The sequence below is a fragment of the Rhodococcus sp. A14 genome (genome assembly GCF_011603105.1).
GTDB classification, from domain to species: Bacteria; Actinomycetota; Actinomycetes; order Mycobacteriales; family Mycobacteriaceae; genus Rhodococcus_F; species Rhodococcus_F opacus.
Genome location: NZ_JAAOQS010000067.1, coordinates 1 through 51,145 on the forward strand (window position 1 = coordinate 1; position 51,145 = coordinate 51,145).

Here is a 51,145-nt window from a genome sequence, read left to right on the forward strand (position 1 = left end):
ACAGCTGCCCACCCTGGTGTCCCCCACGCCCCTGGTGCCGGTCTCTTGCCCCTGAGCACCCGTTACTTCCGAATCTGACGACCACCGAAACGGGGGCCGCGCTGTACGGGAGCAGCTCCAGCGTGCACGAACACGCCCGACCAGCACGAACAAGACGACCACCTCGCTCAAAAGCGTAGATCTGGTCTAACACCCGGGCCGACAACCTAACGCGAGGCGCGCCGTGTATTCGGTGAGAGTTCACATTTGCCCTACCCGCCAGTGGACCTGCGCGGCTTGGGTACACCAATACGCCACCCCGTCACCAACTCCTCCGCCCGCCCTGCCGCTGGCCCCCACGGATGGAAAATGCTGTCGCTGAATCGAAGTCGGTCATGACTGGTTTATGGACGGATCCTACGATTGTGCCCGAACCGAGAGCCGCAGTGGCATATTTCTGAGTATGCCCAGGTACCTGGTAACGCTCGATGATGGAACATCGAGCGAGAAGACATTCGAATCAGACTTTCACGCGATTAACGAGACGCACCGGCCCCATCCACCCCGGCGCGGCATCGCCCAGATCGACCGTTACGACAAGGTCGGAACGCTGGTCCCGGTGTGGCCAGCCTCCACAACCAAGTCCAGCTGACCGCGGTGCGTAGCGCGCAAGCCCGGTCCTTCAGGGCCGGGTTAGCGCATCGACTTCGGCCTGCCGGGAGCGCGGGGCGGTCGCCGCTGCTGCTCGATGTACTGCCGGATGATCGAGATGGGTGCCCCGCCGCACGATGCGGCGAAGTAGCTCGGGGACCAGAGGTGTCCGTTCATCGAGTGTCGGTTCACCCATTCGCGGTATTGGTCGCGCAGGCGGCGTGCGGAGACGCCTTTGAGGCTGTTCACCAGCTTCGAGATTTGGATGGTCGGAGGGTATTCGATCAGCAGGTGCACGTGGTCGCCCTCCCCGTTGAACTCGACCAGGCGAGAACCGTAGTCGTCGCACACGCTGCGCATCACCTGTTCGCAGGTGGTCAGCATCTCGTCGGTGAGGACTCCGCGGCGATACTTGGTAACAAAGACCAAGTGGACGTGGAGGGCGGAAACAACGGAGCGGCCACGTCTGTATTCAGGTTCAGAAACCATAGACCAATGTTATTCTTTGGGTGTGCAGTTGCGATACCAGTACCGCGTCTATCCGACGCCCGGTCAGCAGGACATGCTGGCCCGGTCGTTCGGGTGTGCGCGGGTGGTGTTCAACGACTGCCTGCGCATCCGCCAGGCTGCGTATGCGTCCGGGGTGAAGCTGTCGGATACCGCCGTGCAGAAGCAGGTAGTCACCGCAGCGAAGAAGACTCCGGAGCGGGCCTGGTTGGGCGAGGTCGCATCGGTGGTGCTGGTGCAGGCGTGTCAGGACGCGCGGCGGGCGTACCGAAACTGGTTCGACTCGCTCTCCGGGAAACGGAAGGGCCGCAAGGTCGGCGCGCCACGGTTCCGGTCCCGCAGGGACAATCGGCAGGCGATCCGGCTGACCCGCAACGGGTTCTCGATTCGCCCGAACGGGAAGCTGTACGTGGCGAAGGTCGGCGAGTTGGAGGTTGCCTGGTCCCGCGATCTGCCCTCGGAACCGTCCTCGGTGACGGTCATCAAGGATGCAGCGGGCCGGTATTTCGCGTCGTTCGTGGTCGAGACCACTGACGAACCTCTGCCGCCGGTCGATGCGGAGGTCGGTATCGACCTCGGGTTGGCAACGTTCGCGGTCCTGTCGAACGGCAAGACGATCAGCTCGCCGAAGTTCCTGCGCCGTGCAGAACGCAAGCTCCGCAAGGCGCAGCAAGTTCTGTCGCGCAAGGAGAAAGGCAGCAACAACCGGGTCAAGGCACGTATTCGCGTCGCGAAGGCCCACGCCAGAGTGTCCGACGCTCGCAAGGACTGGGCGCACAAGCACTCCACGGCGATTATCCGCGAGAACCAAGCGGTGTTCGTCGAGGATCTGTGCGTCCGGGGGCTGGCGCGGACACGGTTGGCGAAATCGGTCCACGACGCCGGGTGGGGAATGTTCACCCGCATGGTGGAGGAGAAAGCCGCCCGCTACGGGCGCACCTTCGTCAAGGTGGACAGGTTCTATCCGTCGTCGCAGATCTGCTCCCAATGTGGGGTCCGGGGCGGCCCGAAACCGCTTTCGATCCGGGAGTGGTCATGCAAGGCGTGCGAAGCGGTTCACGACCGCGACGTCAACGCCGCGAAGAACATCCACGCCGCAGGACGTGCGGAGTGGCTAAACGCCTGCGGAGGGGCAGTCAGCCTTCTCTCCTAGAGGGAAGCGAGCCCCAACGAAACAGGAACCCACCCAAGCGGCGCGCAGCGGCGCAGAAGGAATCCCGGTCGTTCACGGCCGGGAGGACGTCAAAACGCTTGACTGGATGGTCGCGTCGGTACGCAGTGTCGCAACGACAGCCAAACCCTGCTCCGTGCGGGCAAGCTCGAAAGCGTTCTGAAGTGTAATCACCGGTTGGCCTCCGATTCCGTACCGTCGGCGGCTTGACTCTGGCCCCGGTGTGCGGGTCGAGTGTCGAGTCGCTCTTCTGCCCAGTATGAGCCATCCGCTGCGACCAAAGACGCCGAAATTTGGAGAGGCCCCGAGCGCGGACCCGACAATCTCGCTGTCCACCACCCGTTGGCGAACAACGAAACGAAAGAGCCACCGGCGCTGAGAATCCAAGACCAGCAGCTTCGCGAAGGTTCTGCTCGAAGACGACGAAGGCCAGCCCAGCCCCTCGGTAACCGATGCCACAAGGACCCGTACCAGTCGTCAATTCCTTATCCGATGACAGGGAATGTCATAGGGAATCCATGGACACGGGCGGACACCGCACACAGGCGGCTCCTGCAGCCATTTCCGACCTGATCGCCGGTCGGCTTGCCGCGACGCGCCTGGGTCTATCCGACCTGCATTCAGTCGAAGTAGGCGGTAGGACTGTCGAACTTCCGTACGCCGTCGCAGGGCCACGGCGTCATCGGGTCATGGTCGGCAAGGCATAAGACGCCCCACCGTCCGCCCTCGGGTTGGTGATCGGCCATGAGCGTCCTCTGCACCTTTACGTACGCTGCAACCTCGGGCAGGTGACGCCTCGTGCTCTCGTAGTTGGTCAGCCGCGACTCAATCGAGCGGTTCAGTGGGCAACCCGGTGGTCGGACTTCGGCATATCAATTCCTCTAGTCGCGTCGAGAGTGAAAGCCTCTGGATCACCCGCCACCCCATTTCTGGCGACGGGCATCACCCGTGCGGACTGTTCCGCTACGTCGAGGATGTTCATTACAAATGCCGGTGCACTGATGCAAGTTCGCCCATCCGCCGGCGCGGACAGTAGCTTCCCAGTGATGGCATCGATTCAGGGCAGTCGGACCACCAAGAATTGGAGAACCCCGCCAGCCACTGGGGGTTTGGCTGGCGGGGTCAAATACACCCGCCCACGTCGCGTGGACAGTAGGCATGTGCCGGTTAATCGTATGACAGCGGTCACCAATAGTCAGAAAGTGTGACGCAGTCGATGGCCGTCAATTTGGTCGCCAGTCTGCAGCGCAGACATCCTCCCCGATGAACGACCCGCGGCGACCGTAGGAGACTCCGGCATTTCCAGGGACTCCATGCGCAGCAAAACAGGACATCCGTCCAAGTTCTCATAACTAATACCGACCTGTAGGTTTTGATACGACACCAGCATCAGCTGCAGAAAGGGGCGCCTTGCAGAAGCGAGCGATCGCTACGCGGCAGGCTGTGCTGGTCGCCGCAGCTGAGGTGTTCAACCGAATGGGTTACGTGAACGCAGGCCTACAAGAGATCATCTCCGAATCCGGGGTGACGAAGGGGTCGCTCTACTTCCACTTCAGCTCGAAAGAACAGTTGGCACGGGCGGTCATCGACGAAGGCTGCGCACGCCTCGATGCGGCATGCTCTCAACAATTCGACTCCCGCACACCAGCACTGGAAGCGTTGATCGGAATCTCGTACGTGCTGATCGCTCCGTCCAACAATGACAACCTGATGCTGGCCGCATTCCGCCTGCTCAACGAGATGGGCGACTTCCGGGGCACAGGGCACGTGGTCTTCGATCAATGGACCTCGACCTACCAGGCACTGGCGGCAAGGGCAGTCGACGAAGGCGACTTCCGCGCTGACACAAATCCGGACGAGGCCGGCCGCCTACTGCTCGAGATAACGTTCGGCACGCGCCTACTGGCGGTCGCAACCGACACACTGAGGGAACTGCCTGAGCGTATGACTACCGCATGGAAGGTTTTCCTGCCCGGGCTAGTCGACGACGCGAAAGTCGACTACTTCTCCCAGTTCGCCGCTCGCCGACTGTCCTCGTACCTCGTACCCTCCTAGCGTGTCGCCTCCCGGCGCGGACCCGGAACCGTACCTCCGACTCCATTGAACGAATCGACAGTGCCGGGACATACCCACGGATGCGACATTAAGATCGTCGCTGCGAGCGTCCACTTCGCGAGAGGCGATGAAGCGGCGCCCACTGAGGCCCGCCGGCGCTGGCGGCAAATAGCAACACATCGAGGGCCCACCTCACGTCCGCCACGCCTGTGCATGCCCGGCGCCACATTTCCTCCCAACGCCCTGGCACCGAGCCAGACTCGAGGGCAGGAAGTAGATGCGACCCGACCTCAGGCCCCCTCGGCCGGGCCCGATCAGCTGTGAAACAAGGGCCGCGCCGAAATCCCCGCCGACCAGCACTCTGGGCTTGATGAGCGACATAACTCTTACTGAACACCGCAGAACCACCCGCCGTTCGCGTGCGAGCGACGCGCCCTTCGCCGCCCCATTATCCGCCGTGTGCGCCCCACGCCCCAGGCCAGTTTTCCGTCGCATCCGCCGCGCCGAGGGCACCCGACTGGTCACTTGTCCGAGTCCCAGTTCTATAGTTCGGCAACCCGGCACATAGGACCGGTCGGTTTTCTGTGGAGGGTTCGTGACGCGAGCATGCCAACCGCTACTCGAGGCAATTCCTGCCCTATCCTTCGAACGGTCGATTGCCCGCCGATACGTGCATCGGCAGGCGATCGCCGAGGTCTTCCTCACCGATTGCGCCGAACTGCCTCAGCCGAATCACTTCGTCATCGCGGCGCAGTGGCCGCGCCTGCACGGCTTCTACCGCACGAGGGGCGGCCTGTACGACCCGATGTTGATGACGGAAACACTGCGCCAAGCAGCGATCTACCTTGCCCACGTGCGATACAGGGTACCGCTGAGCGGACGATTCGTGATGCAGGACATTCACGTTCATGCGCAACTCGATGCTTTGGAGGTCGGGCCGGCGGCCGCAGACGTGACAGCGATCGTCACGCTCTCTGATCTTGTGCACCGCGGTGACGTACTGTCGAGCCTCCGCATCGACCTGCGGTTCTGGCTGGCAGGTCGGGAGATCGGGTCGGCATCCGGTGTCGCGGTAGTACTCCCGCCGTCCGCCTACACGAGGGCCCGGTGGGGCGCCGCAGGCCCGCGTACCCCCGGCCCGGCGAGGTTCGGCACGGCCATTGCACCATCTTTGGTGGGCCACGTCGAAGACCAGCACGTGGTGATCGGCCGACAGACTGCGCGCGACGAGTGGGAGGTGCGCGTCGACGTGACACATCCGGTGTTGTTCGACCATCCGCTCGACCATCTCCCCGGGATGCTGCTCCTCGAGGTGCTGCGCCAGAGCACGTTCGCCACGTTCGATGTTCCAGACGCACATATGGAGTCGATCGACGCGGCGTTCCATCGATTCGCCGAGCTCGACCAGCGCACCACCGTCCGGGTCCGGACGCTCGACGAAGGTCCTTTGGCGGCCCGCGCGGTGATCAGGCAGGGTGGTGTCGACGTCACAACGGGAACCATAAGACTGGCTCGTCGCTGAGCGTCCCGATCCACTAACGCCGGTGTTGGAGCTAGTTTCGCTGAGCACCTTCGCTGCGGGCCTTGCGAATTCGGCCGATGTCCGGGTGTCGATGTGCGGGCATGATTCCGGGTAGCAGGAACATCCACATGTCGTCGACGCGGTGTTCGAGGTCCGTGCGCAGCGTCAACACCTGGGAGACGGTCTGGACACCGGTGAAGGCACCGATCACAAACCGGGCGAAGCGGGGCGGATCGATATCCGGCTCGAGGTCACCCTCCTCCACGGCGCGCCGCGCCAGGTGCTCGCACGTGTTGATCCAGTCCAAATAGGGGTCGGCGGGACCTTGGTCGTCGACACTGAGTTCGAGAGTGATCCGAATGCCGGCCCGCACGATCGGGTCGTGCACGATTTGCCGGGCCATCTCGTGGCAGAGCATGACAATCTGCTCGATCGCCGACGCCTGTTCGCGACCGATCGCCTCCACCGAAGCGATTGAAGTCGCGTGCTGCTCGGCGATAATGCACCGCGCCAGTTCTTCCTTCGACTTGAAATGAAAGTACAGCGCTCCCTTGGTGAGGCCGGTGTTCTCGAGGATGGTTCCGAGACTGGCTCCGACAAAGCCTTGCTTCTCGAACAGCTCGGCCGCTCCGAGAACGATTTGCGCCCTTGTCGCTACAGCCCGCGCTTGTTGTGCCACTGACACCCTCTCCTGCTCCGTGAAGCGAGAAACCCGATAGACGAAAGTACATGCCGCGTTTAGCAGCACGAACGCTACCCGTGCACCGCGAGGTAGTTGACCGTCGTACGACCGGACGCCCCCCTCGCGCTGTCCCCATGTGTTCTCGCTGCTCCATCCATCGTCGCCGCAGACTTACGACAGACCGTGGAGAACTCCACAAAGAAAACCAATCGGACGGTTTTGCTGTTACAGTTCGATCGTCGCGTTGGTCACGCGGCAAGGGAAACCGGGGAGACCGGCGGGCTGGGCGCAGAAGTCACTCTCATGAGGGGTGGGAGGAGCCACTGCGCCCAGCCACAGTCGTCCACGTCAGACCACCGGGGGCGTGACTCCCTCCCCCACACACGTCCCCTCAGACGCCGACGGCCAACTCCGGAAACGGAGTTGGCCATTCGGCATTTCAGTAGTTGTTCTCGGCAGTCGTGATACCACTCCGATCGACGGATTCCGCACCGCGACGATCCCTCCCGGTAGAACACCAAGTTGATCCGACCGTTCGCGCGCCACTTGCAGCCGCCAGGAGGATTGGGCTCGATGCAGAGCTCAAACGGATACGGATCTGCCGTCGTTCCCCAGCTCTCGACATCCTCGCGATTCAGGACATCAGGAAGAGCGCATCATCATCTCCGGATAGCTCCGATCGACACCACACGCCGACTGTTCCGTATTTGTCCAACAGCGTGTTGGACAAATACGCAGGCAAGGTCACCAGGATCCCGTCGCAGTCTGCACCGTGTTTTTAGGTGGCCTCGGCGTCACCTCGTGATGAACGACTTTCCTTCAAGTCGGTCAGAGTCTCGCCCACGGCAGCCGCGAGTTCATCGTCGGTCGGAACAAGCTCGCGGACCGGCGCGGGCAGAGTGTCATACGTGTAGTCGGCCACCGCCAAGGGCGCGGTGGTCCCGGCCAGGGAGTAGCGAACGACGTTGTCGTTGCGGCCCGCACACAGCAAGAGCCCGATGGTCGGAGCATGCTGGTCGTGGTCGCGCAGGTTGTCGTCAACCCAGGATACGTAGAAGCCAAGCTTGCCCGCGTACTCGGGTTCGAACCGGCCAATCTTGAGCTCGACAACAACGAAGCGGGACTGCACCCAATTGAAGAACAGCAAGTCTATGTAGAAATCGTCGCCGTTGACGTCGAAGTGGTACTGCCTGCCGACGAACGCGAAGCCGTGCCCGAGCTCAAGCAGAAACCGCTCCAGCCGAGCCATCAGCGCCGCCTCGAGCTCCCGCTCGGCAACCCGATCAGTGAGGTCCAGGAAATCGAACACGTACGGGTCGCGCACCAGCTGCTGCGCGAGGTCAGAGTCGCCAGCGGGAAGGTGCTCGGTGAAGTTCGACGGCGCCGCACCGATCCGCTGGTCGAGTCGGTTGCGGATCTGATGCATCAGGACGTTGCGGGACCAGCCGTGCTCGAACGCCGCGGCCGCATACCAGTCCCGGCTGGCCTGATCATCAAGTCGGTCGATCAGCAGCAGCACGTGGCCCCACGGAAGTTGTCCAACAGACTGCTGGACAAATGCGCTCCGCGGCCACTCCGCGGCAACCTTCCGCATGTAGTGCAGGTTGCTCCGCGAGAATCCTCTCATCTCCGGAAACTCGGATCGCAGATCCACCGCGAGCCGGTCGATGACCTTGCTGCCCCACCCCTCGGCGGCCTGGCGGTCGAGGATGGCCCGGCCGATGTCCCAATACAGCAGGAGCAGTTCAGTGTTGACCACCCGCGACGCCCGGATTCGGGCCTGGCGGACCTGAGACTTGAGGTGCTCGAGGAAGTCACGGTAATCGTCGGGTAGCAGTCCAGAATCGCTCACCGAGCCATCTTCCCGCAGATGGTGGCGAAGTCAGTGCGGCGCCCGCACCCGCGGCGCGTCACCCCGGGGCGATCGAGATCCGGGGTGATCGAGATCAGGGGCGATAAGCAGCGATGGCTCGCCGCCTGCACATTCACATTCCCACCGGCAACAATCTCGGCGCTCTGGAGGTAAGCCAGTGATGCCCAGCCGCCGCCGTATCGCCACGCGACGCCGGACCGACGAACCGATGATTCCGATCCCTTCATTCAGGTCCGACAACCTCGTCTCCGCCGAATCAAGCCCCCGCCGGGCGGCAGAACTGATCGATGTCTTCCGGCTAGCCCCTCTGCATCCCTGGACATCGCTTTTAGCACCCCCGGACCCCACCCTGCTCACCAGCGATAATCCCCACCGCGCCGGCAGGGACTGACGGTCGGTCTACCGCACCGGGAGAAGTCGGCAGAACCATGACCGACCCGCAAGCCGCCTGCGCAGGGCACCACACCTATACCGAGGCATCACGAACTTGGTAGTCAATTCCGCCCGCTTCACTAAGGTGGGAGGTCCGCGCTAGGCCAGTCGGAAGATTAAGGAGCGTTGTAGGCCTGTCGCGGCGAGAAGCGAGGGTCCTCTGCACCAGCAGGGATTCGACACTTCTGATGTTCGTCCCGACAATCTCCGCGAGGGGGTCGATGGCGCACCTTCACTCGTCGCGGGAGCCCCCCTGCTCGCCGTCATCACGGTCCGAATCCGATCGGTGATCTGGAAGTTTTTCCGTATCAGGCCATTTTGCGAGTTTTACGCGATGAAGGCAGGGGATCTTCCGCACGTACCCATCCTTGGTGACACAGCGCTCACCAATCCCTACACGACAGTGCGGACAGGGAATATGAGCGACGAACTCGAACGGATCCATCACTCACCTCCACCGACAGTGATTTCGTCATACGACTATGACTGACCATGGCGAATCATGCCGCACCGTCGCGTACACCACCACCGAACACCATTGAGCAACCCTTCGGGCGCGCACCTCGAAACTGAGGAACCCTTTCGCTGACCCCTACTTCGCCGGCACGCGCAGGGGGCATCACGCCACCCCGGTTCACGCTCCTCGAATTATCGAGTCAGCGGCTTCATGACGATGATCCTCATCTTGGAAGCGCCTCCGAAATCCGCAGCGTTCATCTCCACCGCAACAGCTTCCACCCGAAGCAAGGACACGATCGGCGATCATTGATCACCCAGATGTAAGGACGTCTTTGCTCTGAATCGACAACGCTCATCGCTAGCGAGACACCCAGACAACGTATTGATCAGGCACACTGTCGGACACATCCGTAGTCGTAAGAACAGCCATCCGGAGGTCGGTCTCATCCGATCAGTTTGCGGACATGTCCGTTCCACCTGGCACGATGGCGAGGGACAGCCAGACGATCTGGCCGAACAACGCAACAAGGAGCACCATCATGGCACTGCCTGTCTTAACACCGGAACAACGCGCCGAGGCATTGGCGAAGGCCGCGGAAGCCCGCAAAGCGCGTAGCGAACTCCTATCCGCAGTGAAGGCGGGCGACCTCAGCGTCGAGGCGGTGCTCACCAAGGCCGAAACGGACGAAATCGTGAAGAAGACGAAGGTCTCGGCGCTGCTCAAGGCGCTCCCCGGCGTCGGATCAGTGAAGGCCGCGAAACTCCTCGAGGAACTGTCGATCGCCGAGACCCGTCGTATCGGCGGACTCGGAGCCAACCAGCGCCAGGCACTGATCGAAGCGTCGTCCGCCTCCTGACCTTCGAACTGTCACAGCCTCCGGCCAACTCGAAATGAGCTGGCTGGAGGCTGTTTTTCAACTCGCGCGAAAGCGTGGACTCAGTGAGCTGCGCTGTACGCTTCCTCGATCTGAGCGGGGATCCGTCCACGCGTGGACAGCTCATAGCCCTCGGTGGTCGCCCATTCCCGAATTTCCTTTGCCCGCGTACGCCCCTGCGACGGTTCCACTGCAGGAGTCGACCGACGCTTCCTTCCACCGACGCGAGTTGCATGCTCGATGTAGAAGGTGAGAGTGCTGTGGAATTCCTTGGCGTTGTTGTCCTTCAGGTCGATCTCGTAGTCGACACCGTCGACCGAGAACGCGATGGTCTCCCCTTTGCCGTTCTGGATCGGAGTTCCGTCGATGTCGTCGATGCGTTCGACAACAATTTTGCGCGCCACAGTTCCACTCCTTCACGTCGATAACCCGAGGAACACTACTGCGAAGTAATGTTCACCTGCCAATCCGTGACAGGTCTTTGAACGGGACATCGCAAATTCCAGCGTTGGGTAGAGCACGATCGGTGCCCACTCCTCGGAGGCTGGGCGCGGCGATCCGGTCGTAGATCCCGGCTTACGACGAACGCTCGTCTCACTGGAACCACTAGAAATCCAGGCCGTCCGCATCCCGCCGACCGCACGGCCTCTCACGGGTGGAGGTTCACGGGCATGCCCCTTGCACCCGCAACCACGACCGCCCACCGCCAGCTGGTACCCGTGGACTCCCGTGGCCTGAACACTCAGCGCGACAATAAATCCCCGTTGGCCAGAAATCATTTTTTCGGCGGACTCGGAGCTTTGGAAACTGCGAGGAGCACCAACGCGCGGCCATCGAGCAGGTCCCACGGATCCCCACACAACTCCATAGGAGCCCGAATCGGGGGTCGAGAGAGTTCCAGTTCCCGCCGATGCGAATGCAGGGAACCTCGACAGCCCTCTCGCCGAAGACGATTGTGATAGAGACACGATCGAGAAATCTGAGGTGGACAGATACTCGGCGCCAGTCCGGCGGTTGCCTCACTCGGTCCGGGTGATTTTCATGACACGCGGTCAATGTGGTTGACATCGCCAAAGAAGAAGCTATGTACTTTACAAATATATGGATTCCACAGAAGGACTGATCTCGATGCGTACTCACCGGTCCGCAGCCTCGGCGCTGGAGCTGTACTCAGCGTTCCGGCAACAACATCCTCACACAGCGATACCCGAGAACTACGTAACTGAATGTGGCTTCCAACTCGGTCGCTGGCAGTACCGGCAGCGCGTCGCGCGAATGCTCGGCACCCTTCCGGCAGAGCGCATTCACCAACTCGATTCAATCGGCTTCGTATGGAGCGAAGACAATGCCCCACTACCCGCGGTCACCCGCACCGATAGCAAGCGACGTCGGATGCTGGCCGAGATCGCTGCTTACCGTGAGCAGCACGGCAATGCACTCGTTCCCGCGAACTATGTCAACTCTGAAGGCGAGCAGGTCGGTCAGTGGCTCTACCGGGCCGTGAAGAAGTGGCGAGCAGACGCGCTTCCTGACGAAGAGCGTGGCCCACTCGCAGCCCTCGGAGTTTCTCCCGGTCCCCGCCCACGCGGACCAAGAACCGCAGCGTGAAAACCGATCCCGACCACCAGGCCCTCCGCCTGAGTGATGGAGAGTGTCCTCCGCGTCTTTGACGAATTGCCCATTGCGGAGGTCTTCGGAAGTCCAGGGCCGGAATCGTCGTAGCCCTCCGTCGGCGCGGTCGGTGGGACGTACCCACGCCCGCAATACGTACGACCGTATTACACGGCGGAAGTCGTCACCCGCACTCAATCCTCTCGGCGGAGGACACTGTTCCTCGTTCTCGCACTGGGACTGGATCTTGTTCATTCCCGGTCGTCGCACCACCAGTGACTACGCCATGCCCATCTGCGCGAGCAGTTCCTCGGTGCGACTTAGGATCGCGTCAGCCTTCCGATCGATATCCTCGAAAGCCTCAGCGAGATCTCCCAATGCCCGGACATCCGCATACTTTCGGGCGATAGCCGCCTCATACTGCTCGGTGAGCGTTTCCGGGCCGAGCGATGCGCAGTCCACCCCGTTCTCGGAGCCGTAGACCCACGGTGAGGACACCTCCTCTTCCACCTCGACCTCGGCAGGCCTGTCCTTCGGATCTGAGCGGGTATGACTCGCCGAGGCGGCTCCCGTCAGATGGGCAGTAACGATTGTCGTGACCGACTTGCCGGACACCCCGCGGCGATCGCGGCGGAGTGCGGCGAAATGTCCCCACTGATCGAAGCTCGGCAGCAGGGGCCCGTCCTGGCCCTCGCGCAGACCCGGCAGCTTCCCGTAGGACTCCACCGTGTCATCGGCGATTTCATGACCACTGGCAAGACTTCGTGCGAGCACTCGGTTCGAGGGGTAGCGATCGAAGAACGCCTGAAGGCGTGCCCATCTCAGGTAGATCGCGACGGGGCAGCACTGAGGGTCGTCCGCTAGTGGGTGCAGCTCCACAGCGTGTCCGGCGCCAACGGTCACGATATTCCCGTCATACGTGACGTCGCTCCGTTGAAAGTCCCCCACCTCGGTCGCGGACATCCCAACAATGCAGTTGAGCACCAGGATGAGCGCATCCCTTCGGCCAAACAATCCTTGTGGCCACCCGACCGTTGGCAGCGTCAACAACGCCCCGCGTGCGGTGCGAGAGAGATCGTCGCGTCTACCTGCACGTGCTGACAGAACTTGGCGGATCACTCGAGCAGACCCAGGCGTGGGGTACCCACTGGCGTTGTGCACCCAATTGATCGCTGCGACACGGCGCCGTTGGGTGGACTGAGCCGCCGGATGCTCGTCAAGGAAGCTCGCGAGGGCAAGGGGATCAGCGGGGAGCGCCGACGCCGCGAGCGCAGTACACCAATCAGCGAACAGAGCCCAGTCGTATCGGTACTGTGCACCCTGACCACTCCGGGGAAACAGCGCGGAAACATTCTGCACGCCTTTGATTTCCGACTGCGCGATCGTCACGGTACGAGGCTATGCAATTCGATGCCGCCAATCACGCACCAGAGCCATGTGTCGCCCAGAGAGCTCTCTTCCCGAGCCGGCCAACTGCCCACACCGCACGTTCGGCATTGTCCCCTGGTGAGCCGCGCAACGGACGAAGAACTGCAACCGCAGGCACACCAAAGCCCCGCCCTCTGTCACCTTCGCTCCCAATAGCGTGATCGGGCCCGGAGCCCAACTGTTCTTACGCTCGCTCCCGAGACCACTCACGACACTAAGCCGTATGGCGCAAAGATCGGTCACGCTGCGAGTCGTTGTCCAAGCGCTCCGCAGCAGAGCCGGCCCGCAACGACTCTCCCCCGACCCGTTCGACAAACTCGTGGGAATGGCCCGCAAGGGCTGCGCGCCGCCGTATCACGGCGTGAATTGCAGCGCCCGAGAGCGCGACCGAGGTGATGTTGCCGTTCGCACGGATGGCACGGAAAACCGGTAACGCCGGATCCTGGACAACTGGCGCTGCGGAAAGGCAGACGTGGCCTTCGAACTCCTCGTGTTGGTGGAGCAACCGAATCACACCTGGACGACCGAAGCCGTCGACAGCCGAAACCACCTCGAGCCAGCGCCTGTAGGCACACGGCGCGCACATTGCGTGATCCCGCGATGACTCGACATGCTTGATCACGCCATCGACCAGACCCCCGTGCGGACCTGGAATCTGGACGCGAAGATCCCCGTCTCCGCACTGGGCCACGTCAGCAATGGTGAGCATGGACAGCTCGCAGCGCCGAAGTACCCCCGCGAAACCCATTAATAACAGTGCGCTGTCACGGCGCTCCCGTGCACGCTTGACCCATGTCGTCGCGTCACGACGGCTCGCATCGACAATTCCTTCGAGCTCGCCGATACGAAGTGGGTGCGCCCGTTTGGTTGGGCGGTCACCGTTCTGCTTGTATCCCCTTCGCGCGTTCGCAAGCGCGTCTTTGACACACGGCGACCGACCGGGCAGGGGCAATCCAGATGCGCGGTGCCAATAGTTGATGGACGCCACCCACCGACTCAATGTCGCAATGGAGTACATCCGATCGCCCACCTCGGACCGCGTCTCCGCGCTCTCACGCACATAGTCGGCGACAGCACGAGGATCGGTGGGCATCAATGAAATTTCACGGGGCGCACACCAACTCGCGAACCTAACCCAGTCCTGCCGGTAGTTTCGTGCGGTGCTGGCAGATTGCAGCCGGTCGAGTTCGGCAACGGTTCGATCGTCAACTCCCGGCAGCGACTGCGTCGCGTCGCCGCCCGACGGAACGGTAGGCATGGCCTCCGCTGACGTCGGGCTTGCAGGGCGTGACACATCGTGAGTGCTCACGTGCACATCATTCCAGCCGTAGCGGTCGTTCTCGTGGATCCGCCACGCCGTGCCGTGCTGGCACAGCTGCGGACGCGATGTTCTCGTTCGCCGGATGTGGTGATGCACGGTGCATCACCCCGGTCGCGCGGCCGACTGAAGCAGACCCCGCTCCCCACACCCTCGCACGACCACCCCCTGACACTTCCTTCTGACGTTGATGCAATCCGAGGCAGCTCCCCGCAACAGTCGATCGCAACTTCCATTGCTCGGATGGCGCCTATACTCTTGGAAGAGGTCCTGACCTGGGGACTTTTCCTCAAATCGAGTGCTGAGCTCCTTTTAGCGTGGGTCTGATAACAGATTGCGGAAGTGACTGGACCTAGCTACTTGCCTTCGCCGTTTCCGCAGAATACTTACCGCTCGCCGAGGGGCAGACGGGCCTAGATCCCGCTGCTAGGAACCACACCGAAACCTCTTGACCAGGCATTTCGTTGCCATCAGACGTGATGGCTGCGGTCAGCATGACTTGTGCAACGGTTCCCCCTTTTGCGCCGGCACGCGACAACTGGTTGGAGGCACTGCGCTGACGGCTTTGCGCTCATTGACGATGACGTGACGAATGCCTTCGGCCCCGCTTCTCGCTCCGAGCATCAAGACCCGTTTGCAGGCGTCCCTTCTACCGAGACTGGGGCCGTCAATTGTCTCGAAAGTGAGAGAACAGCCCCTTCCCGGCGTTTCGTCAAGTGACGTAACACCGGGTGGGGGTGCGGCGGGCAAAATGTGGGCTGGTTCCAGGCGTGGCCGCGCACCTAAGAGCGGATTCCAGGCGTTACTCGGCGACACTCTTCACCGATCGCCCCGGCCAACCAGAGACTGCAGTGTCGACCATGCTAATGGCCATTGGTATGGCCTTGCATATGGCCTTAAGTGAGTTGTTCGTGGCAGCTGAATCCAGGAGTTGAACATGGACGCCAATCGCGCTCTTGGTGGTGCACCGAAGGCCAGCCGGCACCCACCCCCGCTCCCCCGGCCCGGGTATGCAGCAACGAGAGCTATTTTCCGCTCTGAACAGGGGGATCATGGCTCCGCGCTTCACGAGACGCGCCAGGCCACCTTCGGCGGCCGTCCGCAAGACCAGGTTCCAACCTCGCCACTCCGTGTCGGGGAACGACCCACCGTGGCCCCAAATGGTCGGTGCCGAGCCGGCCCTCCACTCCCCCACAGAGCAGACTCAGGCAACAAGAGAACTAATTTCGTCGCTATGTGAACCGTTCATGTCTGCCGATCTGAAAGTGAAGAACACCCTCTGACCTGCTCTTATATTTATGGCCTTAGGTATGGCCTTGGCAACGCCCTTAACAAAGACAGTGATAACCGCCGGTGACATGATCGTCACAGTCACCTTTTTTATGCCCTGTGCGACCACCATCGCAACCACCTTAGCCATGCCCTGATACACCGCCCTCGAATAGGCCGTGTGCACGAACATCAAACCGACCTTTCACAAGACGGCCTATAAGGCCGATACCAACACCATTTACAAAGGCCTAGAACAGACCTCTTGTACAACCTTCCCAACCACCCTTGAACAGGCGTGGGTAATAGCCTTAGCGACGGCGATACTCATGACGTGTTGCACCCCCTTAGACAGGGGCGTGTCGTTGGCCATCTAGGAGACCGGCCAGCCGTACCGTGCTATGCATGTCACCAACGCAGCCCCCGCGCAGTGTGCTCATCGCCAATCAAAAGGGCGGTGTCGGCAAGAGCTCGATCGTCGCAGCGGTCGCAGGCATGGTCTCAGCGGCCGGACGCCGGGTACTCGTCGTTGACGCGGACCAGCAGGCAAACGTCACAGCCTCGGATCTCGGAGTTGAGGGAGACCGCGGGAAGGGCCTCAGCATGGCCCTTCAGTACGCGCACCCGCTCGAACCCACCCGAGAGGTCCGACCGAACCTCGATCTCATCCCCGGAGGACCGGCACTCGCGGTCATCGGCGCGATCGCGGCGACCGCTGCCCAGTCAGGAATGGATCTGCGGGGCAACCTCGTGTCCACCCTCACCGAATTGCAGTCCGTCGAACACTACGACCTGATTCTGATCGACTCGGGCCCCGGCGACGCCCCACTGCTCGACGCACTGCTGGGTACCGCGCGTTACCTCCTCGTGCCGACCAAGGACGACGATGCAAGCCTGTCGGGAGTGGAGCTCCTCGCGGCCCGCTACCTTCGCGCACGGGAGAACGGTTCCCTCATCCAACTTCTCGGTGTCGTGCTCTTTGATGCGAACCCACGCGCGACAGCGCGGAACCGTGAGGTTTTCGAGCAGGTTGAGGACCTGCTCGAGGGCAGCGGCGCTGCGCCGTTCGAAACCTTCATTCGCTCTGATCGTGCAGCCGCCGTCGATCTCCGGATCCGTCACCTGACCCCCGCGGAACTGGTCGCCGCCGCCGAGGATCAACTGAAGAATCGGATCCAGCGGTTGCGCGACAAGAAGCGCCTCGGTGAGCGTTTGTGGTCCCGAGACCCGTCCGGTCTCGCGAGTGACTACCAATCCCTTACCCGAGAAGTTCTCAGCCGGTTGGCGACGGCGGAGAAGGACGAAGTTTCCGGGGGAGTGGCGTGAGTGCACGACGCCGGAAGGCCGCTTTCGATCCCGGAGCTCTTGGAGATCTCGACGATCTGCTCCCCACACTGAGCATTGTCACTGAAACGGTCGACGAAACGACTGCCCCGCAGTCCGCACCCTCACCGGAGGATCAAAAAGGCGAGGCAGCGGCCACCGTACCGGAACCGTCACCCGTAGCGTTGCCCGATCCTCCCGAGTCGGACGACGCGTCGCCAGAATTGCCGAACGCTGAATCTGAAGCCCCCCAACTGCAGTCTGAGGCTTCAAAGCCGGTCGTTGCGCCCCGTCGGAAACCCAAAACACGCAGCGACAGCAGCCCGGTGCCGATCCGGACCGCCCCTCCTGAGGTCTATCTCCCCCCGGCGGTATACACCGCACTGCGCCAACTCACGCTCGAGGAAAGACAGCGTGACCGCGCAACGGCGCGTCCCTATGGGCAAGTGGTCCTCGACGCTGTTGAGAGGCACGCCGGCGAACTTCAACGCCACTGGAGCGCCGCAGAACCTCACGCAAGCGCTGGACTGTTCAAGCGGCGCGAGGCAGGTGCGCAACCGCGCCGCCGACGGCACAGCGAGATTCAGGCTCGTGTGCCTCTTGCCGGGATCATCGCCTCCGATACCGCCACACTCGATGCTCTTGCCGAAGAGTGGTCCGCGGGTAGCCGTAGCGCGCTGGTCGAACACGCACTCCGCCTGTATTTGGATGTCCGACCAGACTGAATAGCGGCAACCGAACCCGGACACGCGCGAATCGATAATCGAACGGGGCGGCGAACCGGGGGAGGGGCGTCCAGTCGTGGAGAGAGCCGCCGTCGCCTCAGCAAAGTGGCGGTGGCGTCCCCCGCCCGTCGGACACATCGCACGCAGACCCTCCGGGAAAAGGTCGTCACTGCGGACACCCGCCCATATATGGTGACGCGGTGCCGGAAACAACGTTCTCCCGAGACACGATCGTGGGTCTGGTCGTACTCCTCACGGTCGGTCTCGCGGCACTGGTGCCCGGTCTCTCGCTGGGCTGGGAATGGGTCAGTGGCCAGGGCAGCACGTCGGTTACGGGGATCTTGTTTCTAACCCTTCTGATCTTCGGCGGCAGTGCGGCAACGGCGTACGCATGCCGTGGACTGTGGAGCCGCTTCCGTCGTCCATCACCCGATTGACTGCACCCGTCCGGCACGGCACGATCAACGCGGGAAGGGGACAGCCCAGTCCTATCGATCGTGGCGACGGAACCGCGCCGGCCGACCACACCGACTTGGCTCGCGACCCTCGCTTTGTAGCCCTCGCTTGCCTATGACGATCAAGCAGAGGGCTTACCGCCGCGGCGATTGCATCGACGGCTTGTCACAAGCCCTTCCGCCTGCCTCCGGAGCTCTCCACGCCACCCGCCTTGCCTCACACCGCCTTACCGGGCTCCAACGGCTCGGCGTCTGGCTGAATCGCGCGACCATCGTTGTAGGTCTCGGCAATCACTCTCAGTTGCGCTGCGAACGCCTCCTGTGTGAACTGCATAAGCGAGTACGGTCGCCCGGTCTTGCGACGCACGAGGCGTACGGCGGCCCGGGCGAGGGCGTGCAGATCATGGGGCACATTGACTGTGCTCGTCCCACGTGAAGGCCGCATGTGCCGCCCAACATCGTTCACCACAGGTGGCCTCCAGTCCCTACGCGACCACTGCCCGTTGTCCGAACAGCCCCAGCTTCTGCATGTGAGTCAGCGCAGCTCGGTAGTCGCTGGTGACCGTCTTTGCCCTGTAACCGTAGATCGGCACCGGAACATAGTTCGTGTAGGCCTCATCCACGATGCTCGCGCGACGGATCGGGGGCGTCACCCTGTCCTCGTATTCGCTCAGCAGATCGTCCATCTGCTCACGGTAAACGTCGCCGATCGGGGGGACTGCGCAGGGGACGATGGACAGCAGCGGAACGTCGACGCGGTAGGTCCGCTTGATCTTCCGCAGTTCCTGCTCCAACGCCGGGATGCCTTCATTCTCCTTGCCGGAGGGCTTCGTGCATGTGATCAGGCCCCACGATCCGTACGGCCCTTCCTCATCGACGGTTGTCGCGAGGATGCCGGCGATCACCAGAACATTCAAGGAGCCGGGGGAGTCGATTAAGGTGACGTCGACAGGATCCGCTTCCTCAAGGGCGTCACGCAGATGAAGGACACCACCGGTTACTGCGGGCAGCTCCACGATCAGCTTGTCGAGTGTGTCACGAGCGGCGGGGACGATTGTGAGGTTGGGGATCTCCTCGTACACGGGTTGGTCGGCTTCGTCGTATCCCCGCAGCACCCGCGCTGGGCGTTCGACTTCTTTGATAGAAGCGTTGCGCCGGAGGACGTCGGCGGCGGTCTTGCCGGAGGCTTCCGGGTATCCGAGCCAGGTGCTTGCGTTTGCCTGACTGTCCATGTCGAGAACTCGGACGCGGTATCCGTCCTGGGCGAGCAGCGTGGCGGTCGAGGTGACCGTTGTGGTTTTGCCGGCACTGCCGGACAGGGTTGCTACTGCGTAGGTAGCCACGGGAACTCCTTGCGGTTTGAAGGTTCTGATTCGTTGGTGTCCGCTTATGGGTGATGCACGGTGCATCACCCCGCGGCGGGGGCGAACTCGGTGATGCACGGTGCATCACCGACGTCAATCGGCGAGAGACAGTGCGCGGCGCGCGGCGTCGAGGCGGGCTTCCTCCCATGCGGTCGGCTTGTAACCGGCACGCTCGGACAGCAACTCCAAGTACGCGAGATCAGAACGGCCCCACTCCCGGGAGGAATCGGCTGCCGCGAGTTCGTAACCTGCAACCGCACATGCCCAGGCGATCTCACTGCGGCGCTTCTCGTCGCCGTTCTCAACACTCACCCGGAACTCGGTGGAGTCGAGACCTTCCAATCCAACAAATGCCTGCGCCAGCCTCCACCCCTCCTTGCTCGTCGCCAGAGCGGAGATGCCATAGGCGTATTGGTCGATAAAGAAGGTCACCAACTTCTCCCGTGACGGAACGGAGGCCGCGAGCTTCTTGCCCGCTTCTCGACGCGCCTTCGCTGCCGCCGCCCCTGCTTCCGCTTCCCGCTTCGCGGCCAACTCGTCGGCATTGTCTTCGGCTCGAGCGGGTTTGTCGACGGCGTAGTAGACAAGCGTTCCTTGCCCGGGGTCGATCGCGCCGACGACTTTGGTGCTCGCGAGATCGATATCGGACACCTCGAACAGTCGATGCTCATGGAAGCTCTCACCGAACCGCTCGCGCGGATCCACGATATCGAGTCCCGCAGCCGATGCCTGCTCTCGGGACTTCCGTTCCGTCAGCACACGTTCAGCCGCGCGCGTCGGGCTCATTCCGCGATCAGAAATCAGCGTGAACGCCGCGAGCTGCTCGGAACGACGGGTATCCGAGCTTTGCGCCGGGTCTGGCTTCTTCTGCCAGCTCCGTGCGGGACCGTAGGGGAGCGCGCCCGCCAAAGCGGCGCCCTCGGCGCTTCGAATCGCGTCCTCCGCAATCGCAGCCTGGACCTCGGGGGCAAGGAGTAACAGCGACAGCCGCCTTGACACCGTCGCCTGATCGACGCCCAGCTTGTCCGCGATGGCACGCTGGCCCATTCCCAACTCGGAGTACCGAGCGAACATCTGAGCCTCGGCGATCTCCGAAAGGTCCTGGCGTCCGAGATTCTCCAGCGTCATGGCGTCGAGGTCGCCGTGATCGTCCATCACGGCGTCGTCAATTACCGCAGGAATCGTTGCCAGGCCGGCTGCGATGGCGGCCGCACGACGACGGTGCCCATAGATGACTACATACTCGGCATCGTCACCGATAGCGTGAGCGAGGTCAGGCCGCTCCGCGAGGAATCCCTCGCGCGTTACCAGCAGTGCGGGAACCTTGATGCCGTTTGCCCTGGCCCCATTGACTAGTTCATCCCACTTTGGGTCGCCAGTCTGAGGCTTGGACCTGTCCGGGTCATTGAACGGGTGCGGGGCGGTCTGGAGAACCGGAACCTGCACAACGGTCTGACCGTCGGCTGCAGCCAATCCGGCCAGCGCGGCGGTGATGCCGCCCGAGTTTGCATCACCATTCGCCTGCGTAGTAGTTACATCACCGGAGGCGGCGGCCGCGAGTTCCTCACTCTCTTCGCCGCCAGCGAACTTTCGGAACCGACTCGCTGTCTTCCTGCCTGCCGGTTTGCGCGCGGCTGGCTTTCGCTTGGTCGCGGCCGGACCGGTCGATGGACTGGCGGCCACCATTTCGGATGTCACTCCGGCGTTCATCATCCTCCATTCTGCGCATGCTTTGCATGTATTTAGATGGAGCGTACTGGGATCGATCTGCCTCCTTTGATATCTCCGGCGGCGTGTCGCCTATGGGGTGATGCACCGTGCATCACATCGCTTTGAACTCCGGGTGATGCACGGTGCATCACCGCCCAGGCAGTCGGATGAGGTTGCACGCCGCGGTTAGGTTCGGCAGCGAAGAGTCCCAGCGCCCAGGTAAGCGTTCCACTGCCAACCGGTGATGCACCGTGCATCACCGCAGAGGATTCGCGATCAGCCTGGTTCGTCGTCCACTTGACCGCTAGGCGTGGCCGAGTCCCTTCCCTGTCGACTCCCTGTCGACGCCTTTGGTGATGCACGGTGCATCACCAAAGGCGCACCCCACTCCCAAGTCAACACCGCCCGTGCGAAGCGGTGGCGCCCCACCGCGTCGGTCATGGGCCTCGACGTTCTTACCTGCCCCCTTGGCGGTAACACCGCCACTGCAGAACCCGAACGGAGAGGACGCAGCGGACCGCATGTCTCGAGGAGTCACGCAACATTTCGTAGACCACCTCACGGGATCTCGCCGTGATGCACCGTGCATCACTGTCGGCGTAACCCACCCCATGCCGGGCCAAGTCAAGATCCCCGGGGCGAGGCGAGGTCCACACAACACGCTTCGCGGTGATGCACGGTGCATCACCGCAAGGGAGTCGCTCAGCGCGGCTCGTCGCCTACTTGACCGCCCGCGCGGCCGAGTCCTTCCGTTGTCGAGGCCTTCGGTGATGCACGGTGCATCACCGAAGGCCTATCCCACCCCGAACCGGGCCGAATCAATACCGCAGGAGCGAGGCGGGTGGCATGTCGGCGGTGATGCACCGTGCATCACCGCACGGGCAGTCAGATGAGGATGCAAGGCGGGGGAGGCTGTGGCCACACAGAGTCTCACGCCCAGGTGAGCGTTCCACTGCCGACCGGTGATGCACCGTGCATCACCGCGGGCGCGACCCACCTCGGGCCGGACCAGGTCAGCACCGTGCCTGTGACGGGCCGCGACGATCTGGCCCACTCCGTTGGCGGCAACATCGCCGCTGCAGAACCCGAAGAGGGGGCGCCCGCAGCGCGGACCGTATACCCCGAGGAGTCGCGACCTTTCACACACCACCTCACGGGATCTGGCCGGATGCGCCGCGCATCACGGCGGCATGACCGATCCAAATGGGACCAAACCAATGCGCCAGGATCCAGAGAGGTGGCAACCCGCCGGTGATGCACCGTGCATCACCGCACAGGCAGTCGGATGAGGTTGGAAGCCGCGGTAGGCGCTGGCGACAAGAGTCTCACGCCCGGGTAGGACGGTCATTGCCAGACCGATCGATGGGGCGTTCGTTACGAAGCGGATCTTGCTCTACGGGTTGCAAGTCACGTCGAGGCGGTGAACCTTCACGCTCTTGTTGGGGCCGTATCAGCATCGAGGCCATTCCACTTGATGAGCCTCGTGGGAAATCTCCGCTGAGGGCTGGGGCCAATTGGAAGTGGCGTCATACCGGTCGCCGGCTAACTGGGTCCTGAGATGCGATGGACGGCCCCGCGCGCATGTCGGTTTCGCTCTAGCGATCGGCGGGGCATCCCGTTGCGCTGCATCCTTGTTGCTCCGGCATATTGACGCTCTCCCGAGTCCACTGCCTTGGTTCACCTTGGCGAGGCCGTCCCCCCAAGGCAGCGCAACCGGGCCTGGACGGCACCGGGGGAGTGGGCGTGTGACGACTTATGCAAGGAACAGGAGGATGGGACTTGAAGTTGACCAGCTAGCGCTCACGGGAGCGTCGCTCGATCGAGTCGTGGGTGATGCACGGTGCATCACCCACGACCGCCTTCGTCGAATGTGCCGCTGACTGACCGAATGCTGTCCATCTGGCCGGGGCTTTATGGAGTGCTCAGTACACCTTCCCTACCCGGCCCTGGGTAAGATATGGCGATCAGGTTGTGGATCACGGTCTGCCGCCCAGTCGAATTCGTTTCTGTCCCGAACGCTCGGACTGAGCGCCAACCATCATGACGCGGCGACCCGCCTCGCCTGTCACAATCCAACAGGCGAGGCCAAACTTCTAATACTGCGTGCAAACGTCTCGTGATCCGTCGAGCGGTGAAGCACCCTGGCGCACGGGTCAGCCTTCCCGCTAGACCAACCCGACGGGAAGTTGGGTGATCCCTTCAGTCAACGTCCCCTCCATCTCCGCCTGATCACCCCCGACCTCGTCTGATCAATCCATCGGGGTGATGCACGGTGCATCACCCCGATGCGGTCGGCTCCAGGGCTTGAGACCACAAATCCGAGGGCTTGAGCGAGTTCCAGTCGACTCGCCCAGCCGTCGCACATCCAGCGCCGTCAACCGCTAGTCCAGGATCGCCGGATGGCAATCGAACATGACTGAGGCCGTTGATTTTTCTAGCGATTTGACCGGGTACCGGTCGGCTTATGCATCCACTCACCGGTTGAAAGTCCGGCTCGGGAGTGCCAGCCGACGCGTCTCGACGCCACCGAAAAACTCCGGGTAGGTCATGGGACGAAACGTTTACGGGTGCACGTGACTTGGGTCAAGACGGCGGTCTGTGTCCGCCACCGCGCTCGTCGGCCGCAGACCGATCGGTTCCGCGTCTGACCGGCCTGTCGTAGCCAGGTGCATGGGCCCACGATATCGACCTCCAGCAGATCCGGACGGACCAACTCGCCGGCGCAACCCCCGACCTGCTGCACTAGCTACTGACGGTTCATCCACACCCTGATGAGGCCGACGCACGGTGCGGCGCCGACTACGGAACAACGCTCCGACGAGCGCGGCAACAGCCGGAACGGCTACCTGCACCACGGCTTCGACACCCTCGAGTAGCGATCCTCAAGCTGCGATCCGGTTCGTACTTCCCGGAGCATCTGGTTGCTGCGGCGCCGCAAGAGCGCCGAAAGGCACAGGCCACCGTGATTGTCACTTGCTACCTGCTCGGCGTCTCCACCCGGCGGACGGAGCGGCTCGTCGACACGCTGGGCACCACCTCGCTGTCGAAGTCGCAGGTATCGGTCATGGCCGAGGACCTCGACACCCAGGTCGAGGCGTTCCGCAGCCAGCCACTCGATGGCGGGCTTAACACGTTTGTCGCCGCCGACGCACTGGTGCTCACGGTGCGGGAGAACGAGCGGGTGGTCAACGTGCATACCCTGGTCGTGGATGTGACCTAGCCCGAGGACGGGGCCGGGCGGCTGGCGTTCTGCCGGTCCCTGGTCGCCCGCGGCTTGTCCCGGGGTGCGATTGGTGACCTCCGACGCGCACGCCGTGCCGGTGGTTGCGATCGGCGCTACCCTTCCGAGCGCTTTGTGACCGAGGTGCCGCCGCCGAGAAGCTGCCGAAGGTCGCCGATCACCTCGACGCCGGCCGGACCTGTTGGCACGTTCACCGGATTCCCCGAGCAGATCTGGACGAACAATCCGCAGGAGGACCTCCATAAGGAACTCCGCCGGACAACCGATGTGGTTGAAATCTTCCCCGACCGCACCGCCCGGATTCGGCTCGTCGGAGCGGTCCTCGCCGAATAACACGACGAGTGGATCGAAGAGCGCCGCTATCTCAGCCTGAACGCGCTGGCCCGCTCCCGCAGCGACATCCCACCGACAGCACCAGCGAGTTCACGAGGAGGTGACACCGGCCTTGACTGCCTTGCTCACCAACGAGTAGGCACACAACAACCTTCGTACACCACGCCCCGGGACTTGACCCGGTTAGACGAACGATGGACCAAGGACGCAACTAGACACGGCAATACAAACCGGCCACCGGCCCGGCGACTGGTTGCGCCCGGCGCCAAGCTCTGACGCGCAGTGCAGGAGTGGGCCCATGCACTTGGACTGCAAAATCACGCTCGGCCACAGCGATCGCCATTCGCTGAGGGACCATGACGCCCTAAACCATCGCCTACGCAGCGCATGTACCTGCACCCAGGACCCTTCGCGGAATTGGCTGCCCCAGAACTGGCCATCGGCCTCTGCCTAAGTCGATCATCAGTGTTCAGGTATGCGCATCAGCCTTTCGACGCTCAAACAGCTTCGAATTAAGGGCTTGTTTGCACCGCTCACGGTGCCCAGGAGTCGCCACGACGTGATCACGGCAACCGAGACGCGCGTCGCGGTCAGCGATGCGCTGACGGGCTTCCTGGGCCGCTTTTTGGGCCATCTCAGATGGTGAGGGACGGGACCAATCGATCTGAGTCAACCGCCACCGGAGGTATCCAACAGGCCTCTCGATATGTTGCGGCCAAATCCAGCCCCGCTGTTGGGTATCGCGCGTGAGCTCAGCGGCGATGTCACGCCCGGACCAGCGATTCCCATCAACGCCGGCACTCGCAAGGACTTCGCAGATTGCCCCAATGTGCCCAGCCGATTCGAATGCTGGTGCATGAACGAGCAGCTCTGCGGCTGTGCGCTGCAGGCCGATCGGTCGAGGTTGCTGTGCCAGGGACTTAGGATTCTTAGATTGCTGGCCCGCGCGCGCTTGCGCGCGTTTTGGTGATAACTCTCTAACAAGAGATAACAACTTAAATCCCCTGGAAGGGGATAGGGGGCCACGAGCGAGCAATTGGGGATAACTCGAGCGAGCCGCATTCTTTGAGCGTCGGACCTTCTTGGAGAGCTTTTTCCCCGCGCGTCCAGCGGCTATGACCAGGGATTTCGGTGATGTCAGCGCCCAAACTGACGCCGCACGACGTTGAATCCGCCCGTGATGAGATTCAGCAGCATACGATTCGTCAGCTCTCAGGTACCTCCCTCGTACCATCTCGCGGGCGACAGAAAGTGTCTGAAGTGCCCTTCTCGCGCGTTTTACAACTGACACGCTGACTCCGCTGCGGTGGGCGATCGTGTCCCGCGCGGCGCATACGCGCCGGCCCGTTGACCGCTCTGCGAACGAGGCCATGGTTACGGCCACGGCGAAGACAAACTCTGTGCTCACCTTGAATCGCCGGCAAACGTCACGTCCGGTGGTGGAGTTCAACACATTGCGGACCTGGAGCTGCCAGGCAGTTCGTCCGGTCCATGCTGGTGTTGAGGCTTGTCGGCCGGGATCGACGGGTAACGACCAGGACCGGCCACGCTGCTCGCTCTCTGCGTTGAGTCGCTCGATTTCATTGACCCGCTCGACAGCGGCCGAGACGAGAGCGTCCCATTCTGGGTCGTTGGTCGTAGAAACCTCGCCAACAGGGGTGATCTGAACAGCGTCGACGGAAAATGCGGCCGCTTGAGCCGCAGAATTGGGGTGCATGACGCGCCTTTCACGCGCCCTTAACCAGGTTGTTGCCGTGAGTCGCTGGCATCACCAGCAGGACATGGCTTACCCTGACAAGAGCGCACGGTATCGACACGACTGCTCGCGGGACTGCCAATCACAGGAGCGGTCGTGTTGGAACGGCCAAATATGGGCGGTGGGTCTCATCCGGAAACGGTGGGACCCACCGACGTTTTCGCTAGTGGAATCGACACCCCCTCACGGCATGCGTGAACGCCGGAAGGGCCGGCGACATGAGGTCTGCGTACACGGAATTGTCACGTTGACGCTGAGATGAGACGTCGCCGACACCAATATCACGTCGTGTCGCGTGCGCACGACGAATCGCGCGTCCTATACTCATAGAAGGCAGACCTCCTCCCTTGCGTGGCGGTTTGTACGACGAGCGGAACCCCCGGAGCTGGCGAGCGAAGGGGGGTTTCGCCTTTTCTGGGCTCTGTTCAGCCCGTCATCGGCAACTCTTCCTGTCTGGCTTGCGCTGGAATCGCTGGCTCGTTCTCGAGTGCCAGCTGAACAAGCGCGATCATCCGATCGGTGATTGTCTTGACACGACCATCGTCAACCGGTGCGAGAATCCGGTCGGCGATCTCCGCGGGGAACTCAACCCCGATATGGCGAACGGCGACGTCGCGGGCTGGGCGCCCGCCCCGACTTTTCCGAGTTGTCATGCCTTAAATCCTGCTCTTTGGGTTTAACTAAACCGCGCAGCGACACGCCGGGTTAAATAAAACTCGAAAATGACGCGTCGGAGCCTCGTCCAGGCGTGAATCTGGCTCTGAATCGTATGCGATCGACACTCTGTCTAGCGGAGAAATATCTGATCAAATCTCGCGATGCAGCGGAAGGTAATCACACCACCCGAGAAACGTCACGTGATGAATCAAAATCTGTGTGGTACAGCGATTTACGCACACTTGCACCGCGTCGCCGACAACAAGGGATTGGAAGAAAATTACGCACCGTCCACCGCGAAATGCCACCCGCGCTCCCCGTAAGGCCAATCTCTGATCTCGCCATTTCCGCAGATCGGACCTCTTTGCAGGACTTTCGATTCACTCCCTATCGGCGTGCTAGCGAGATGTGGCGAAACCCATTTGCTCGAGCCGCGGACCGTTGGAAACGAATCACCGCCTCATCCGCCAAAGCATCTTTGCAGGAGTTGAATTTTGCGGTGCCATCGAAAGGAGTCACCCCCATCACCCCTCAATCCGATGGGTGACACCGACACTCCGATTGGCCTTCGGGCGGCGCGCTACGCAGCCTTCGCGTGGGACGAAGTAGTACAAACGCGCGCAACGAATGCCGCAACTCGGCCGAGAATCCTTGCCGACCTTTCGAACGATGACAGCCATGGCCATCTCCTAGTCGTCATGATCGGCGCGGGTCCGACTCTCGCCTGCTTGAGTCTCGGGCTGAGCGGCCCGTGACTACCACCCGGGACGGCTGCTATTCGGACGACCTCGATGTTGAACGTGCGCGATGCCTCGTGTTCGATACCGTTGAGCTCCTCGACGAGGATTGGACTCGGCGAGAAGCAAACAATGGCCGTCAGGGTGGTTGGGCGCGTCCGACAAAGAAACGAGCAGTTTGCGCCGCGTCCACTGGCGACTAGGCATACATGCCCAGTACGAGTGCGATACTGGCGATTCAGCCTTCCGCCGAAGTATCCAGACAAAGGACGGGGAACTCACGCGGACAAGATCGCATTCACCGGCAACCGGCGGCGATTAGCAAGACGTACAGTCTGGCGGCGGAGGACATTGTCGTGATTGTCGGTGCCGGCCGACTAGCGCTGCGGGGCATTAGCGCCGCTAGCTGACGGAAAAATTAACAATGGTGGTTGGACCGGTGCGGTTGGTGACGGCTGCAAAGACGTGAGTGCGACGTCCGAGCCGGTTGGGGAGCCCTAGATTCTTTCCCAGTGCCCCGACTCGCGAAACTTCGTCCACGTACGGATCTCGAAGACCTACTTCTGCCGAAGACAGGGACGCTGACCTTTCCGATGGCGGATCAGCCTCTATAGCCAAATGTTGGTGGATCGATATTGGTCTCAGTGGGGGATGGATGGTGATGCACGGTGCATCACCCGGAGGTCAGGTGGTGGTGATGCACCGTGCATCACCGGTTGGGTATGGCACCCCGCCTCGCCAGGCACCAGACTTTCCGCCGTCACAGCCGCACGCGGTTTGCAACCTGATGTGCCATCTACGCGGTGATGCACCGTGCATCATCTGTGGGGTGTGGATCCCGATTTGCCTGGGGCGTTGATTACGTCAGGGTGGTTTATGGCTGCCGTGATGCACGGTGCATCACCGAGCTAGGCCCTTCCTCAGGGGCGTTGCGGACCTGCGACCCCGATGTGATGGATAGGTGAGTTGCCGCTGATTCCGCGAGGGGCGCGATGACCATATTGACGGAGCAGTGACTGTGAGGCCGCTGAACAGGCCTAGTCGGACTGATATGCCTCAGCGTGTGGTCTCGACTTCGTGGTGTTTCCACTTCCTGGACATCCCATTTGATCCGGGGCGTGGTTTACGAAGGTCGTTGTGGGCCGCGCGATGCTCGACTTTCGGCTCGATCGGCGCTGTGACGTAGGGCGATAGCAGGATTTGTTGTCGGTCAACATCGCTCGCGCCTCGCAATGAAGGGCGCCGAAGAACGCTCACCCCGTTCCCGGGGAGTGGAGGCGGCGGCCATGCCTTCGTTATGGTGCTCGTCCGAGTACGTCAGCCGGGAATGGGCGTTGAACGCACGGTCTAGGAATTCGTGGGCCAGGCCCCGAGTCCTGTTGCGGCGGTTGTCGATGATCCCGTAGCTATTCGCGGCCGCTGGAAATGCGACCGACGGAGGGGAAACCCGATGCCTGACCGGCGTATGGCATCCGCGACACCGATACCGGCGCAAGACCGCGTCGGGGTGTCTTGAACCAGATGCGCGGGGCCACCAATGCGTTGGGAAATGGTCTTAGGCACGACAAGCGGCCCAGCGCCGCCTCGCCGAATCGACCGGGCGTTGAGCGAGCGCCAATCGACCGCGAAGGCAAGTGGGCGTCGGCGTGTTTCCGCAAGCGCATCGAGTAATTCGGCGGTGTGCGCGAACTACACAAATGCAGAGATCTACGTCTACTCACGGGGTCCTTCGCGACCTACCCAAGACAGCCTTCGGGTGATGCGCGGTGCATCACCCGGCCTTCGGGTGATGCACCGTGCATCACCCGAAGGAAACGAGGCGTATGAGAATCTTAGCGAGGAAGCTAATCCGGTTGGTTTGAGAGAGATTCAGTATGGATCCAATACTTTCCTCTTCATAGATAGACCACGGTCGAGGCTGGAGCAAGAGGTTGCCGAGGCGGACTGTGACAATCGCCGGGGCCTTCGTGGCAAACCGCAGTCGGAGCGACTACCTCTAGTCTCTGCCAGCAGGGGGCCCGGGCAGGTCAGGTTCAAAACGAAGGGAGATCCACGCGTCCGTGAAGTCACCGATTGTATATGATCGACCGGGGCTGAGGCGCCGAGGTGGCGGCGTTAGGGACGACGTAAACACCTCTGCTGCAATCAAATTCGGCGTAATAGTAACTTCGGGACGCGCCTGACGATTGCCGTGAGTCAGCAGCGCCGCAAGCCAGTATAGGTTGGCGAGAGTTCACTGCACCGGAGATGGATGGGCTCGTTTGACGCCACCACGTCGCATCGGGGCAAGATCGAGCCGCCTCAAGTTCCGAACCACGCGGAACCCCGCCGGAGCTGGCGGACGGCGGGGCCGCGACACCGGCAGTCGAGGATCGGTCAAGCAGCGCGAACCATACTGGCTGAACAGGATTCAGCTCACGGCGTTGCGACACCAGCGGCCTGCACATCGGATCAGCCGGTGCAAGACCGAACGTATGATGGCGACGGTGTCGATTCCAAGAGTGTGCCGCACGCCACATGCATTTTCTCGTCGGCGTTCACGACGTGCCCAGGAAGCTAACGGCAGCGTGCGAGGCCAGGTATGCGCGTTTGGCGTTGAAGACGCCGTTCATGGCGCGATCCGCAATCGATCCGTCGGTCGGTAGCAGCTTGATCTGGCGGGCGAACCCCATTTGGTCGTAGCGCACCGTGATGGTGACGATGACGAAGTGGTCGAATCCCTCGAAGTCGATTCGCCGTCCGGTAGCGACGATGCCGACGAAGATGCCGACGTGCCGTCCGGTCAGGCGCCAGTGAACCAAGACGTCGTTGCCGGACTCGGCGATCGAGATGAGCTCGAAGGCAAAGTCGGTGACGGCGGCGAACACCTAATTGAAGTAGGCGACGATCTCGGCGCTCCCGTGACATGTTCCGGTTGGAAAGTGCACGGTGGAGCGTGCCGTCCAGAATTTGCGTAGGCTGTCGACGTCCTGGGCATTGATGCGGTCGAAAGTCCACTGGACGAGTTGTGCGCTGGAGGCGTCTTTCGGTGAAGCGATAGGGGTCGAGGTAGAGCTGCGATCGGGCATTGCTACTCCCTGCACGTTGACCTGCAAACCTTGGCGAGCCTCACGCGGGACTTCTTCAGTCAAAGCGAACGTCGCACGCGCGAGTCGTCGACTACTCGGGCACGATGCCAACGCCGTCGGAGACGAGACACGAGGGCTTGTCGACACCCGTTCGCTAAGGACATCTCCCAGTCTGCTGTCGACAACTCCAGTCGAGAGAGTCAACATCGGAGAAACCTCAATCAACTTGCGCCTGAGTCACATCGGGCAGTGTCCACATTCACCTGATGATTGGAATCGTCACGATGTCCTGGGGCGGGCGGAGCACAAGAGCCTTGCGCGCAACTTTGCACGCATATCTGCGCGCAAATAGGCGAGCATGTGCCTATACTTCCTATAGGCACCACACGATCTGCTGATTGTCGAATTCGAGGTACGAAGCTCATTGGACGGCGCGCTGATGGTCAGCCACCCCGAGGCGGAAAGGAACCTTCGATGCCGAACTCCCGCGGACTGGGAAGTCGCTCAGACCGGTCGCGGGGCCGAGCGTCCGCGTTTGAAGCGTCCGCGTTTTCGGCCGTATCAAGTCAGGATTCCGCGTCCCATGACGCTGCGAAGAGGCCTCCAGCTGCCGCGATGTTGGAGCCGAAGAAGGGGCCAGAGAAGGAACCCTTGAACACGCGCGTGCTGGCGAGCACATCCCGCCGCCTCGGATGGTTCACAAATGAGTACGGATACTCGGTGACGAATGTTGTCGACGTTGCGTTGCAAGAGTTCTTCGCGCGCAACGGAGTTCCCGATGTCGACTCAAACGGCGAGGTTGTCGACTAGATGGACCGCGGAGGGCGATCGATGGCAGGCGAGGACCAATACGCGCTATTCGAATTCGATGACACAACAGCTGACATCACGGCGGATGAGATTGCCGCTGAATCGGAATCAGACGACCCGCAGGATGTTGTCGAAGAAGTCTCGACGCCAGAACCACCACAGTCTCACCAGGACGTGAGCAGCCCGCCGGTGTGGGAGGCGCTGCCCGCAGGAGAAGAAGCCGATGGCCATGCGTTGATCGTGACCGCCGACGGGACCTTCACACCCTCCGGGCGGGAGTTGACCGGTCCGGTCGACTCCGTCGAGAAGCTGGACAAACTGATCCGCTGGGCCTCGCTGACACCGTTGGGCGCCCCCGCACAGATCTGGATCGTCGGACAGGGCGCGTGCGAGTTGCTCGGGTGGATCATCGACCCGGGCAGCGAAGACGACGTCGACGACATGGAAGCCCTCCGCAACCGCGCCGCCCAGGAACTGACCGCCGTCCTCCACGCCACCCTCACCCCACTGCTGAACGCGGGCTGGGAGTTGCGCGGCGACCCGGGGCACGTGGTGCACCTGTCCCGCTCGATCGGGACCTTCACCTCGATGGTCGATGTGGTGATCGAACCGTACGTGTGGACGTACTGGAACAAGGACTTCGGTTGGCACAACCGGGTCGGTGACATGGGCATCCTCGGCTCACCGACGGCCGGAACGTATCTCCCGGACGACGACCTCCCGGCGGCACGGGAACTCGGTCGCCGGTTGGCCTGGTGCGCCCAGCACCTCGGGGTGCTCCCGGGACCGACGCCCGCGCGGACCGGCGCGGCCCTCGTCGACAAGATCAAGCGGGAACGCACCCGCAGCGGCAAAGGCATCGTGGTCACCACACCCGGGTCGGTCCCGCCGCTGGACGGCCCGCCGCGGGGAGACCTCGAACCCGCTGTCGGCTGGACCCGCGTCCCCGACGCCCAGGATCTCGACAACGTCCACCGGTTGGTCTCGATCGACCAACGCGCCGCCTACCTCGCCTCCGCGGGGATGCTCGAATTCGGCTACGGGCAGCCCAAACACCTGACTGGTGACACTGCCGCGGCTGCGGCGGTGGGGGAGAAGGGTGCCCCCTTCGGGCTGTGGCGAATCACCCTGCCGCCCGGACAGGCACTGTCGCTGCCCGACAAGCTCCCTCTGCCGCACCCGCACATGCTCGCCGACCAACCGGTGCAGACCTGGGTCACCTCGGTCAGCCTCGACGGGCTGTGCTCACCGGTGGCAGACGGCGGAATCGGTGCGGACCTCGACGACCTCGACATCGCCGAGGCCTGGGTCTACCCACAGCAGGGCCGGGCGCTGGACAAGTGGGCCAAGATCCTGCGCGAGGCCCGCAAGGCCGCGGTGGACACCGACGACGACGCGACGAAGCGGTTCCTCGGCACCTGCTACAAGGGCTACATCGGGCGAATGGTCAACCCGGACATGTGGACTGCGACACGGATGCAACATCACCACCAACCGCTCTGGCGGGCGGCGATCATCGCGCACTGCCGGTGGCGCGGCCGCCGCGTGGCGATGCGGATCGCCCGCGAACACGGCCGCTGGCCGGTCCGCACCATCACCGACTCCTGGGTGTACCTCCTCTCAGGCGGTGAGGACATCGCCGACCCGAGCGAGGCGCTGGGGAAGATGTCGGTCGAGAAGGACGTGATCCTCACCGACACCCTCCTGTCCGCCTTCACTTCGGCCCAGGACGTGCACGAGGTGAACCTCGCGATCAAGGCGGCCTTCGCCGACAACGAGGACGCCGCCGACGACGAAGGGGAGGGGGTGCTCTGATGGCCCTGCACCTTCCGAAGCCGCGCACCAAAAAGCCGGCACAGGAGGCGGTCGGTCTCGACGGCCTCAAGGTCTCCGTTGCCAACGCCGCGACCAGCGGTGTCGAAAAATCAAAACAGGTCAAAAGTGGGGGACTGGCCGGCCTGACCAGCAAGGTCTCGGTGAAACAGCTGCGCAAGGAACTCGGCAACGAGGGACTACGGCAGGCCGCGATCGACGCCGGCCGCACACCCCCATCCGCGCGCACACTGCGCCGCTGGGCGCAGCAGGGCCGCATCCCCCACGCCGACGTCCTCGAACGAGCGCAACGCCGTGCCGCGATCGAACGCCTCGGCGGCGTCGATGCGGTGGCGGCGAAGATCGGGCGGTCCCGCTCCGCCGTCTCCCGGTATAGGTCGGGGGAAACGAACGAGTTGCGTGCGGACGCCAGCAAGAAACTCCGCAACGTCAAGGCGCAGGACATCATGAAACGCGCCGGCGTGCTGCGGCCGGACGGAACACCGAAAAGAGCGGTCATCCGCGTCAAGGGTGGCGTCATGGTCCGTAACGGCGCCGACGAGGGCTACGACTACCGGGTCCGCACCCTGGATTTCGCGAACTCGGACACCCCGTTCACCAGTGAGGAGTCACGCGAACTTGCCGCCGCACTGGCCAACGACGATCACGCCCGGGTCGTGGCCCTGCTCGAGCGGCACGCCACCCTCGACTACCCCGAAAACAAGGGCTTCGACAAGTACAGCGACCAGTTCGGATTCCATTTCGACCACATCGAATCCGTCCACATCGACTGGATCTGAGCAGGCGGACCGAACCACGGGCGGACACGTCGTTTCCGCAGGTCAGCATCGCGGAGTCGGTGCTATTACGGAAGTGCTTCTATCTCATCGAGCACCCCTCGCAATGCCGGAAGTGCTCCGCGGGAGCGGGCAGCAGGAACGCCTTCGGCAGACACCTGTTGTCTTTAGTGCTGTCTGAAAGGTGTCTCGATGAGCGCGGCCGCGGATGCGGTCTTCGCCGCCGTCTTCGTGGTCGCGGTAGCGGTGGCGGTGTGGCCGGCGAGGCGCACGGTGGCGGTGAACCGAGGTGCGTGCGCGGGCCCGTCGGTGTGGAACTCCCATACGGGCGGGGCCTGATTGTTGTTTCGGGCGAGACTCATCAGCCAGGCGGTGGGGTTGGACAGTGCCTTGGATTTCTTCGCCCCGTCCAGGTTCAGTGCGGCCGGAGTGGTCGTCCGGTGCGGGAGCCCGGAGGAGGTGGTGCGGGAATCCTCCGGTGCCGGTGGGGGAGTCGTGGGCTCCGGGGATGGTGCGGTGGTGGGCCATTCCGGGTCCGCGTCGGGGTTGTCGATGCCGGTCAGCTGCGCGCGCACTGCCGCCCAGAGGGCGGTCTGTTTGGCCGGTTTCTTCGCGGCCGCGGTGGCCCACGGTCCGCGGACGCCTTGGTGGGTGGCGCGGGCGGCGAACAGTGGGTTGTGGTCGGCGCCGTTGCGCCGGATCTCGAGTTCGGGGGGCGGTTGGTCGGGGTGGGCTTGCCGCCACACCGACGCCACGCTGGGGCCCATCTCCGGGTGGGTGTCGGCGAGGGTGTCGATGACGCGGAGTTGGATGGGCAGCCAGGTGGGGTCGGCGGCGTCGATCAGGACCGCGACGTCCGGGGCGGTCATCAGGTCGGCGTCGACGCGGCGGGCGAGCTCGGAGGCGAGTTCGGCCCGAAGTGGTCCGGTGGCTTCGGCTTTGAGGATCTTGTGGAATCGGCGACTGTCGAGGGCGGTGAGATCGGCGGCGATCGCCACGATGGCCCCGTCCTCGCTGCTCGCCCAGCCGCGGGTGAGGTCGTAGAACGCGAGCGCCCCACCGTCACGGCGGGCGCCCAGCAGGACCTGCGCGGCAGCATCCGCCGCCACCAACTGGGGGTGCAGCGGATGTGCCGGATCGGACAGGATGCCGGGCACCTCGGCGTGATCGACCGCCACACACCGGCCTGGCGGAATCTCCCCGCGGCCGACGGTGACATCGACCAACTGCCCGTCGGAGGTGAGGGTGCCGGTGACCCGCAGACTGGTGCGCCGGGATCCTGCGGTCAGGGTGGCTGCCTGTTCGGCCGTCTCGCCGAGCATCGGAATGGTGCGGCTGCGCAGATACCGGGTCTCCGCCCGAAGGAACGCCTGCTCGTCGGCGACCGACCCCAGTTCCACGACGTCGGCCACGCCCGCGATATGAACCTCCACCGCCCACCCGCGGCCCCCGGGGAGCGGGGTGACGGAGATGGCGTCGTCCCGGTCCCGCGCAGTCGCAGAGTCGATCATCAGCAGCGTCGACACGTCGGTAACTGTGGAAGATGTCATGGTCGCCGCACCCCCCCTTGGTTCTACAGGCCTCCGACGATAACCAATCTTCCCCGGGCGCCGTCAGCGACGCGCCCCTGGAACATCGCCCACGCATCCTCGAAACCGGCTTCGGGTACGGTTTGTTCACCGCGGTGAACAACGGACAAAACGGACACTCTGTGGTGGCACGAGCCTGCTTATCGACCCATCCGGCTGGTGCTTCGCCTCGAATCACCCAGTGTCCTGTGGCAAGCGCTGCGGCCCGAGAAGGTGAGATCGGTATGACTTCTGTTCCTGACTCCACGCCCGACACTGACGGGGAACCGCAGCGGCGGCCCACGCTGACACCGCGCGAGCTGGAGATCCTCCGCATGTGGCTGCGTAGTGAATCGAAGAATGTTGCCGCAGCCGATCTGGGAATTAGCCTGGGCACGATCAATACCCACCTGATCCGGATCCGGGCGAAGTACGCTGCCGCAGGCCGCCCCGTTGCTGACAAGTCTGGCTTGTTGATCCGGGCGCTGCAGGATGGGCTGGTGTCTCTCGCTGAGCTCTGACGCGACGGTCCGCTGCATGCTCGAGCGGGTCAGGGCGCTGCGGAGGGGTGGCCCGTCGGTCTGTCCAATGTGCAGATCTGACGGGCGCGTGGTCACAAGTCGAGTACGAGTTTTCTTCCTTTGCAGCGACTCACGCAGATCATCATCATCTCGCCGGCGTCTTGCTGGTTGGGAGTCAGGTATTCGTCTCGGTGATCGGGCTCGCCTTCGAGCACCTGCCACCGCCACCCCTGGCCGGTGTCCGACGCCCCCGGGGCGTGGGAAGGGCGGTGCCTCGGTCATGTTCGTTTGTCAGGTCAGAGCTTTGCTAGTCGCAACGTTCCTCCGCCTCGTCAGACGGGGCGCACATTCTGGGCGTAAACCCCTTTCGGGCCTCGGCCGACCTCGAACTGCACCCGCTGATTCTCCTCGAGCGACTTGTACCCGCTGCCCTGAATCTCGGAGAACTGGACGAAGAGGTCGGCGCTGCCGTCGTCGGGGCTGATGAATCCGAAGCCCTTCTCGCCGTTGAACCACTGCACTGTGCCCTGCGCCATCGTCGTTCACTCCCTGCAGCCGACGAGACGGCGCCTCCCACCGAGGGCCGATCTCGACACCCTGCCCGGCCCGTACCGCGGGTGGCCGAAGGGTCGAACAACTGGTGTCCTCGATCGGAGGATGCCAGAACTAGCACCCTGTGTGTAGGGGCGAAGGTCCTACAACATCCGTCTCGGCACGCGAGCGCGATTCGTACGCCAGCGCCGCCGACACGTCCCTGAGGCTGCGCGAGATTGCGCTACGCACCACCCGGGCGGTCGGCTCCCCTTCGCGGACGGCGCTGACCGGCGCCCAGGCTAGCGACGGTGTCGGGGGAACGGAAGGTGGGCTCAGGTGGGAGCGTGTCCGTTCGGCCGGTGGTGTCGTCGCGCGTAGAAGCGGTCCCGCTGCTCGTCGAGCAGGAGCAGGCCCCGGTGTCGGATCCGTTGGTGCTCGCGGGCGATCAGCAGGTGGACGGCGACGATGTGTCGAGTCAGGGCGTCGGCGCGGCGGGCCGCGTTCTCGTCATCCAGCAGGTAGGCGGCGGCGCGGTCGCCGGCGATGAGGAACCGCTCGTAGACGCGCCGCGTGGGTGCCTGCTCGTCGAGATGGGATTGCGCGATCACCTCGACCAACTGCAGGGGAACCCGCAGCAGCCGGTAAGGGAAGCGGAGAAGGGACATCGCGAGACCGCCGAGCGTCACACCGCGGATCGTAGCCCTCTCGATGACCCTGGGGACATTGATGCGGAAATCGGGGGTCGGCCTACGGCTCGCACGTTGGGTTCAGGTCGCGCTGTCGCGGGTAACCCGAGAACCAATCCGAGACTCCCCCAACCAGGACCGATCCGATGACCTCACACCGGCACATCACCACCGATCACGACGAGATCCGCGGGCGGATTCAGGCGCATCACGGCGTACCGGCACGAACGGCGGCGCACACCGACACCGCCGGCACCTGCATATCGACTTTGCCGCGGTCCGCCCCGGCGAGCTCGAGCACATCTCCTGGCAGGAGTGGTTCACCGCGTTTGATGCGCAAGGCCTCGCCCTGTGCTACCCGGATCCGTATCTGCGGGGTGGAGCGAGTGCGTGGTTCGAACTCGTGCCCCGAGACGGCGGGATCCATCCCTGACGTAAGCGGCGTGCCCCACGGGCAGGGGGGAGGTGTCGGTTGCGCGCCTGCGTACCTGGGTACGCGTCCGCGAAAGACCACGTTGATCCAGAGGTCGGGGCGCCGGAGGATGTCCGCCGATGACCGATATCGTCACCGTCGACGAGAACGGGCGCTGCCGGCTGCATCTCGAGCGCCGTCTGCACCACGACTGCGACGAGGTGTGGCGGGTTCTCCGCCTGCTGCATCCCGCGTGCGCAGGCACGGGCATGGCGTGCCGGGTCCGGCCGCCCAGCCTGCTCGAGTACGCCTGCAGGGAGAGCGTGCTGCGGTGGGACATCACCGGCGACGGGCACTCGCGGTCGGTTTTACAGTTCAGCCACGATTGTCCCCGCCGCCAGGACGGAATCGAAGAGATGGGCTGGTGGCTTACCGAGCTCGACGTCCTCGGCGAACTCCTCGACGGGGTGGAGGTGACCGATTTCCGGCGCCGTGCCGAGGACATGATCGACCGCTGTCGACGCGCGTTCGAATGAGGACATCAAAGGGCAGTAACTGAACGGCAGGCGCGATGTGGCGCGGCTCGCGGCCCACAACCAGAGAAGAACCGCGACGTTTCACCCAGCTCTACGCGACCCCGGGTGTAGTGCGGTAAGCCCGACCACGCAGTCCCGGAGTTCTCGCGTTGGGTGCGCGGTTCAGAGGCCCGTTCCGTGGGTATCGGGATGGTGCAATGCATATTGGCCGGGTCCGGTGGCCTTGGCCCGGTACATCGCCCGGTCGGCGTGATGAATCAGCTCGTGCGGGGAGACGGCGGCACCGGTGACGGCGATACCGACACTCGCAGTGACCGGCCCGTCCCCCGGGTGCGGGTCCACGGTGGCGATCCGGTCGGCGATCGCAATCACGTCCGCGGGACCGGTGACGGCCGGGCACAGGATCAGGAATTCGTCACCGCCCAGGCGCGCCACGGTATCGGTGGGTCGGACCACGGACCGCAGGCGGTCGGCGAGTCGGATCAGGGCGGCGTCGCCACCGGCGTGCCCCAATCGGGCGTTGAGGTGTCGGAAGTTGTCGAGGTCGATCACCAGCACCGCCACCCGGCCGCCGGTGCGTTCCGCTCGGTCGAGGGCGGCAGTGAGACGCTCCAGGGCCAGGGTGCGGTTCGGTAACCCGGTGAGCGGGTCGTGCAGGCCCTGATGCCGCAATCGCTCCTCCGCCTCAATTCGCTCGAGCGCGGTGGACAGCACAGCGGCCACCGCGGACACAAACGCCACGTCGTGCTCCCGGGTGGGACGCGGTCGGGCGAAATGGGCGGTCAGCACGCCCCAGATCGTGTGGTGTCCGATCGGTACGCCGATGCCGCTGCCCAGCCCCGCCGCGGCCATGTCCGCGGTGGCGAAGCGGCGCTCGCGGGCGCGGTCCGGGCAGCACACCACCGCCGCCTCGGTGGCCGTGTACCCGGTCAGCGAGCCGTGGCCGGCGGCGAGAGTGGTCGGGCGCGGCCCGGGCCCGTGGTAGCCGAGCACCGTCAGGGCCGCCCCGCCGGTGTCCGGCACCCGGGTCACCGCCGCGCACCGCACCCCCAGCAGCGCGGTGACCTCCGCGGTCGCGGCGGTCAGGAGAGTGTCGAGGTCGGCGGTGACCGCGAGCCGGCTCAGCTCGGCGAGTACGTGTTGTTCCCGGCACCGGCGGTCGGCTGCCGCCAGGGCGGCGAGCAGCGGGTGTTCCTGCTCGCGCGCGGTGGACGGCTCCCTGCTGATTACCCCGATCAGCGCCGGGCGCCCGTCCTCGTCGCGTTCGGTGACGAAGACGGACAGGACCACCGGGATCGGAGCACCGGTGCGCACGTGCCGCAACTCCGTTCGCCCGCACCACCGACCCTGTCCGGTCAGGGCGGCCGAGACCTCCGGTGCCTGCGCCACCGCGCTGGCGGTGCAGACGTCGGCGGCCGTGCGCGCGGACACCTCGTCGCCCTTCGAGAACCCCACCAGGGCGGCTCCGGCCGGGTTCAGATAGCGGAGACGGCCCGAACCGAACTCCCACAGCGCCACCGGGGCGGGCGCGCATTCCACCGCGGTGACCAGCTGCGCCGACATCGCCGAGCCCGGGAACGATCCCGTCTCGGATCGGGTCACCTCTTCGGGGAACCCGGATTGTGCGGCGCCCTCCGGCGCCCGGTACGGTTCGAACAATTCAGTCACGACTGATCGATTTCATTCTTGCACAACCACTTTCAATGAATAGCTATGTCTCACCGGCCGCCGCATTCGTTTCACGAGAAGGCTCCCGAGTCGCGGAATCGGCGGCGGCGAGATGCCGAGGCGACATCTCCACGGCCTCTCCCATCCGATGCCCCATGCCCCATGCCGAGGTCCTACCGATCCACGGGCGTGCGGGCGATGCTGATGACGACGCCCGCATTTGGTGTTCATTCGCGTCGTCTCCCTGGGGTGCCCTTTGTGCATGCTGCGCGCCGTGAAGTTCCGAAACCCGTCACTCTCGTGCCAGGTGAGATGAAAATACGGCAACGGGTCTGTAGAGTTTCCGTGTCGGCAAAAACGCGCGTACATTGCGAAGCGTCACTCATCCTTGAGCCGCGCTTATTTCGGGGAGACCCACATTCTCGAACCGCGCTTCACGAAAGTTATTCCGGGTTAGGTTCCCCAATTTTCGGGGTGACGATATCGACTCATCGGCGCGGTCGCCTGCCGACCGGGCACCCCGTAGGCCGAGCTCACATCCCGGCCGAGGACGGCGGTAGGGTAGGCGGCGACCTGGCCGGTGATCGTGCTGATCAGGGCGGTGGACCGGCCGCCCCCAGGTGAGCCGGGCCACCGCTGTCGCGGATTCGGTCGGTCCGCTCAGGCCGATGCCGCCGCCGATGGTGACGCTCAGCCACTTCAGGAACGCCTCGAACGGGCGTTGAAGCAGAACCCATCGGAATTCACGCCTTTCCTGGTGATGAAATCCACGGGATCGTCGATCACCGCTTACGGTGCCTATCGCGCTCGGGGTCGTGGAGTGTTTCGCAAAAAAGCGAATTTCTCACATAATGAAATTAACAACCGCTCATAATGTTCGGGGTAAAATAACAACCGCCCATAATGTTCTGGGAAATCGGTTAGCAAGTAAGGGGAATTCGAAATTGATCGGCGCATGTGTTTCTCGTGTGTATTCGCGTGATCCACGAGGTTGCGAAGGTGGGGGCCGCGCGCGGGCTGAGGCGGGGTGGGCGAACACTTGACCTCGGCCCCGCGCGGCGAGGGCGCCCCGCGGGCCGAGGGGTTCAACGGCCGGAGCGGGGCTGGCTGCCCGGACCGCATTGCGGCGCGGGCAGCGTACTCAGCGGGTACCCGCTTGCCACTGCGCTACGCGGGTTTCCCTGAAAGCCGGCCCCGGCCTGCTTCGTGCGGTGGCTGTTCCGGATCGGGGATGTGTGTACGGCCGGATTGAGCGTCGCCGCCCCGGGGTAGTCGGCGGGAACGAAGGCACCACCCACCGACCACGGCCCCCACCCTTTTCGCCGACGCCGGCGCCGAGGTGCACCACATCTTCTCGACAAAGGGGTTGGGCGATGGCAGGCAAAGGTCAGATGGCGTTGGCCGTGGGCGCGGGATACATGCTGGGCCGCACGCACAAGATGAAGTTGGCGCTGATGCTCGCGGGCGCCGGAGCATCCAGTCGGTTTCCTTCTGGCTCACTGGTTGTGCTCGGTCAGGCCGGCAATCTGCTCGCGGATTCGCCCGAGGTCGCCAAGCTCGGCGGGGTGGTCCGGAAGGAGTTGATGAACGCGGCGAAGACGGCCGCGGTGACCGCGGCCAGCCATCGCATCGACTCGCTCAACTCCCGGTTGCAATCGGGCGGTGAGGAGGCTTCGGGCGGGAAGGGGTCGAAGCGCAAGCGGCACCAGGAGCCCGAGGACGACTACGACGACGAGTACACGGAGGACGAGACCGCCGAGGAGGACGAAGCCGAGGAGGAGGCGCCCCGCGCCCGCAAGCGCCCGGCCCCGCGCCGCCGCACCTCGAGCAGCGGTGGTTCCCGGCCCGCCCGGTCACGGTCCCGGTCGTCGACGAACAACGACGACGAGGACGAAACCCCCACCCGCACCCGGAAGTCGCGCGCCAAGGCGACGACCGATGTCATCCCCATTCGACGCAGCCGGAAGTGAACGACGATGACCTCGAATCTCGACAGTGCAGCGAAGAAGCTGCGCCAGAACGTGTCCGGTGCGTCCGGTGAGGCCGCATCGGTGTCACCGCTGAAGAAGGCGGCGCAGGGCCTGCTTGGCACCGTGACCGACAAGGCGATGTCCACCGTGTCCGACAAGGTGCAGCGTGCGGCCGGCCGGCTCACCGACTACGCCGAGGGAGGCGGCGGAAGCCTGCTGTCCGCGGTCACCGGCAAAGAGCAGCAGGGTGACGGCAACGGGGACGAGAAGGGCGATGGCAAGTCACTGTTCTCCGGGTTGACGGACAAGGTGAAGGAGACGGCGTCGGATGTGAAGGACGCGGTCACTGGTGGTGGTGGCGGCGGTGGCGGCGGTAAGGGCAAGAAGCTCAAGTTGACCAATATCGTCGAAACGATCGATGTCGGAGTCCCGGTCCAACTGGCGTATAACCAGTGGACCCAGTTCGCCGACTTTCCGTCGTTCATGAAGAAGGTCGAACGGGTGGAGCAGGAGGCGGACGAGAAGGTCGAGTGGAAGGCTCAGATCTTCTTGTCGCACCGGACCTGGGAGGCGTCGATCATCGAGCAGGTCCCCGATGAGCGGATCGTGTGGCGTTCGAAGGGTGCCAAGGGTTTCATCGACGGGGCGGTGACGTTCCACGAGGTGACTCCCGATCTCACCCGCATCGTTCTGATCCTCGAGTATCACCCGAAGGGCTTGTTCGAGAAGACAGGAAACCTGTGGCGTGCACAGGGGCGGCGAGCTCGCTTGGAGCTGAAGCATTTCGGACGCCATGTCATGACGCAGGCCGTTCTCCATCCCGACGAAGTCGAGGGCTGGCGCGGGGAGATCCGGGACGGCAAGGTCGTCGAACCCGAGGAGTCCGAGGACTACAACGAGGAACCGGCCGAGGACGAAGCGCAGCCCGACGAGGACGAGCAGGACGACGCGCAGCTGGACGAGGGCGACGAGGACGAGTACGAGGAGCCCGCCGAAACAGACGAGGACGAGGAGACGGACGAGGACGAGGCTGAGGAGCCGGAGGAGACAGAGGAGGAGCCCGAGGAGACAGACGAGGAAGAGTACGAGGAGACGGACGAGACAGAGGAGGAGCCGGAGGAGACGGACGAGGACGAGGCTGAGGAGCCGGAGGAGGCAGACGAAGACGAGGCTGAGGAGCCGGAGGAGGCAGACGAAGACGAGGAGGAGGAAACATCGCCGCCGCCGGCACGTCGTGGCCGCCCGCGTAAGACCGCGGCGAAGTCTGCGAGTGAGGACAAGCCGCCGGCACGTCGTGGCCGCCCGCGTAAGACCGCGGCGAAGTCTGCGAGTGAGGACAAGCCGCCGGCACGTCGTGGCCGCCCGCGCAAGACCGCGGCCAAGTCGGCCGCCTCGAAGCGAGGAGCGCGGCGATGACGTCGATACAACCCGCAGGTCGTGGCGGTGGCGGCGGGGGAGTCAGCGGTGGACCGAGCTCGAGCAGTCTCGCCGATGTCATCGACACCATCTTGGACAAGGGCCTGGTCATCGATGCGTACGTGCGGGTCTCGCTGGTCGGCATCGAACTACTGACGATCGACGCCCGCGTCGTGGTCGCCAGCGTCGACACCTACCTGCGGTTCGCGGAAGCGGTGAACCGGCTCGAGATCGGCAGCGAGCCCAAGGGCCTGACGGACCTGGCTGGGGGCGGTGAGGGCGAGGCTGAATCGAAAACCCAGGGCGCACTCGGGGCCGCCGGCGAGAAGCTCGGCGACCTCCTCGGCGGCGGACAGGAAGAACCTCAGCGCGAACGGGTTTCACGCAAGTCCACTCGCGGGGACAGGTGATGTCGACGTCGGAACAGAAGATCAACGGGCATCCGAGGAGCCGACCGGTCGGACCGTTTCGAGCAGGGTGTGTTCGCCGAATTGCTCAGTCCCTGGCGGTCTTTGATCGATTGAACTTCCGGAGTTCCGGGTAGTCCGGTAGTCCGCACTTACCTCTCCACTTCGGGTATGCCACAGGGGCGGACTGGACGAGGCGACGGCGAGAGCGCAGAGCGGGCCGAGGAACGACCGGTACCGCCACACGTCGCCGCCCCGCCCGCGCACCGGCGTTGCCGGTGGGGCGATAGCGGGGGGAGCAAGGAGCACGAGCATGACTACAGCGGGTGGGCCGAGTTCGAGCAGCCTGGCCGATGTCATCGACACCATCTTGGACAAGGGCCTGGTCATCGACGCGTACGTGCGGGTCTCCTGAGTTGCACCAGGTTGGCCGATTTCCTGGACAGGTCCGGCATTTGTGCTGGTGGCAGCGGTGCAGGTTCGCGAAATGGCACACTAATCAGTCGGTAGACTCCACGCCCGTGGCCGCCTACATCCGCAAAGTCCGCACCGCGTCGGGAGCAACCGCGGTGCAGATCGCAGCCAAGCAAGGCCGCCGAGACAAGGTACTCGAGCACCTCGGATCAGCCCACACCGACAGCGAACTCGCCGCCCTGCTCGAGACGGCCCGCGAGAAACTACTCGCCGGCCAACAGCAACTCGACCTCGACCTCGGCACGAACACTGGCGGCAGCGCGACGATCAACGGTAAACGGTCTCGCTGGCTGATCGAGGTCATCGAGACTGCGTGGCGACACCTCGGATTCGATGTGGTCGACAACGAGGCATTCTTCCAACTGGTAGCCGCCCGTATCGTCGAGGCAACCTCCGTCGCCGACGCCGGCAGAGTGCTCGGCGAGATCGGTATCGCCCCCGCACATCGCAACACCTTCGTGCGGACCCTGCGCCGCTGCACCGCACACGGCTACCGCGACGACATCGCACGACGCTGCTTCGAACACGCCGCCGAGGCGAGTGATCTGAACCTGTTGCTCTACGACGTCACGACCTTGTACTTCGAGGCCGAGAAGGAAGATGAGCTGCGTAAGGTCGGGTACTCGAAAGAGCGTCGCGTCGACCCGCAGATCGTGGTCGGACTCCTGGTCGACCGCAACGGATTCCCCTTGGAAATAGGATGTTTCGAAGGAAACCACGCCGAGACACGCACCATTGCCCCGATCGTGCGTCAGTTCCAGGAGCGTCACAACATCGAGGACGTCGAGATGGTCATCGCCGCCGATGCCGGGATGCTGTCGGCATCGAATCTGAAGGACCTCGACGCCGCCGGACTGAAGTTCATCGTCGGGTCACGGGTGATGAAGGCACCGGCGGATCTGGCCAGCCATTTCCACTGGAACGGGGACGTGTTCACAGACGGGCAGGTCATCGATACGGTGACGCCGCGTCACGCGAAGAGCGTGGTCAACGACATCACGCGCCGCAGCGAGCCGGTGTGGGACCCCGCCGACACGTCGGCGTGGCGGGCGATCTGGGCGTACTCGAAGAAGCGTGCCGTGCGCGATAACCAGACGCTCAATGCCCAGGAGGCTCGGGCCAGGGAGGTCATCGACGGTACTCGTGCTGCTCGATCGCCGCGGTTCGTCAAGACCACCGCGAAGGGTAAGAGTCTCGATGCCGAGGGCATCGCCAGGGCGCGTTCCCTCGTTGGGCTGAAGGGCTACGTCACCAACCTTCCTGTGTCACTGATGAATCCGTATGAGGTGATGGAGAAGTATCATGACCTGTGGCAGGTCGAGCAGTCGTTCCGAATGTCGAAGACCGACCTGCGGGCGAGGCCGATCTTCAGTCACACCCGGGATTCGATCGAGGCGCACCTGACGATCGTGTTCGCTGCGTTGGCGATATCGCGTTATCTGCAGGCCGAGACCGGAATGTCGATCCGCAGAATCGTGCGTAGCCTGCGTCCGTTGCAGGAAATCACCGTCACGATTGCTGGCCACGCGCACACCGCCCTCGATCCGCTCACCGACGACGCGGCGAGCATCCTCGATTCCCTCGAAATCCCGAATCCTCGGTCAGGGTTGGCACACTAAACTGGTGCAACTCAGGTTGGACAAGGGCCTGGTCATCGACGCGTACGTGCGGGTCTCGCTGGTCGGCATCGAACTGCTGACGATCGACGCACGCATCGTCGTTGCCAGCGTTGACACCTACCTGCGGTTCGCGGAGGCGGCGAACCGGCTCGCGATCGGCAGCGAACCGAAGGGCCTGTCCGACCTCGTCTCCGACGTCAAGGGCAGCGGCAGCACGAAGTCCAAGACCAAGGGTGTCCTCGAGGGCGTGGGGGAGACGCTCGGTGAGCTACTCGGCGGATCCTCGAGCGAACACGAACCGGCACCCCGACGGAGGCACAAATGACCTCCCCAGAGGACACCGACACCGACGCCGACGACAACAACGACAACAACGACAACAACGACAACAACGAGGGTGCTCCGATGGCCGTGATCTACGTGTACGGAATCGTGCCCGCCGACGTGCAACCCGAAGAGGACGCCACCGGCATCCACGACGCCCCGATCGAGATCGTCACCCACGGCGACATCGCGGCATTGGTCAGCGAGATCGACCCGGACCAACGACTCGGCACCCCCGCGGACCTGCAGGCTCACGCCCGCATCCTCGACGGCACCTCGCACGTCGCGCCGGTGCTGCCGCTGCGGTTCGGTGCCGTCGTGTCCGACCGCGACGCGGTGGTCAACGAACTGCTTGCCGAACACGAGGACGAGTTCGTCTCCGCTCTCGAGGAACTGGAGGGCTTCGCCCAGTACCTGGTCAGGGGCCGCTACGTCGAGGAGGCCATCATCCGCGAGATCGTCGACGAGAGCCCGAAGGCCACCAGCCTGCTCGAGGCGATCCGCGACCAGCCCGAGGAGTTGACCCGGGATGACCGGATGGCGTTGGGGGAGATGATCGGCCACACCCTCGAGGCCAAACGGGAGACGGACACCCGCACAACCCTCGACGCGCTGTCACCGCTGACCGACACCGTCACCGTCCGCGAACCCACCCACGACGAGGACGCGGTCCAGATCGCGGTCCTGCTCGAGGTCGACCGGCAAGACGAACTCGAACAGACGGTCGGAGACCTGGCCGAACGCTGGGACGACCGGGTCACCATGCGCCTCGTCGGCCCGATGGCACCGTACGACTTCGTGGTGGCACCGAAGCCGGAGGGCTGACCGAGGGGTCTGCTGTCAGTCCTCGTCCCGCTGCCCCTGCAGCAGGTGAAGGGGTGATCTCGCTGGTTCGAGCAGGAGATGCTTCGCGCCGCGCAAGCTGGTACCGGCACACGTCGCAGCGTTTCGGGATGCGGTAAATGCTGTCGAACGACGCCTGCGGAAATCTGCCCGGGCGATGCTGCGGACACCGATTCAGGTCCATCCACGCCTGCCTCAGACCTGACCTCTCGGGTCAGGACGATTCGCGTTGCACCATGTGGGTTCCCTTTTCGTCCCGTCGCTCTCGCACTACCTCTTCGGCAGTGCCGGGGGATGACCAGGATGAACGAGACGGGCACCTGCGGGCATCACCCACTTGTGATGAAGCGATCTCGTGCGCGCCGCGAGGGCATGCCGCCGACCCCGCGCGGCCAAGTCAGGACGCGGTCGGCTCCATGCCGCGAGGAGAGACCGTGGTGGGGCTGCGCCGGGCGGCGAACTGCCGGAAATACGTCTCGGCGGCCGGGTCGGTGAGGGTCGGCAGCAGCAGTGTCCATCCGGTGGTGACCCGGTGGGTGGGGCTGTCGAGGGCGCCGGTCGCAGTGACGAGCACCCGGGCCCCAAAGGCCAACTCCACCAGGACTTCGGCGAGCTCGTCCGGGTCGATGCCGGCACGCAGATCCCCCTCCTCGCCGGCCCGAATGGTGAGGTTTCGGCAGTGCAGCGTCCAGGTCTCGAAGATGCTCGGCGCCGCACGATCGCCGCGGTAGTCGCCGATCTCGAAGAGCAACCGGAACGCGGCCCGCACCAGCGGATCGTCGCGGCCGTAGTCGGCGAGGACATAGGAGAGATCGATGAGGGTTTCCAATGCACGGGAATGGGTGGCCCTCCGCTGTGCGCAGGCCCGCTCGAATCTTCGGAAGCCCTCGTCGATCACTGCGCGGGCAAGGTGCTCCTTCGTGGGGAAATGGAAAAACAGGCCGCCTTTGGTGGTGCTGGACTTCCCGGAGATCGCATTCAACGTCGCGTGCACATACCCGTGGCAGTCGAATTCTTCCGCCGCCCGCTGCAGTAACGCGCTTCGGGTCAGGTGTGCCCGTCTCTGGGTCACGAGACCGGCTCTTCTCGCGTGCCCCCGTCGGTCAGCGGCGGCTGGCGACCGTGACGCTCAGCCACGTCAGAAACACCTCGACGGCAAGGCCGGAGTCGATTCGGGCGGTGCGGTCACCGCCGCTCTGTCGTATCGCTGGGTGTCTTTCGCGTCGAAGTAGTCACCGCCCTTGCGTTTCGCGTCGTCGGTTCCCCAGTCCCGGTGGTGCGGAACGGGCTCCATGCGGGGAATGTGTTTGCGGCAGTGAATGTATGCCTCTTCGACCTCCACTATCACCCACCGTTGCGGGATTCGTCCCGGCGCGCAGTCGCCCGGTAGATCCGGGAGTTCGGAGCGCAGCACCTCGTCCTCGACGATCCGCGCCGCGCCGTTGATGTGCAGCCCGATCAGATCGTGGACGAAATCGACGAGCACGAGTCCGACGTGCGGGTTCTCGGCGATGTTGCCGAGACTGGCCATCACCCCGTTGCCTCGGTACTCGGGGTAGGCGAGGGTTTTGGGGTCGATCACGTGCAGGAATCCGGGTCCGCCGGCCCTCAGGCTGTTGTCACATTCGCCGGCCGCGTCCGCGGTGGCGACGAACGCGATCTCCTGGCGGCCGACGAAATCGATCATGGCCGGAGTGAGATGGTCGAGCACCTGTTCGGCGTAGAACCGGACGGCACGCTCGACGGTGCCGTACCGATGCTGGAGGTCTCGTTCTCCGGCGCTACCGAGCTGCCTCATCTGTCTCTCCATTACGGTTCGGCATCATTGGCCGGTTTACCCTACGGGACACACGCGGGTGCGTCGCGCCGCGCAACAACACCGTGGGAGGGCTGCAACGCGGGCGATCCCGGGGCAGGGATCGGTCGGTGACCTGGGCGTACCGTGAATGGATGAAGACCAAATCCCCTCGAGACGAGCTTGCCCGCCGGCTGGCCGAGCGGGACGAGTTAGTGGTGGAAGTCCTCGAACTCGAGGGCCGGCTGGAGAGGGCCAAACGCCGCCTCGACGAGGTATCCGCCGAGATCGACTCGTCCGGGCACATCGAGTAGCACTTCTCCGGGGCGTGCAGCACGACCGATGTGGGAGTGTGTACCGGCCACGCGCTCATGCTGGAGCGGACCGACGAGTTCAGCGCTCTCGTCCTGGGTTTCCTGCGGGAGCGCGGCTGCCCTGAGGTGGCCCGCAGGGCCGGGACCGGTCAACGGCCGGCCCGGGAGTTTCGCACGCCCTGCGCCCATCCCCTCCATCGCAACCGCCTTCCTCCTCAGCTGATCAATGTCGCCCCTCCACTGTCTGCCGCGCCATCGCCGCGCCGAAGACGCACAACGCCCACCGATTGGACCCTGAGTGTCATCCACTCATCCCACCCATCCCCATCTCCGCTCAGGCCCCGGCCTCATCGACGCACCCCGGTGGCGTGAGCTTCCTCACATAACGGCACGGTAACGGAAGGGCCACGGTTCGGCAATACCCGCGTCTCGTCGCTACTAGCTGGGCATGGTCTCTGTGCCTCCAATGTGGTCCCGCAACAGGCGAAGACACTCCGCGTTATCAAATGGTGACACTGCGGCCTCGGCCCGTTACCGTCGTCACCGGCCGAGGAAACATCGGCCACATCCGGCCCGCCGCGCCAAGCCTCGTCCCGCGGGTACCGGAGTCCCGACGAAGCATTCCAGGGACGAGGACGGGGGACCCAAAGTCCTCCAGGGAACGCAAGTTCTCAGACGGACACCGGCCCGAATGTGCCTCGCACACTCGGATCTTGGGGTGAAGCCAGACCCTCTCCAGCCAGGAGAGGCGAGGCCGGGCGACCTCTCAGCCCGAACCCGACAGCTGACCTCGCAGGCGCGTGTGGAGAGGATCTCGACCACTATGAGCGGACGCCATCGCAAGCCCACCACCACCGGCCGCACCGTCGCCAAGGTCGCCGTCACCGGCGCCATCATGGGCGTCGCCGGAGCAGCCTTCTCGGGCACCGCGAACGCGGCACCCGACTCCGACTGGGACCGCCTCGCGCAGTGCGAGTCCGGCGGAAACTGGGGAATCAACACCGGAAACGGCTTCCAGGGCGGCCTCCAGTTCTCCCCGAGCACCTGGAACGCACACGGTGGAACCCAGTACGCGGCCACCGCCAACCAGGCCTCGCGTGAAGAGCAGATCGTCGTCGCCGAGAAGGTCCTCGACTCCCAGGGCTGGGGCGCTTGGCCGTCCTGCTCCTCGAGCCTCGGCCTGAGCAGCGCACCCACCCAGCGCACCGCCCCCGCAACCGTGCCCGAGGCCCCCGCGGCGCCGGCACTCCCCGACCTCACGGGCGGCGTCCCCAGCACCAACGGCACCTCGCAGTACGCCGGTGTCGTCGACAGCGCGATCGAGGCCGTCAAGGCTCAGGGCATCGCGATCGATCCCCAGATCCTGCAGCTCATCGACGCGAACAAGGGACTGCTCCCGCAGTAATCCCCCGCGATTCACGGAAGAGGGGCCCTGCAC

39 protein-coding genes, 4 pseudogenes and 1 riboswitch are annotated in these 51,145 nt (G+C 63.9%); of the genes and pseudogenes, 24 read left to right on the plus strand and 19 right to left on the minus strand.

What is annotated here, in order from left to right:
• Positions 1–672 precede the first annotated feature (672 nt).
• On the minus strand, positions 673–1,119 hold the full coding sequence (tnpA, locus tag G9373_RS28735; protein WP_133987665.1) for an IS200/IS605 family transposase: 447 nt from the start codon (positions 1,117–1,119) through the stop codon (positions 673–675).
• Between the two features lie 22 nt (positions 1,120–1,141).
• Between tnpA and G9373_RS28740 the strand changes: the two genes are divergently transcribed.
• The 3 genes from G9373_RS28740 to G9373_RS28750 all read left to right on the plus strand — a co-directional run bounded on the left by G9373_RS28740 (position 1,142) and on the right by G9373_RS28750 (position 5,885).
• Entirely contained in the window at positions 1,142–2,290 is a 1,149-nt protein-coding gene (locus tag G9373_RS28740; protein WP_133988077.1) for an RNA-guided endonuclease TnpB family protein, read from the plus strand.
• 1,428 nt (positions 2,291–3,718) lie between these two features.
• A complete protein-coding gene (locus tag G9373_RS28745; RefSeq protein ID WP_257226474.1) occupies positions 3,719–4,363 on the plus strand; it encodes a ScbR family autoregulator-binding transcription factor in 645 nt (214 codons plus the stop codon).
• Positions 4,364–4,958: 595 nt separating this feature from the next.
• Positions 4,959–5,885, plus strand: coding sequence for a ScbA/BarX family gamma-butyrolactone biosynthesis protein (locus tag G9373_RS28750; protein ID WP_133987666.1), 927 nt, complete (start codon positions 4,959–4,961; stop codon positions 5,883–5,885).
• Positions 5,886–5,916: 31 nt separating this feature from the next.
• Here G9373_RS28750 and G9373_RS28755 read toward each other — a convergent pair whose 3' ends face one another.
• Positions 5,917–6,564 carry a ScbR family autoregulator-binding transcription factor gene (locus G9373_RS28755; protein ID WP_061698480.1) on the minus strand — a complete coding sequence of 216 codons (648 nt, stop codon included), beginning with the start codon at positions 6,562–6,564 and terminating at the stop codon, positions 5,917–5,919.
• Between the two features lie 781 nt (positions 6,565–7,345).
• The gene (locus G9373_RS28760; RefSeq protein WP_167117979.1) at positions 7,346–8,419 is read right to left on the minus strand and encodes a PDDEXK nuclease domain-containing protein; all 1,074 of its coding nucleotides are present in this window, start codon (positions 8,417–8,419) and stop codon (positions 7,346–7,348) included.
• A gap of 1,451 nt (positions 8,420–9,870) precedes the next feature.
• On the opposite strand from G9373_RS28760, the gene mihF reads away from it, so the two are divergent.
• Positions 9,871–10,188, plus strand: a complete 318-nt coding sequence (gene mihF, locus G9373_RS28765) for an integration host factor, actinobacterial type (RefSeq protein ID WP_005564740.1) — start codon at positions 9,871–9,873, stop codon at positions 10,186–10,188.
• Positions 10,189–10,268: 80 nt separating this feature from the next.
• Here mihF and G9373_RS28770 read toward each other — a convergent pair whose 3' ends face one another.
• A complete protein-coding gene (locus G9373_RS28770) occupies positions 10,269–10,610 on the minus strand; it encodes an Lsr2 family protein (RefSeq protein WP_061045229.1) in 342 nt (113 codons plus the stop codon).
• A 697-nt stretch (positions 10,611–11,307) separates the two neighbouring features.
• On the opposite strand from G9373_RS28770, the gene G9373_RS28775 reads away from it, so the two are divergent.
• Entirely contained in the window at positions 11,308–11,814 is a 507-nt protein-coding gene (locus G9373_RS28775; protein ID WP_167117984.1) for a helicase associated domain-containing protein, read from the plus strand.
• Between the two features lie 282 nt (positions 11,815–12,096).
• Here the strand turns inward: G9373_RS28775 and G9373_RS28780 are convergent, their stop codons facing one another.
• The 3 genes from G9373_RS28780 to G9373_RS28790 form a co-directional block, all read right to left on the minus strand.
• A complete protein-coding gene (locus G9373_RS28780; protein ID WP_167117987.1) occupies positions 12,097–13,206 on the minus strand; it encodes a hypothetical protein in 1,110 nt (369 codons plus the stop codon).
• 253 nt (positions 13,207–13,459) lie between these two features.
• Entirely contained in the window at positions 13,460–14,503 is a 1,044-nt protein-coding gene (locus G9373_RS28785) for an integrase (protein ID WP_133988079.1), read from the minus strand.
• A gap of 1,264 nt (positions 14,504–15,767) precedes the next feature.
• Positions 15,768–16,025: a hypothetical protein gene (locus tag G9373_RS28790; protein WP_133987669.1), complete on the minus strand. Its 258-nt coding sequence runs from the start codon at positions 16,023–16,025 to the stop codon at positions 15,768–15,770.
• Between the two features lie 212 nt (positions 16,026–16,237).
• Here G9373_RS28790 and G9373_RS28795 point away from each other — a divergent pair, with 212 nt between their 5' ends.
• Positions 16,238–17,158: a ParA family protein gene (locus tag G9373_RS28795; protein WP_133987670.1), complete on the plus strand. Its 921-nt coding sequence runs from the start codon at positions 16,238–16,240 to the stop codon at positions 17,156–17,158.
• 266 nt (positions 17,159–17,424) lie between these two features.
• Here G9373_RS28795 and G9373_RS28800 read toward each other — a convergent pair whose 3' ends face one another.
• Complete coding sequence (locus tag G9373_RS28800; protein ID WP_167117993.1) at positions 17,425–17,844, minus strand: hypothetical protein; 420 nt, start codon at positions 17,842–17,844, stop codon at positions 17,425–17,427.
• A gap of 236 nt (positions 17,845–18,080) precedes the next feature.
• Here G9373_RS28800 and G9373_RS28805 point away from each other — a divergent pair, with 236 nt between their 5' ends.
• Positions 18,081–18,317 carry a hypothetical protein gene (locus tag G9373_RS28805; RefSeq protein WP_133987672.1) on the plus strand — a complete coding sequence of 79 codons (237 nt, stop codon included), beginning with the start codon at positions 18,081–18,083 and terminating at the stop codon, positions 18,315–18,317.
• A 503-nt stretch (positions 18,318–18,820) separates the two neighbouring features.
• Here G9373_RS28805 and G9373_RS28815 read toward each other — a convergent pair.
• Positions 18,821–19,678 (minus strand): ParA family protein, encoded by an 858-nt coding sequence (locus G9373_RS28815; protein WP_005571224.1) that lies wholly within the window; start codon positions 19,676–19,678, stop codon positions 18,821–18,823.
• A gap of 114 nt (positions 19,679–19,792) precedes the next feature.
• Entirely contained in the window at positions 19,793–21,409 is a 1,617-nt protein-coding gene (locus G9373_RS28820; protein WP_240960792.1) for a ParB/RepB/Spo0J family partition protein, read from the minus strand.
• A gap of 2,683 nt (positions 21,410–24,092) precedes the next feature.
• Here G9373_RS28820 and G9373_RS28825 point away from each other — a divergent pair.
• Positions 24,093–25,122, plus strand: a pseudogene (locus G9373_RS28825) (transposase).
• Between the two features lie 336 nt (positions 25,123–25,458).
• On the plus strand, positions 25,459–25,629 hold the full coding sequence (locus G9373_RS28830) for a hypothetical protein (RefSeq protein ID WP_166680784.1): 171 nt from the start codon (positions 25,459–25,461) through the stop codon (positions 25,627–25,629).
• Between the two features lie 1,535 nt (positions 25,630–27,164).
• Here G9373_RS28830 and G9373_RS28835 read toward each other — a convergent pair.
• Positions 27,165–27,392 (minus strand): hypothetical protein, encoded by a 228-nt coding sequence (locus tag G9373_RS28835; protein ID WP_005262432.1) that lies wholly within the window; start codon positions 27,390–27,392, stop codon positions 27,165–27,167.
• A gap of 3,278 nt (positions 27,393–30,670) precedes the next feature.
• The gene (locus tag G9373_RS46780) at positions 30,671–31,000 is read right to left on the minus strand and encodes an ester cyclase (RefSeq protein WP_265148004.1); all 330 of its coding nucleotides are present in this window, start codon (positions 30,998–31,000) and stop codon (positions 30,671–30,673) included.
• 1,032 nt (positions 31,001–32,032) lie between these two features.
• Here G9373_RS46780 and G9373_RS28845 point away from each other — a divergent pair.
• Entirely contained in the window at positions 32,033–33,826 is a 1,794-nt protein-coding gene (locus G9373_RS28845) for a hypothetical protein (RefSeq protein ID WP_167117996.1), read from the plus strand.
• Positions 33,826–34,623, plus strand: a complete 798-nt coding sequence (locus G9373_RS28850) for a hypothetical protein (RefSeq protein ID WP_167117999.1) — start codon at positions 33,826–33,828, stop codon at positions 34,621–34,623. Before G9373_RS28845 ends, G9373_RS28850 begins: the two co-directional genes overlap by 1 nt.
• 164 nt (positions 34,624–34,787) lie before the next feature.
• Here the strand turns inward: G9373_RS28850 and G9373_RS28855 are convergent, their stop codons facing one another.
• On the minus strand, positions 34,788–36,170 hold the full coding sequence (locus G9373_RS28855) for an RNB domain-containing ribonuclease (RefSeq protein ID WP_167118002.1): 1,383 nt from the start codon (positions 36,168–36,170) through the stop codon (positions 34,788–34,790).
• Positions 36,171–36,433: 263 nt separating this feature from the next.
• Between G9373_RS28855 and G9373_RS28860 the strand changes: the two genes are divergently transcribed.
• Positions 36,434–36,709 carry a LuxR C-terminal-related transcriptional regulator gene (locus G9373_RS28860; protein ID WP_167118006.1) on the plus strand — a complete coding sequence of 92 codons (276 nt, stop codon included), beginning with the start codon at positions 36,434–36,436 and terminating at the stop codon, positions 36,707–36,709.
• Between the two features lie 92 nt (positions 36,710–36,801).
• On the opposite strand, the pseudogene G9373_RS46785 reads toward G9373_RS28860, so the two are convergent.
• The 3 genes and pseudogenes from G9373_RS46785 to G9373_RS28870 all read right to left on the minus strand — a co-directional run.
• A pseudogene (locus G9373_RS46785) lies at positions 36,802–36,924 on the minus strand (oxidoreductase); the annotation flags it as partial.
• Positions 36,925–37,041: 117 nt separating this feature from the next.
• Positions 37,042–37,245: a cold-shock protein gene (locus tag G9373_RS28865; RefSeq protein WP_167118010.1), complete on the minus strand. Its 204-nt coding sequence runs from the start codon at positions 37,243–37,245 to the stop codon at positions 37,042–37,044.
• 330 nt (positions 37,246–37,575) lie between these two features.
• Positions 37,576–37,929, minus strand: coding sequence for a hypothetical protein (locus tag G9373_RS28870; protein ID WP_167118013.1), 354 nt, complete (start codon positions 37,927–37,929; stop codon positions 37,576–37,578).
• Between the two features lie 146 nt (positions 37,930–38,075).
• On the opposite strand from G9373_RS28870, the pseudogene G9373_RS46790 reads away from it, so the two are divergent.
• Positions 38,076–38,362: pseudogene (locus G9373_RS46790) on the plus strand (hypothetical protein).
• Between the two features lie 119 nt (positions 38,363–38,481).
• A complete protein-coding gene (locus G9373_RS28880) occupies positions 38,482–38,877 on the plus strand; it encodes a hypothetical protein (RefSeq protein WP_167118015.1) in 396 nt (131 codons plus the stop codon).
• A gap of 162 nt (positions 38,878–39,039) precedes the next feature.
• On the opposite strand, the gene G9373_RS28885 is transcribed toward G9373_RS28880, so the two are convergent.
• Complete coding sequence (locus tag G9373_RS28885) at positions 39,040–40,545, minus strand: diguanylate cyclase (RefSeq protein WP_167118035.1); 1,506 nt, start codon at positions 40,543–40,545, stop codon at positions 39,040–39,042.
• Positions 40,546–41,125: 580 nt separating this feature from the next.
• On the opposite strand from G9373_RS28885, the gene G9373_RS28890 reads away from it, so the two are divergent.
• The 8 genes and pseudogenes from G9373_RS28890 (at position 41,126) to G9373_RS28925 (ending at position 47,580) form a co-directional block, all read left to right on the plus strand.
• Entirely contained in the window at positions 41,126–41,419 is a 294-nt protein-coding gene (locus G9373_RS28890; RefSeq protein WP_167118038.1) for a hypothetical protein, read from the plus strand.
• 499 nt (positions 41,420–41,918) lie between these two features.
• Positions 41,919–42,515 (plus strand): hypothetical protein, encoded by a 597-nt coding sequence (locus G9373_RS28895; protein ID WP_167118041.1) that lies wholly within the window; start codon positions 41,919–41,921, stop codon positions 42,513–42,515.
• Positions 42,516–42,521: 6 nt separating this feature from the next.
• Positions 42,522–43,931 (plus strand): SRPBCC family protein, encoded by a 1,410-nt coding sequence (locus tag G9373_RS28900; protein WP_167118044.1) that lies wholly within the window; start codon positions 42,522–42,524, stop codon positions 43,929–43,931.
• Positions 43,928–44,341 carry a gas vesicle protein GvpJ gene (gvpJ, locus tag G9373_RS28905; RefSeq protein ID WP_167118047.1) on the plus strand — a complete coding sequence of 138 codons (414 nt, stop codon included), beginning with the start codon at positions 43,928–43,930 and terminating at the stop codon, positions 44,339–44,341. The genes G9373_RS28900 and gvpJ (G9373_RS28905) overlap by 4 nt, the downstream gene beginning before the upstream one ends.
• Before the next feature lie 310 nt (positions 44,342–44,651).
• A pseudogene (gene gvpJ, locus G9373_RS28910) lies at positions 44,652–44,813 on the plus strand (gas vesicle protein GvpJ); the annotation flags it as partial.
• A gap of 46 nt (positions 44,814–44,859) precedes the next feature.
• Positions 44,860–46,431 carry an IS1634 family transposase gene (locus G9373_RS28915; protein ID WP_167118049.1) on the plus strand — a complete coding sequence of 524 codons (1,572 nt, stop codon included), beginning with the start codon at positions 44,860–44,862 and terminating at the stop codon, positions 46,429–46,431.
• Positions 46,432–46,435: 4 nt separating this feature from the next.
• A complete protein-coding gene (gene gvpJ / locus G9373_RS28920) occupies positions 46,436–46,756 on the plus strand; it encodes a gas vesicle protein GvpJ (protein WP_346842859.1) in 321 nt (106 codons plus the stop codon).
• A gap of 80 nt (positions 46,757–46,836) precedes the next feature.
• Complete coding sequence (locus G9373_RS28925) at positions 46,837–47,580, plus strand: GvpL/GvpF family gas vesicle protein (RefSeq protein ID WP_240960798.1); 744 nt, start codon at positions 46,837–46,839, stop codon at positions 47,578–47,580.
• 415 nt (positions 47,581–47,995) lie between these two features.
• On the opposite strand, the gene G9373_RS28930 is transcribed toward G9373_RS28925, so the two are convergent.
• Together G9373_RS28930 and G9373_RS28935 are read right to left on the minus strand one after the other, a co-directional pair.
• A complete protein-coding gene (locus G9373_RS28930; RefSeq protein WP_346842860.1) occupies positions 47,996–48,670 on the minus strand; it encodes a ScbR family autoregulator-binding transcription factor in 675 nt (224 codons plus the stop codon).
• Positions 48,671–48,736: 66 nt separating this feature from the next.
• Positions 48,737–49,396, minus strand: a complete 660-nt coding sequence (locus tag G9373_RS28935; RefSeq protein ID WP_167118054.1) for a pyridoxamine 5'-phosphate oxidase family protein — start codon at positions 49,394–49,396, stop codon at positions 48,737–48,739.
• A 152-nt stretch (positions 49,397–49,548) separates the two neighbouring features.
• On the opposite strand from G9373_RS28935, the gene G9373_RS28940 reads away from it, so the two are divergent.
• Positions 49,549–49,707, plus strand: a complete 159-nt coding sequence (locus G9373_RS28940; protein WP_166680860.1) for a hypothetical protein — start codon at positions 49,549–49,551, stop codon at positions 49,705–49,707.
• A gap of 601 nt (positions 49,708–50,308) precedes the next feature.
• A riboswitch (cyclic di-AMP (ydaO/yuaA leader) is annotated at positions 50,309–50,522 on the plus strand.
• Between the two features lie 8 nt (positions 50,523–50,530).
• Complete coding sequence (locus G9373_RS28945) at positions 50,531–51,112, plus strand: transglycosylase family protein (protein ID WP_005255273.1); 582 nt, start codon at positions 50,531–50,533, stop codon at positions 51,110–51,112.
• Positions 51,113–51,145 lie beyond the last annotated feature (33 nt).

Bases quoted from the DNA above. Each gene is read 5' to 3' on its own strand.
- G9373_RS28935 (WP_167118054.1), bottom strand. From the start codon at position 49,396: ATGAGGCAGCTCGGTAGCGCCGGAGAACGAGACCTCCAGCATCGGTAC.
- G9373_RS28790 (WP_133987669.1), bottom strand. From the start codon at position 16,025: ATGTTCGTGCACACGGCCTATTCGAGGGCGGTGTATCAGGGCATGGCT.
- G9373_RS28845 (WP_167117996.1), top strand. From the start codon at position 32,033: ATGGCAGGCGAGGACCAATACGCGCTATTCGAATTCGATGACACAACA.
- G9373_RS28880 (WP_167118015.1), top strand. From the start codon at position 38,482: ATGACCGATATCGTCACCGTCGACGAGAACGGGCGCTGCCGGCTGCAT.
- G9373_RS28860 (WP_167118006.1), top strand. From the start codon at position 36,434: ATGACTTCTGTTCCTGACTCCACGCCCGACACTGACGGGGAACCGCAG.
- G9373_RS28945 (WP_005255273.1), top strand. From the start codon at position 50,531: ATGAGCGGACGCCATCGCAAGCCCACCACCACCGGCCGCACCGTCGCC.
- G9373_RS28795 (WP_133987670.1), top strand. From the start codon at position 16,238: ATGTCACCAACGCAGCCCCCGCGCAGTGTGCTCATCGCCAATCAAAAG.
- G9373_RS28855 (WP_167118002.1), bottom strand. From the start codon at position 36,170: ATGACATCTTCCACAGTTACCGACGTGTCGACGCTGCTGATGATCGAC.
- G9373_RS28895 (WP_167118041.1), top strand. From the start codon at position 41,919: ATGGCAGGCAAAGGTCAGATGGCGTTGGCCGTGGGCGCGGGATACATG.
- G9373_RS28820 (WP_240960792.1), bottom strand. From the start codon at position 21,409: ATGAACGCCGGAGTGACATCCGAAATGGTGGCCGCCAGTCCATCGACC.
- G9373_RS28785 (WP_133988079.1), bottom strand. From the start codon at position 14,503: ATGCCTACCGTTCCGTCGGGCGGCGACGCGACGCAGTCGCTGCCGGGA.
- G9373_RS28925 (WP_240960798.1), top strand. From the start codon at position 46,837: ATGGCCGTGATCTACGTGTACGGAATCGTGCCCGCCGACGTGCAACCC.
- G9373_RS28775 (WP_167117984.1), top strand. From the start codon at position 11,308: ATGGATTCCACAGAAGGACTGATCTCGATGCGTACTCACCGGTCCGCA.
- G9373_RS28835 (WP_005262432.1), bottom strand. From the start codon at position 27,392: ATGACAACTCGGAAAAGTCGGGGCGGGCGCCCAGCCCGCGACGTCGCC.
- G9373_RS28900 (WP_167118044.1), top strand. From the start codon at position 42,522: ATGACCTCGAATCTCGACAGTGCAGCGAAGAAGCTGCGCCAGAACGTG.
- gvpJ (WP_167118047.1), top strand. From the start codon at position 43,928: ATGACGTCGATACAACCCGCAGGTCGTGGCGGTGGCGGCGGGGGAGTC.
- tnpA (WP_133987665.1), bottom strand. From the start codon at position 1,119: ATGGTTTCTGAACCTGAATACAGACGTGGCCGCTCCGTTGTTTCCGCC.
- G9373_RS28940 (WP_166680860.1), top strand. From the start codon at position 49,549: ATGAAGACCAAATCCCCTCGAGACGAGCTTGCCCGCCGGCTGGCCGAG.
- G9373_RS28830 (WP_166680784.1), top strand. From the start codon at position 25,459: ATGCGCATCAGCCTTTCGACGCTCAAACAGCTTCGAATTAAGGGCTTG.
- G9373_RS28850 (WP_167117999.1), top strand. From the start codon at position 33,826: ATGGCCCTGCACCTTCCGAAGCCGCGCACCAAAAAGCCGGCACAGGAG.
- G9373_RS28865 (WP_167118010.1), bottom strand. From the start codon at position 37,245: ATGGCGCAGGGCACAGTGCAGTGGTTCAACGGCGAGAAGGGCTTCGGA.
- mihF (WP_005564740.1), top strand. From the start codon at position 9,871: ATGGCACTGCCTGTCTTAACACCGGAACAACGCGCCGAGGCATTGGCG.